Consider the following 55030-nt stretch of genomic DNA (forward strand, 5'->3'; position numbering starts at 1 on the left):
GTGGCCGGGGGAGAGCGGTGGGATTCGCTGGGGCAGAGCTACGGCGGGTTCGTGACGATGAGCTACCTGTCGCAGGCGCCCGAGGGTTTGCGCACCTGCTATGTGACCGGCGGCTTGCCCGGTCTGACGGCGTCGGCCGACGAGGTCTACGCGAGGACCTATCCGCGGGTGGCCGCCAAGAACGCGGAGTATCACCGCGCCTTCCCCGGCGATGCCGCCGCGCTGCGCCGGATCGCCGACCACCTGGCCGCCACCGATGTGCGGCTGCCCGACGGCGACCGCCTGACCGTCGAGCGGTTCCGGTCCCTGGGCATCGTCCTGGGCATGAGCTACGGGTTCGCCATGCTGCATTGGCTGCTCGACGAGGCTTGGCACGGCGACCATCTGTCGGCCACCTTCCTGTACGAGGTGATGGCCCAGACCGCCTTCGTCGACAAGCCGCTCTACGCCCTCCAGGAGTATTGCTACACCTTCCCGGGCAGCGGCCCCTCCGGCTGGGCGGCCGAGCGGGCCCTGGCGCGGCGGCCGGAGTTCGCCGCCGGCGCCGACCCGCTGCTGCTGACCGGCGAGATGATGTATCCCTGGATGTTCGAGCAGACCGCGGCCCTGCGCCCGTTCGCCGCCGCGGCTGACCTGCTGGCCGAAGCCGACGACTGGCCGGCGCTGTATGACGTGGCTCGGTTGGCGGCCAACGAGGTGCCGGTGCTGGCCGCCGTCTACCACGACGACATGTATGTCGACGCCGGCCTCTCGCTGGAGACGGCGGCCACCGTCGGCAATGTCCGCACCTGGGTCACCAACGAGTACGAGCACGACGGTCTGCGCTCGGGCGGTGAGGCCGTGCTGGGTCACCTGATGGACATGGCGGCCGAGTAACCCCTCAGTGCGGGCTGACCTTCACCCGGGCGCCGGCCCAGGCGGCCGCGCCGATCGTGGCCAGGATGCGCTCCTGGCCCTCCGGGTCCTGGCGGTCGATGAAAAGCACGCCGTCGAGGTGGTCGGTCTCGTGCTGCAGGCAGCGGGCCAGCAGACCCTCGCCGACGATCTGCACCGGGTCGCCGTGCTTGGTCAGGCCCCGGGCGACCACGTTCCGCCGCCGCCGGGTGTCGAGGTAGATGCCGGGGATCGACAGGCAGCCCTCCGGACCGTACTGCTCCTCGTCGTCGGGGAACTCCAGGCCCGGGTTGATCAGGTGGTCGAGTCCGATGTCGTTGCCCGGCAGATCCGGGTTGATGGCGAACACGCGCAGGCCGACGCCGATCTGCGGGGCGGCCAGGCCCGCGCCCCGCGACTGGGCGAGGGTCTCACCGAGGTCGGCGACCAGCCGGTGCAGCTCGGCGTCGAAGACGGTGACCGGCTCGGCGACCTGGCGCAGCACCGGGTCGCCGACCTTCCGGATCGAAACAACGGTCATGTGGCACCTCCACTGTCCGACGGTAGCGAAGTCAGCCGATGCGGCGGTTTTCGGCCCCGGGTGTTCAGCCTGTGAGATCCGGCCGCGCCGACCGGCCGGTTCGGGTGAACTGGCGCGACTCCTACGGACGGGTGCACCGATGAACAACCACGGCTGGCCGGCCCGCACCGGTCGCGCGCCGATCGCGGGCGGGCGTTGTCCCGTCACGTTCCGGCGGCGGCACGCGACGCTGCTCGCGGCCCGCCGGTCTCCGCGCTGCCGCGACGCCGCCCGCCGCCTGTTCCCGCGACCCGCCCGGTGACCGCCCGCCGCCTCATCCCGCGGCGCGCCCGGTGACTGCGGGCCGCCTGTTCCCGCGGCCGGCCAGGTGACCGCCGGTCGCCTGTTCCCGCGGCGCGCCCGGTGACCGCGGGTCGCCGGTTTCCGCGGCCCGCCAGGTGACCGCCGGTCGCCTCAGGCGAGCACCGACCGCCCAGCGGTGTGGCGTTCGCGCAGATCGGCCGGGGTGAGGTCGAGCCGTCCGAGGTCGTGGTAGTTGTCGATCCACGTCTCGACGGTGTCCGCCGACTTGTCCAGGGCTCGCCGGTCCCACTCGGGCCGATCCGGGACGACCAGGCCGGCGGCGTCCTGATAGGCGTCGAGGAAGTCGTCGGCCACGCCCGGGCCGTGCAGCAGCACCAGGTCGAGCCGGCACCAGCTCACGTCGAAGCCGCGGGGCGCGGACCGCGCGGCCGACCAGTCGACAACCCCGGTGAGCTGCCCCTCCTCGTAGAGGACGTTGCCCGACCAGTAGTCGAAGTGGGTCAGCACGTCACCGGCGGCCGTGCCGGCGAACGGCGCGGCGTGCACCCGGGCGAGGATGCGGCCCAGCGCCTCCGGCTGGGCCAGGAGGATCTCGGCCTGGCCGGGCAACCGGCTGATCACAACCGAGGGCTCGCCGAAGCGGGCCCCGGCCGGATCGGCCGCGATCAGCCGGGGCGCGAGCCCGTCCAGCCCGTCGAGCAGGCCGAGGATCCGGGCTTTCCGGGCGGACGCCGAGTCGCCCGGCGGGAACCGGCGCAGCACGACCTCGGTCACGCCGCCGGACTCGATCAGGTGGGTCGCCGCGTGGGTGCCGCCCGCGAGTCGGCGTACGGCGGTGATCGGAGCGCCGGTGACGTCGGCGACCCAGGCCAGTGCCGCGGGCGGGGGCGCGTCAACCACGGCGTTCGCGCAGGGCGCGCAGGTGCAGGCTCGCCCACGTCCGGTACGGGCGCCACGCCTCGGAGACCTGCTCGGCGGTCGCACCCGGCCCGTACCGGAAGGCGATCTCGGCCTGCAGGCGGGACTCATGGCGGGGCACGCCGTCGGGGTGGTTGGCCCCGCGCAGGACGACCAGCTCGGCGGCGAACGGGCCGAGGCCCTTCACCTGCCGCACCCGCAGGACGGCGTCCTCGGCGGTCAGGTCGCGCAGACCCTCGAACACGCCGTCGAGGGCAGCCTCGGCGACCGCGTGCAGGTATTCGGTCTTGCGTCCGGGCAGCTCGGCGTCGAGCGACCGAAGCCGGTGCGGCGCCGGGAAAGCACCGTCGTCGTCGAGCAGCTCGGTGCGCAGTCGCGCGGCCTGGGCGATCCGCACGCGCTGCGACAGCACGGCCCAGGCCGCCGCCTCATAAGGGGAGTGGAAGCCGCACGGGCGCAGACCGGGCAGCTCGCGGCGGGCGGCCGCGATGACCGGGTCACGCTCGCCGACCCCGGGCCAGCCGCGGCCGTCCACGTCGAGGGCCAGGAAACGGGCGGTCTGCTCGGCGGCCGCGGCCAGATCCCCGTCACCGCGGACGGTGACGTGCGCGGAGGTGCCGACCTGCCGGACCGTCGCGGTGGCCGTCGACCAGTCGCGCTCGACGCGGAACACCGTCCGCAGGGCCTGGTCGCTCTGGCCCCGCAGGGCCGCGGGGGCGAACCCCTCCCAGAAACCCCGGCTGGTCGCCGGCGACCAGGGTCCGGCCACCTCCCGTACGACGGTGTGCTCGCGCATGCGTCCCCCGCTCACAGGCCCACGGCCGTGGCGGCCCGGTCGTAGCGTCGCGCCTCGTCACGCACGTCCGGGAGGTCGTCGCGCTCGTTGGTGGTCGCCATCCGGAACAGTAACGCCCGCGCCACCGCCGGCACGCTCACGCCGAGCGCCTGCGGCAGCGAGGGCGGCGCATCGTGCCAGCAGAGCGCATCGGCGACGACAACCCCTTCCGCGTATGCCGGTGGGCGCCAATACGGCGAGATGTCGATGACGGCCGGCGGCAGCCCCGGAGCGAAGAGCACATTCTGCGTCAGGTCGGCGTGCACGAGCTGGTCCCGGCCGAGCGGCTCCAGTGCGGTGGTCAGCCGGGCCGCGACCTCGGCGAACCCGGGCCGGAAACGCGTGGACCGCTCACCCCAGGCGACCCGGTCGCCGCGGGCCCACCAGTCCTGGCGCGCGTCGAGGAAGGCGGGGCGTTCGAGATGCGCGACGGCCCGGTGGAAGGCCCGCCCCGCCGCGATGATGTCGTGCCAGGTCGACGCTTTCGAGTAGTCGGGCTCGGCGCCCTCCACCCACCGCGTGGCCGACCACCCGGCACAGTCGGAAAACCCTTCCCGCGTACGGGCGGGGGCGGCCAGCCGGAACTCGGCCGACCGCACGTCGGCGAGCGCTGCGACGCCCGGCCCGGCGTCCGGCTTGAACACCAGATCCCCGGCCCGCCACGACGTGCCCTGCCCACCGGCCAGCGCCCGAGCGGGCCCGTCGACCCCGAAGGCGTACAGCACAGCGGCCGGCGGGGCGATCATGCCCCGGCACGCTAGATCCCGGACACGACCCTGTCGACGGCTTTTCCGCCGGCGAGCGTCTTCCCCCGATCCCCGCGCCCGATTCCGCTCCGTTGCCGAGCAGGTCAGCTCGAGTCCCGGTCAGGCGCCGTCGAAGAGGGCGGCCACCTGGTTCGAGTTCATCGCCGACGCCGGCCGGTCCTGCACTGTTCGCGTATCAACCGACTCTTCGGTGTCGTAGGGCAGCACCCGCCCGGGCAAACGCCCAAAACGCTGTCGCCGCACCTGATCGTGCTGATCCGCCGGCGCAGTCTCGTCTTCCCCCATCCCACCATTCAACCTCGCGAGCGGCACGATCCGATGGCCGTTCCCCTCCCGCAGTGAGCCGTGAGGCGCAGCGAGGCGACGCAGTGGCCGGTCGGCCGGATTAAAGCCCACGGGTACGGGCCTGGTCCCGGACTGGTATGCGGGACATGAGGCGCAATGAGGTGACGTAGCGGCCGGTCGACCGGTGTGAACGTCACGGGTATGGGCGCTGCGCGTACTGGAGTGGCCGGCTCGTCGCGAGCTGCGTGCTCAGCCGCCGCTGCCCCGGCGATTTTGGCCGTTACCCATCACTCACGTCGCCGTGGTGGGGTGAGCGCTCTGGGCGCGCCAGCGCCCTGCTCACCGCGCCGCGGCCCTCGGCGGGAGCAACGGTCCGTACACATCACCCCGCTACGACATGTCTTGCTCTGTGCTTGAAACCCACCATATACAAAGCCCGGCCGTTCGATGTCGGCCACCGCACCCGTCCGCTTTTCTCGGCGATGAAGCGGCGGATGGTGAGGAACGTCTGGTGGGGAGCGGGTGTCATGCGGGGCGGTGGGGGTCGATCATGGGGGTATGCAGAGTTACGACGTGGTGGTGGTCGGGGCCGGACCCGGTGGGGAGGTCGCGGCGGGGAAGCTGGCCGGGGCCGGGCTGAGCGTGGCGATCGTGGAGGGGGAGCTGGTCGGCGGGGAGTGCTCGTTCTACGCGTGCATCCCGTCGAAGGCGCTGCTCCGACCGGGGGAGCTGCTCGAGGAGGTACGGCGGGTGCCGGGGGCGGCCGAGGCGGTCAGCGGTGAGCTCGACGTCGCGGCGGTGCTGCGTAAGCGGGACGACCTGATCGGGCACCTGGACGACTCGGGGCAGGTGCCCTGGCTCACCGACCGGGGCGTCACTCTGGTGCGCGGCTGGGGCCGGCTCGTGGGGGAGCGGCAGGTGGCGGTCGGCGACGAGGTGCTGCAGGCGCGCCAGGCGGTCATCCTGGCCGGTGGCACCCGGGCGTTGCTGCCCGACATCGACGGGATCGACCAGGTCAAGCCGTGGACCAACCGGGAGGCGACGACGACCCAGGAGGTGCCGGCGTCGCTCATCGTGATCGGTGGGGGTGTGGTCGGGTCCGAGCTGAGCCAGGCCTTCGTGTCGCTGGGCTCGCAGGTCACGCTGGTGGTCGGGCGGGGGGTGCTGCCGAAGGAGGAGGACTTCGCCGGGCTGCAGGTGGCCGAGCGCCTGGCCGAGCAGGGGGTCGACATCCGTACGGGGCACCGGCCGACCGCGATGCGCCGGGATGCCGCCGGAGTGACGGTGACGCTGGGCGACGGCAGTACGGTGACCGCCGAGCAGGTTCTGATCGCCACCGGCCGTACGCCGCAAGCAGTGGACCTGGGTCTCGAGGCCGTGGGTGTGAAGAGCGAAGGTTTTGTCGAGGTCGACGCGCACATGCGGGTGCCGGGGCAGGACTGGCTCTACGTGATCGGTGACCTGAACGGGCGGGCGCTCTACACGCACATGGCGAAGTATCAGGCGGCGATCGCGGCCGGGGAGATCCTGGGCCGCCCGATGGTCGCCGAGCATCTCGCCGACGGGCCCGGCGCGCCCCGGGTGATCTTCACGTCGCCGCAGGTCGCCGCGGTCGGTCACACCACGTCGAGCGCGGCCGGGGCCGGCCTCGGCGTGCGCATCGTCGACGTCGGCACCGAGGCCAACGCGGGCGGCTCGTATTCGGGCGGCGGCCCCGGCACGGCCCGCTTCCTCATCGACGAGCAGCGCGGCGTGCTGGTCGGCGCGACCATCACCGGCACCGCGGTGGCCGAGTTCCTGCAGGCGGCCACGATCGCCATCGTCGGCGAGGTCCCGATCACCCGCCTGCGGCACGCGATCCCGTCGTTCCCGACCCGCAGCGAGCTGTGGCTGTACCTGTTCAACGAGCTCGGCATCTGAATCTTGGTCAGCCGGCCGGTGGCTGGTCGGGGTATTGGCCGGAGGGGCCGTGATAGGGCCGGCCGTCCGGGTAGGGCCAGGCGTTGGTGGTGCAGCCGTGCAGGCCCAGCGTCTGCTGTTGCATGACCGGGGCCGGCTCGCCCGGGCCGGGGCAGCGCTCGTGGCCGTGGCCGAGCCGGTGGCCGACCTCGTGGTTGACCAGGTATTTCCGGTACGTCGCGAGCTTGCCCCGATAGAAGGGAACCCCCTTGGCCCAGCGGGCGACGTTCAGCACGACCTTGTTGCCGTTGCGGCACGACGTGTATCCCTCGGGGACGTCGTCGCAGAGGCGGTCGCGGGTGGCCGGCGTGGCCAGGTAGAGGGTGAAGTCGTTCGCCTGACCCGGCCCGACCTGGCGGAACCGCCACTGGTGGCCGCGGATCCAGCCCCGCGGGTCGGCCAGGGTGGCTTCGGCCGCCGCGGCGAGACCCTCGGGGGACACCCCGGTGATGTCCTGCTCGACCGCGACGCGGTAGCGCAGCAGCCGCCCGCCCCGGCCGGCCGTCGCCGTGCCGGCCGGGGCGAACCGCCACCGGCCGGCACCCCGCTGGGGGTAGGCGATCGGCTTCGGCCGGGGCGTGGACCGGGAGGGCGCCGAAGCGCGCGCCGGGGTGGACGCCGCCGTGGGCACCGGGGCGACCGGTGGCGGTCCGGTCGCAGCGGTGTCACAGGCGGTCAGCGTGCCCGCCACGAGCAGCGCCGTGGCCCAACGTTCGATGCGCAGCATTCATGCCCTCCGACCGACATGACGGTGCTGCCGGGCCCTCGCGTTGCACCTCTGAGGAATTGATCACCAACGTGGGCCAGTCGCGGAGGTCCGCCAGCATCTGACGATCGTGCGTAGCCACCACGACAGCCATCGCTGTGGCCCGCAGACCCGCCGTCAGCTCCTCGACCACGGCGGCGGACAGGTGGTTGGTCGGTTCGTCCAGGATCACCACGTCAGGAACCCCGCCGCCGACGGCCGGGGATCCGGGGGTGGTGCCGTTCAGGACTGCTTCGAGATGGCGGCGGCGTTGCTGGCCGGAGGACAGACACGCAGGGGAAGTGGGCACTTCTTGCGCCAGATAGCCGATCCGCGCGCCGCCGAGCAGTTTCAGCTGTCCGGTCGTGAGCGCGAGCGCACCGGCCAGCGCGGCCAGCAAGGTGGACTTGCCGGCTCCGTTCGGGCCGGTCACGAGCAGGCGATCACCGCCGTTCAGGCGCACCGTCACCGGAGACGGCAGGCGGCCCGCCACCGTGAGACCGACGGCGTCGACGAGCGGAGCGCCCGGACGCGTGTCACTCGCCGGGAAGCGCAACGGCTCGGGCGGCGGGGGCAGCGTGATCCGGTGCGCCGCCAGCGCCTCCTGGCGGCGCCGCAGAGCCTGCACGACGCCGGGCGTGCGGGACTGCCGCTTGTGCCGCCCGACGCCTTTGTCCGGCCGCCAGCCCGTGCTGAGCCGGCCGCGGGCCTCGTCGACCGCCCCGGCCAGCCGCTGGTGCTCGGCCACCTGGGCGTCGTACTCCCGCACCCAGCGCTCCCGCTCGCGCTGGCGTCCCTGCTGCCAGCCGGCGTAACCGCCCGCGTAGAGCCGCGGGCGCCCGTCCGGCGTCGGGTCGAGATCGAGGAACTCCCGGGCCACCTCGCGCAGCAGCACGCGGTCGTGCGTGACGATCAGGACACCGCCCGGGTGCTGCCGCAAGCGGTCGGTGAGAAAGGCCAGGCCGGTCGCATCGAGGTGGTTGGTCGGCTCGTCCAGGATCAGCAGGTCGGGCCGGGCGCCGAGCACACAGGCCAGCCGCACCCGGTAGCGCTGCCCCACCGACAGCGTGTCGAGCCGACGGCCGCGATCGGTGCACGCCTCCAGGGCTTCCAGCGCGACGTCGACGCGCCGCTCGGCGTCCCAGGCGTCGAGCCGGGTCGCCTCGTCCAGGGCTGCCGCGTAGGCCGTCGGGTCGGACGCGACCGTCTTGAGCGCGGCCTCGAGTCGTTCGAGGGCGCGCTGTGCCGGCCCGATCGCCGTGGCGACGAGGGTGCCGACGGTTTCGCCGGCATTCGCGGCCAGTTCCTGCTCGGCGACGCCGATCGTGCCGGCTCGGCGCACGGTGCCCTGATCGGGTTCGGTGCGCCCGGCGAGGACGTTCAGCAGCGTTGTCTTGCCGCTGCCGTTGGGCCCGGCGACAGCCAGGCGGGAGCGCGCGGAGACGGTCACGTCGACGCCGTCGAGGACGACGCGGTCGCCTCGGACGACGCGGAGGCCTTCCGCGCGTACGTGGGCATTGGTGGTGTCGAGGATGTTCACGGTCTGCTCTCGGCTCGTCTGGGAGCCGGGCAGCGCGAGGCGCACCGCCCGGTGAGGACACCAGGACGGCGGGGTTTCAGTGAGTCCCGGCCGCCGTCAGCGGCCGGAACGCAACCTCATCGAAGCAGTCGACATGCGGGCCACGCTACCGACGGCCGGCCGGCTCCGCCTCTCATTAACGGCGGTGTCCCAGATCACACTGCGCCGACCGTGATGACGCTGCCGGCGGTGTCATCTCTCGTCGGCAGGCCGCATCCTCGGCCTCCGACGACGCCGCGGCGTTGTTGTCGCGGGCCGCTGGTGCCTCCCTGTCCGGGGTGGCCGGCCGGGCCGCTCCGTCGAGCTGAGCCCGTCGCCGCGCCGGTCGACCAGGGGTCCGCTCGTGGCTACCGTCGGCCGCATGGCTGAGCTGATCCTCCCGACGACCCGCCTGCACGACGCTTTCGCCGACTGCCACGAGGAGTGGGGGCCGGGACTGCACGAGGACGGGTTCGGGCTGGGCCCCGACGACGATGTGCACTCCGCGGCCGGGTTCGCGAGCTGGGTGCACCAGCGGGTCCGCTACGCGCATCCGGCCGGGACGCCCTGCCCGCCGCCCCGGCACGGCTCTCCACGATGGATCGTCGAGGACGGCCGGGTGCTCGGCGGCATAGCGCTGCGGCACTGGGAGTCCGACCTCGGCCACATCGGTTACGGCGTCCGGCCGTCGGCCCGCCGGCGGGGGCTGGCGAGCTGGGCGCTGGGCCGGATGCTGGGGGAAGCCCGCGCCGCCCTCGGCCTCGACCGCGTTCTCGTGCCGTGCCTGGCCGGCAATCTCGCGTCGGCGCGCACGATCGAGCGCAACGGCGGCGTCCTCGAGGAGATCCGGGAGACCGGCCACGGCCCGGTGCGCCGCTACTGGATCTCGCTGGCCGGGCTCTGACAGCGGTATCGTCCGGCGTGGATCGGATCCGGCGGTGGTCGCTGCCCTTGCTCGCGCTGATACTGGCGGTCACCGGCAGCGTGCTTCTGGCCCGCGCCGGTGACGGCCTCGAACGGCGGCACGTCGTGGTCGGTGGCGTCCCGCTCGACGTGGTGCGCCCGGCCGGATCGCCGCCGGGCCCGGGCGTGGTGGTGGCGCACGGCTACGCCGGATCGGCCCGGCTGATGGCGCAGTTCGGCGACACCCTGGCCGCCCGGGGCTTCACCGTCGTGCTGCCCGACCTCGATGGGCACGGCGCGAACACCCGGTCGCCGGTCGATCTGCGGAACGACCTGGACGTGGCGGTCGCCCACCTGCGCGGTCTGCCCGGCGTCGACTCCCGGCGGATCGCGCTGGTCGGGCACTCGATGGGGGCGGGCGCGGTGACCGAGTACGCGGTGGACCACCCGGAGATCGCCGCGACCGTGGCGATCTCGCTGCCCGGCGCGTCACCCTTGCCGCCGGACCGGCCCGACCGCCTGCTCCTGCTGGTGGGCGGGCTGGAATTCGCGGGCTTCCGGGAGGCCGCCGAGGAGGCCGTCGCGGGCGCCCGGGTGGAACGTTCCATGGTGATCGTGCCCGGCGTCGAGCACATCTCGATCCTGTACGCGCCCCGCACCCACCGCCTGACCGCGGACTGGCTGTCGGACGCCGACGGTCCGCTGCCCTCGCCGGTGCGCCGGCTCACTGCCGCAGGGCTGCTCCTGCTCGGCCTGCTCGTCGGCTTCCCGGTGGTGGCCGGGCTGCTGCTGCGCTCGCCGGTCACGGCTCCGCTGACCATCGCGTACGCCGCGGCCGCGATCGCCGTCCCGCTGCATCTCGGCTTCACCCACGCCGTCCCGGCCGGGTCCCGATGGTGGTTGCTGCTCGCGATGTGGGCCGCTTTCGCCGTCCTGGCCTTTGTCGCGGGGCTTGCCCCCGGCGGCACGCTCGCCGCCGATCTCATCGTCGCCGTCGTCACGGTGGTGGCTCTGACCGCCGCCGCGGTGTCCGGCCTGGCCCCCGGTTTCATCCTGCTCGTCGTGCCGCTGCTGGGGGTGCTGATGGTGATCCAGGCCGGTCTGGCCGCGGTGCTGCGCGCCCGCTCGGCCCCGCCCTGGCTGATCGCGCTGACCGGCTCACTGCTGGTCGCCTGGCCGATCGCCACCACGCTGCCGGTCCTATGACCGGAGTGAGCGCCCGCTGCCGGTCCTATGACCGGAGTGAGCGCCCGCTGCCGGTCCTATGACCGGAGTGAGCGCCCGCTGCCGGTCCTATGACCGGAGTGAGCGCCCGCTGCCGGTCCTATGACCGGAGTGAGCGGCCGCTGCCGGTCCTATGACCGGAGTGAGCGGCCGCTGCCGGTCCTATGACCGGAGTGAGCGGCCGCTGCCGGTCCTATGACGCAAGCGAGCGAGTACTTGAGCCGTTCCGCCGAGGCCCGATCGACCTCGGGAATGCGAGGGGAGGTCACGGTCCAGCGCAGTGTTCGGGCCGAGGACCTCGAGCAGCGACGAGCGCAACGCGGTCAGCACGTCCGGCTGCTCGGCCAGCAGCAGGTGACCCAGGCGGCGCAGCGCCTGCAGCACCGCGCCGGCCGTGGCGCCCTACCCGGCCGGGTCGGCCCGGCCCGGTCTGCTCGGGCGGCAGACAGTGCAGCGTCCCCTCGATCTCGCGCAGGGTGCCGAAGGCCGCCTGGTCCTCGGTGAACAGGCTGCACGAGTCGAAGTCGACGACGACCGGGCGCCCGTCGTCGTCGACCAGGATGTTCGTGGTGTTGAGGTCCTTGTGCACGACGCCGCGGGCGTGCATGCCGGCGACGATCCGGGCCAGGCGGTGCGCCGGCCGGGGCACGCCGGCCAGGTCGATCTCGTGCGCCGCGATCGCGTACGCGAGGGTCCGCTCGTCCTCGTCGGCGAGCAGTTCGGCGTCCGGGTGGGTCCAGCGGGCGAGACGCCCCATCCCGGGCAGGCCGGTCAGCCGGAGCAGGATGGCGTGCTCCCGGCGGCGGCGGGACGGGCCCGCCGGGCCGAGGAACTCCTTCCAGATGACGGTCGTCTCGCCGTCGGCCAGGTAGAGGCGTTTGATCAGCGTGCGGTCGGTCGCCGAAAGCACGACGTGATGCGAGCCGGCCGTGGACAGCACCGGCTGTCCCTGCGTGCTCTCGGCACCCATCGTCACCGTCCGTCGCACCCGCCCCGCAACCGCCGCGAGGCGCCCCCTTCCTGCTCGGCGCGCATCGGCGAGCCGTGAGGAAAGCAGGGTCAGGCCGCGCGCAGCATCGTCCACTCCGCGCGCGGCACGAAGCCGAGCCGCTCGAAGAAGGGCACGGTGTCGTCGCTCGCGTGCAGATAGGCGGTGTGCGCACCGGCGGCCCGGCCCCGGCGCAGGATCGCCTCGGTGAGCACCCGGGCGTAGCCCTGCCCGCGATAGGCCGGCAGGGTGCCGACGTTGGCCACGCCGAGCTGGTTGCGGGTGAGCAGGCCGGCGCCGGCCGCGACGACCAGACCGCTGGTCGTCTCGGCCACGTAGGCCCCGATCAGCGGGTTGGCCAGGACCTCGGCCGTGTAGACGCGGGCGACGACCTCGTCCGGCACGCCGAAGGCCTGCCCGGCGACGTGGGCGAAGGTCTCGTACTCGTCGCTGGCCAGCCGGCGGACCAGGGCCAGCTCGGCCGGGACGGAACCGGTCGAGGTGCGGCCCTCGAGCCCGGCCGTCATGAAGTGCTGTTCGTCGCCGCCGGTCAGGCCGAGCAGGGTGTCGGTGGGCCGGACCCGGGGGCGGCTGCGGACGTGGGCACGCCGGCGCGAGGTGGCCAGCATCTCGACCGCGGCGCGGAAGGCACGCGCGGACGATTCGATCGCATTGTCGTGCTGCATGGGACCTTCAGATGCTCTTCAGCGGGCGGACGTGAATCCGCCTCTTGTTTACGCGGGAACAATAGCTCGCGCCGCGCCGGGAACGGCTGACCGGCGGCAAGGGACCCGGGGGTGCGGCCCGGGCCCGGACCCGGGTCTCGCACGGGTCCGGGCTCCGGCGGACCCGGGAAGGGTGGTCGTAGGGGATCGGACGATCGGTGGGGGGAAACCTGCGATGAGGATCATGACGCATCACCGGCCATTGCGCCGGGGCGGGCACGTCGTGGACGTGTGCGGAATGGCGCTGCGCTACCACGTGCGCGGCACCGGCGGGCCGGTGTGTGTGGTGCTGCCGGGCGGCCCGGGACTGTCCTGGGAGTACCTGCGGGCACCGGCGCTCGAACTGGGCCTGACCGTCGTCCACGTCGAGCCGCTGGGCTCCGGCGAGTCGGGCCGGCTGCCCACCCACCCGTACGGCTACGACCGCGCCTTCCACGCGCGGGCGCTGGACCGGCTGCTCGACCACCTCGGCCAGGACCAGGTGTACCTGCTCGGTCACGGGCACGGCGGCCGGGTCGCCCAGTACTACGCGCTGCGCCGGCCCGCGCGCCTGGCCGGGCTGATCCTGCACGGCAGCTCCCCGGTCGGCGGAGCCGAGCTGGAGGAGGAGACCCGGCACCAGTTCGACCGTTTCATCCGGCGCAACCAGGCCAACCCGGCGCTGCCGGCGGTCATCGACGCGGCCCGGCTGCTTCCCACGATCACCGACGAGCGGCTGCTCACCGCGGCCGCGCGGCGCATGTTCCCGGCCCTGGTCGCCCACTACTGGGGCCGCCGCGAGGAGCTCTCCCCGCTGCGGGCCAAGATCCGGTTCTCGTACGTGTCCTCGCGGCGAGCCGACGGCACGGCCGACCCGATCGACGACCGGCAGCCGCTGCGCAGCCTGCGCGTGCCCACCCTGGTGGTCGCGGGCAGCTACGACATCGCCGGCGGCCTGCGCTGGGGACGCGAGCTGCAGTCGCTCATCCCGAACGCCCGCCTGCTGGTGCTTCCCTGGAGCGGCCACCTGGGCCACGTCGAGGAGCCGGAGCGCTTCGCCGAGGCGGTCACCGGCTTCGTGACCGCCACCCGGCCGGCGCTGCTGCGGGACGACGTGCTCGCGGCCTGAGCGGGCCCGCGCGGTTCAGTCGCCGAAGCTGTCGTCGGCGCCGGTGGGCTGCAGGAAGTGGATCGCCGTGGCCGGGCGCAGGCCAATCCGCTCGTACACGGGCCGGCCGGCCACGGTCGTGTGCAGCACCACGCGCCGGTGGCCGGTGGCCCGGGTGCCCTCGGCGATGACCTGGCGGGCGGCGGCCTGGCCGAAACCGCGGCGCGACTCCTCGCGCAGGGTGGCCACGAAGGCCACCACCAGCGAGCCCGCGCTCGGGATGGCCGCGCCACAGGTGACCGCCTGGCCGTTGCGGTAGCCGAGCCAGGCGTACGCCTCGTCGAGCCACAGCCTCGAGCCGGCGAACGCCTCGTGGCCCACCGCCGGCGGCATGTCGTAGGCGAGGGCGTTGAGCTCGCCGAAGGTCCGGAGGTCGTCCTCGGTCTCGACCCGCCGGAACTGCAGGCCGGCGTGGTGCGGCTCGGCCGGCGACAGCTCGCCGTCCATGCCCCACCCGGTGAACGCGATCTCCAGCCCCGCCTCGCTCGCCCGGTCCGCCAGCTCGGCCCGGGCGCGCGGGCTCAGCAGATCCTCGAACACCCAGAGGTAGCCGTCCTCCGGCCTCGCCCGCAGGAACGCGTCCGCCCGCACCAGTTCCTCGCTGAGCTCCTCGGCCGGGATGTCGTCACCGCTCAGCGTGAGCGCGTTGAAGAACCCGAACGGGCTGCCGGCCCACAGCGGCCCGGCGCCGTCGTCACCGGCCGGCCGCCCACCCCGCGCGGCCACGATCCGGCTCCACACCGCGACCAGCTGATCCCTCGACTCGACGGCTCCCACGATCGGCACCCACTCTCTCCCGGTCCGGCGTCGCCCGGTCCATACCCGATGGCTCGCCTCGGCAGGCCCATTGTGCTGCCCGCCACCGTGAGTTGATTCATGCCCATGGACATGTGCCTAACTCTTTCGGGGAGGCGACAGGGCCCCGCCGAGCGGCGAGTGTGGAGGGTGCCGGACCCCACGAGGAGCGAGGTGCCTGTGAGCGTCACGAACGAGACGGTGCTGCCCGAACTGCGCAACGCCTGGTGGGAGCACGGCGTCCGGAGACGGGCCGAGACCGGGGTGCTCGGGGTCTTCGCCGAGCTGCCGCAGTTCGTCCGGCAGGCGATCGGCGTCGCCTGGCGGGCCGACCGGATCCGGACGTCGGTGGTCGGCCTGGCCACCCTCGGCAGCGGGGCCATGGCCACCTTCGGGCTGCTGTCGACGCAGAAGCTGCTCGTCGCGCTGTTCGCCGGTGGCCCCACGCCCGATCGGGTGCGGGCAGCCCTGCCGGCCCTGATCGCGCTCGCGGCGGCGACGGCCTTGCGGGGCGCGCTGGGCATCGCGATCGGCTACGCCCAGAACGGCCTGACCCCGCGCGTCAACCAGGCGGCCGAGCGCCGCCTCTTCGAGACCACGACGGCCGTACGCCTGGACGCCTTCGACGCCGATGCCTTCGCCGACGACATGGAACGGGCCAGCCGCGGCAGCGACGCGGCCAACGGTCTCGTGCACGACACTTCCAACGTCCTGGCCGGTTTCGTCGGCCTGGTCGCCGTGGCCGTGGCCGTCGTGCTGATCAACCCCTGGCTGCTGCTCGCCCTGCTGGTGGCCACCCTGCCCAACGGGTACGCCGCCCTGCGCGCGGGCCACCTGCGGTACTCCAGCTATCTGGCCGGCTCGGTCCGCCGCCGCCGGCGCAACGTGCTGGAACGCCAGATGGCCGACCGCGAGTCGGCGCCCGAGCTGCGGTCGTACGGTCTGCGCCGGTTCCTGCTCGGCCAGTACGACATGGTGATGGGCGCCCAGACCACCGAGGACCTGACCCTGGCCCGGCGGGTCACGACCACCACCAGCGTCGGCGCGGTGATCAGCGGGATCGGCCTGGGCGGGGTGTGGCTGCTGCTCGGTTTCCTGCTGGCCGGCGGGCACATCCCGCTGTCGGCCGCGGTGACCTGTGTGGTCGCCGTCCAGGCGGCCCAGCGGGCCCTGTCGACGGTCACCTTCCAGCTCGACGGCATGTTCACCGACGGCCAGTTCTTCAAGGAGTACGTCAACTTCCTGGAACGGGCCAAGCGCTACATGCCGGCGGCCGGGAAGACCGGGCGGCCGCAGCCGGAGCCGTTGCGCCGCCTCGACATCCGGGCCGTGAGCCTGCGCTACCCCGACCGCGACATCCCCGCCGTCGACCAGGTCACGCTGAGCATCGAGGCCGGCCAGACCGTCGCGTTCGTGGGCGAGAACGGCTCGGGCAAGTCGACCCTGGCCGCGATGATCGCCGCGCTGCGCTCCACCACCGGCGGCGTCATCGAGTGGAACGGCCGTCCGCTGGCCGGCTGGGACCGCGACGCCCTCCTCGCCCGGGTCGCCGTCGTGCTGCAGGAGCACCACAAATGGCCGTACACGGCGGCGACCAACATCGCGATGGGCGACCTGTCGGCCGACGCCGAGCAGGAGCGGATCGAGGGCGCCGCGCGGCGGGCGGCCGCGCACGAGACCATCCTGTCGCTGCCGCACGGCTATCGGACGCTGCTCGACCGGACGTTCAAGGAAGGCCACGACCTGTCCGGTGGTCAGTGGCAGCGGATCACCGCCGCGCGCGGCTTCTACCGCGACGCCGACCTGCTCATCATGGACGAGCCGTCGTCGGCCCTCGACCCCCGTGCCGAGGAGGCGCTGTTCCAGGCCATCCGCAGCCGTCAGGGCCACCGCACGACGATCCTGATCACCCACCGGCTGGCCAACGTCAAGCACGCCGACCGGATTTTCGTGCTGCACGAGGGCGCCCTCGTCGAGCAAGGTGACCACGCCGAGCTGATGGCCGCGGGCGGTCGCTATGCCGGGCTGTTCACCTTGCAGGCGGCCGGATACCGCTGACCTACCCCGGCCAGAGGTCGGGGTCGGCCCAGGCCCCGGTGATGGCCAGATCGGCGTTCTGGCCGCGCTGCCGGGCGAACCGCAGGGCCAGGCGCTGCAACTGCACCGTCATCGGGATCTGGTCGAGCAGCACCGATCCGGTGGCCGCCGCGGTGGTCAGCGTGGCCACCTGGAGGCGCTCGAGGACGGCGGCGTGCCGCAGGGCCGTGGTGAGCTCGTCGGGGTCGGCGGTGGGTTGCAGGACCAGCAGGGTGTCGGCGGCCGTGTAGGGGACCGCGCCGCCGTGCAGGAGGCGGTCGGGATCGAAGCCCTCACACAGGATGCGGGCGCCCTCGCGGATCTTCAGCGCGCCCTCGCGAGCCGTGACCGACCAGGGACCCGGGCCGACGATGGCCATGGCCCGGGCCGGGGCGGGCACCTCGCCCGGCTCCTCGCCGAGCAGTCCGGCCACGGCCCGGACGGCATCCGGGCGGCCGGGCGAGCCCAGATGGTGGGCGATCTGGGCGAGGACGGTCAGGGCGGCGGTGTAGCTGACCGTGTACGTCTCGGACTTCTCGGCCAGCGGCGTGCGGACCGCCTCGGGCCAGTCGGCGCCGGGGCCGGTCACCGCGACGAGGGGGAGACCGGCGTCCAGGGCGATCCGGCGGCTGCGCCGGGCGTACGCGGTCTGGCCGGTATGGGTGATGACGACCGCGGCGTCGCCGTCGCGGACCAGGTCGCGGGTGAAGGCGTTGGCGGCGGTCCACCGGGCGTCGTGGCCGGCCGCCGTCAGCTCGGCGGCGCCCAGCTCGGCGGCGTGCAGGCTGCTCCCGGTGCCGATCAGCCAGATCCGGCGGGCCCCGGCCAGGCGCGCGGCGGCCGGCCCGGTGCGGTCGTCGTCAGCGAGACCGCGGATCACCGCCGCCTGGGCCGCGATCATGCCGGCGAGCTGTGCGGTCATGGGGGTCCTCCCGGTTTCCGTGGTGATCGACCAGGATCGTCAGCAGGTCGGTGAGCTGGGCCCGCTGGGCCGGGGTGAGCGGGGCGAACACATCGTCGTCGACGGCCGCCAGGAGCTGGTCGAGCGTGTGCAGCTGCCGGCGACCGGCGGCGGTGATCCGGACCAGATTGCGGCGCTTGTCGGCCGGGTCGGGGGCCCGCTCGATCTGGCCGCGGCCGGACAGCTCGTTGAGGACGGCCACCAGATCGCTGCGGTAGACGCGGGTGCGGTCGCTCAGCCGGGACTGGCTGGCCGGCCCGAACTCGTCGAGAGTGGCCAGCACCGCGTAGTGCCACTTGCGGGCGCCGGCCCCCGCCAGCTCCTCGGTGACCCGGCGGTCGGCGTGCACGGCGGCCAGCGACAGCAACCGTGTCCGCAAGGTCCGCAGCCGCTCGGCGCCCTCGTTCACCCCCTGACCCTAGCACTTGCGTTAGTCCCACTAACGACCTAGCGTCAGCGTTAGGCAGACTAACGAAAGGACGACGCCATGACGACGATCCCGTTCGGCGCTCAGCTCATCGGGCGCACGGAGAAGGCGCTCAACGCCATCCTCGACCGCTCACTCGCCGGTCGTGGCTTGACCGAGCCGCAGTGGGTGGCCCTCACGCTGACCGTGACCGCCGACGGCGCCGACCCCGCCGTTCGCCTCGCCCAGGCCCTGCGGATCGCCGAGCCCGTCGCCCGTGAGCGCCTGGCCGAGCTGGCCGCGGCGGGCCTGGTGCGCCCGGCCGCCGCGGGCGGTGCCGCCGAGCCCACCGAGCGCGGCCAGGAGCTGTGGCGAGAGGTGAGCGCCGAGCTCGCCGGCGTGACCGGCGAGCTGTGGGGTGACCTGCCCGAGGGTGATCGCGAGGCGGCCGCGCGCGTGCTCAGGACCGTCCTCTCCCGGGCCGACGCCTTTCTCGCCTAGCTCGACTACGATCCGCGCATGACAACCGTGGCGACCCGCATCAGCTCGCCGACCCGCGGCCGCCGCCGGGCCGGGGGATGGGTTCTGGTGGCGGCCGAGCTCGGCTTCGTCGCGCTCTACGCGGTGGGTCTCTCCCTGTCGCTGGCCCGCGCAGCCGAGCTGGCCGGGCACTGGCACATCCCCGAGCAGGGCGACGCCTTCACCGCCGAGCTCGACATCCTGGGCGGCTGGACCTGGGCCTTCCTCGCGGTCCCGGTGGTGACCAGCGGCTTCATGGTCGCCGTTGTGGGATTGCTCGTGTCGCTCGTCGTGCTGCTGAGCGGCTACGCCAAGGGTCACCGCCGGTTGATCGGGGCGCTGGTCGCCTCGACCGCCACGATGGTGCTGCTGCTGATCGTCACGCTCACCCCGGCGGCGATGTCCGTCTCCGGCTGGCTGCTCGACTGACAAGCTGGTCGGAGCCGACGCGCGACGCACACTGGTTTTCCCCTTTGTCGCGGCCGCCGGCTGCGTGAACGCTCACAAACTGGCCATCGTACGAAAGCCTGGAATCCCTGGCAAGGGTGCGAGGCCCGATTGGGAGCGCTCCCAGATTTAAGGAAACGTTGATTGACGTCTATCAATTGTGCTGGATAACGTGCGCCTCCCTGTTACGCACATGTTTCCTCAAGGCGGATAGATGTCTCCCACCCGTGGCACCCGACGGCGCGCAGCCCTGGCCGGCGTCGTCGCCCTGCTGACCCTGTTAGGACTGTGGACCGCGACGGCCGCCGGCGCCGCCGCGGCCGGTTGCCGGGTGGTCTACACCGTCGGCTCGCAGTGGAGCGGCGGCTTCACGGCAGGCGTCGCGATCACCAACCTGGGCGACGCGGTGTCCGGCTGGCGCCTGAACTGGACGTTCCCCGCCGCCCAGGCCGTCACCCAGGCCTGGAACGCCACGGTCACCGCCTCGGGCGCCGAGGTCACGGCCACCAACGCGAGCTACAACGGCTCGATCGCCACCGGCGCCACCACGAGCTTCGGCTTCAACGGCACCCACACCGGCGGCAACCCGGTCCCGGCGTCCTTCTCGCTCAACGGGGTGGCCTGCACCGGAACCGGTCCGACCACCCCGACGACCCCGCCCACGACCCCGACGACGCCGACGACTCCGCCGCCGGCCGGCAACGCCGAGGCGACCGTCGCCGCCATGCAGCCCGGCTGGAACCTGGGCAACTCGCTGGACGCCACCGGCGCCGACGAGACCTCGTGGGGCAACCCGCGCGTCACCGAAGCCCTGCTCGACGGCGTCAAGGCGCAGGGCTTCAAGAGCATCCGCATCCCGGTCACCTGGGGCCAGCACCAGGGCGGCGCCCCGGGCTACACCATCGAGGCGGCCTACCTGGCCCGGGTCAAGGAGGTCGTCGGCTGGGCCCTGGCCGACGGCTTCTTCGTGATGATCAACGTGCACCACGACTCCTGGCAGTGGCTCAACAGCATGCCCGGAGCCCAGGCCCGCTACGACGCCACCTGGACCCAGCTCGCCGCGGCCTTCCGCGACAGCCCCGACAAGCTGGTCTTCGAGAGCGTCAACGAGCCGCAGTTCACCGACGAGGGCCAGAGCGCGACCCATCTCAACGCGCTCAACACCTCGTTCCACCGCATCGTGCGCGCCTCCGGCGGCGGCAACGCGACCCGCCTGCTCGTGCTGCCCACCCTGCACACCTCGGCCGACCAGGTCCACCTGGACGCGCTGGCCACCACGATCGCCGCGCTCAACGACCGCAACCTCGCCGCCACCGTGCACTACTACGGCTACTGGCCGTTCAGTGTGAACATCGCCGGCACCACGACGTTCGACGCCACCACGCAGGCCGATCTGGTCGGCTACCTCGACCGCGCGGCCGCCACCTTCACGGCCAAGGGCATCCCGGTGATCCTCGGCGAGTGGGGGCTGCTCGGCTTCGACCGGTCGCTCGACGCCGTCGAACAGGGCGAGAAGCTCAAGTTCTTCGAGTACCTCGGCTACTACGCCAAGCAGAAGAAGATCACCACGATGCTGTGGGACAACGGACAGCACTTCGACCGTACGGCGTTGACGTGGCGCGATCCCGAGCTCTACGCGCACCTCAAGTCGGCCTGGACCACGCGCTCCGGGACCGCCTCGACCGATCAGGTGTTCCTGGCCCGGTCGGCGGCGATCACGGCCCGGACGGTCACGCTCAACCCGAACGGCACGACGTTCAGCGGCCTGCGGCTGGGCACCACCGATCTCGTACGGGGAACCGACTACACGATCGCGGGCAACGAGCTGACCCTGAGCGCGGCGCTGCTGACCCGGCTGGCCGGCGACCGGGCGTACGGGGTCAACGCACGCCTCACCGCGGTCTTCTCGGCGGGCGTGCCGTGGCGGATCAGCATCATCTCGTACGACTCCCCGGTCCTCGCCGCCGCGACCGGGACCACCGCGGCCTTCGCCGTTCCGGTGACCTTCCGGGGTGACCGGGTCGCCACGATGGAGGCGAAGTACGCCGACGGCAGCAACGCCGGGCCGCAGAACTGGACGTCGTTCAAGGAGTTCGCCCAGACGTTCAAGCCCGACTACGCGGCGAACACGTTCACCCTGACCCCGGAGTTCTTCGCCGAGGTCGACGACGGGGCGAAGGTGACGCTCACGCTGCACCTCTGGAGTGGCGCCAAGCTCACCTACTACGTCACGAAGTCCGGAAGCACCGTCACCGGTGCGACTGCGTGACGACCGGTTCCGGAGCCGGCCGGCGCGGTCGGCTCCGGGACACCGCCACCCCGGCCAGGCAGAGCGCCCCGCCGGCGATGGCCAGCGCGCGCGGCACCTCGTCGAGCAGCAGCCAGGACAGCAGGATGACGACGACCGGGACCGCGTACGTGGTGGAGCCCATCCGGCCCGCGGTCGTGCGAGCCAGGGCGTAGGCCCACGTCGTGAAGGCCACGGCGGTGGGGAAGACACCCAGGTAGACGACGTTGAGGGTGGCACTCACCGGGGCGGTGCGAAGGTCGTCGATCAGCTGCCCGGCGAACGGCAGGCAGGCGATCGCGCCGATCAGGCAGCCGAAGGTGGTCGCCTGCAACGCCGACGCGTGCCGGAGAGCGGGCTTCTGCGCGACCACCCCGGCCGCGTAGGTGATGGCGGCGACCAGGCACAGCAGGACCCCGAGCACCGAGGACCGGCCGCCGCCGGACATCGACAGCCCGACCACGACGGCCCCGGCGAACGAGACGGCGATGCCGGCCAGCAGCCGGGGCGGGAAGCCCTCGTGCAGGAGCCACCCGGCGAGCAGCGCCATCAGCGCCGGCCCGACGTTCACGATCATGGCCGCCGTGCCCGCGTCGACGAGCTCCTCACCCCAGTTCAGCGCCACCATGTAGAGCCCGAACCACAGCACCCCCGACACGGCGATCCCCGGCCAGGCCGCCCGCGGTGGCAGCCCCTGCCGCCGGATCACCAGGAACGCCACCAGCACGACGGCGCCCGCGAGCAGCCGCCCCAGAGCGAGGGCCCCCGGCGAGAAATGCGGCGCCGCGGCCCGGATCCCGACAAACGCCGAAGCCCACAACACCACAGTGACCGAGGCGGCGGCCACGGCCGCTCCCGGCACGCGTTGGTTTTCCATACCGCAGAGCCAACCGTGCGAACACTTCGGTGGCTAGCGAAAAACAGACCCGGCTCTCCTGAGGAGGAGTGATGAAACGTCGTGTCGTCTGGTTGGCGGCCTGTCTCATGGCAGCGTTCTCGGTCGTGGCTGTGCTGCGTCCCGCGTACGCCGCGGTGGGCTGCCGTGTCACCTACGCCGTCACCAATCAGTGGTCGGGCGGCTTCGGCGCCTCGGTGACCGTGGCCAACCTGGCTGATCCGCTCAACGGCTGGTCGCTGACGTTCGCCTTCCCGGACAGCGGGCAGAAGGTCGCGCAGGGCTGGAACGGGACGTTCGCGCAGAGCGGATCGGCCGTGACCGTCACCAACGCCGGGTGGAACGCGTCGGTGGCCTCCGGTGGCACGATCAGCCTGGGGTTCAACGGCTCGTTCACCGGGGGGAACCCGGTGCCCACCGGGTTCGCCGTCAACGGGACCGCGTGCACCGGATCCGCGCCGACCGGCTCACCCACCACTTCCCCGACGGTGACGCCGGCGCCATCCCCGACGGTCAGCCCGACCGCTGCGCCCGGTGATGCCTGGAACCCGCCGTCGTCACTCGTGCAGCCGCTGGCCGCGGTGTGGACCCATCAGGAGCAGACCTACAGCAACGGCAATCTGTACGGCTTCAAGAACTACGGCTGGGACCAGTTGTTCGCGGCCGGCGGCGCCATCAACTACTGCGTCCGCTGGGATTCGAGCGCCCGGGTCACCACGGCCCAGCGCGACGCGATCCACGCCGCGGTGCAACGGCAGTACCAGAAGTGGATGGACCAGATGCTCGACAACGGAGCGGGGTGGAACAACTGGCCGTACAAGCAGGTGCCGGTCAAGGTGGTCGGCTGGGCGGTCCGGGACCGGGCTCAGCTCGAGTGGACCGACAACTCGGTCGACATCTCCGTCGGCAACATCAACGAGAACGCGCCGCAGTGCGCGCCCGCCTGCGGCCGCTTCTTCCACCAGGACAACAACTACTCGGGCTGCCCCGGCGGGGTGGCCCGTCATTACGACCACTCGCTCTGGCTCACCGAGGGCTTCAGCGGGGGTGCCGGCGGCGACTGGGGACAGCGGGTCGGCTCGGAATACTTCCTGAGCAACTTGAACGCCGACAACATGCACATCTTCCTGCACGAACTCGGCCACACGTACGGCTTGGACGACTTCTACGACTGGGACCCCACCCCGGGCCGCGGCTTCCTCATGCGAGCCGGCAGTGCCAGCCAGATCACCGACTTCGACAAGTGGATGTTCCGCGACTGGTGGCGCCACCTGAAGTCCCGCTACGGCCGCTGACGAGACCGGCCCGTCCGACGTCCACGGGCGGGCCGGCGCGCGATGCCTGGTCAACGGCGGCCCGGAACGCTCAGTCGTAGCGCTCGTAGACGGCGGCTCGCGCGCGTGTCGGGTCGAGACGGTGCAGGACGGCGTCCAGGATCTCGGTCAGCTGGGCCACCTGCTCGGGGGTCAGCGCGTCGATGACGGTCTCGCGCACCGTTTCGACGTGGCCCGGGGCGGCCTCGCGCACCTTCGCCCAGCCGGCGTCGGTGAGCCGCGCGTTGGTGGCCCGCTTGTCCTCGGGGCAGGGGAAACGCTCGATCAGTCCGCGGGTCTCCAGCCGGGTCACCACGTGCGAGAGCCGGGCCAGCGTGGCGGTGGTCAGCTCAGCCAGAGCCGTCATCCTCAGCGTGCGGTTCGGCGCCTCCGACAGCATGGCGAGCACGAAGTAGTCGAAGTGGGTGAGCTGGGCGTCGCGCCGCAGCTGGGAGTCGAGAGCGCCGGGGAGCAGCTCGAGCACGGCCGCAAGTCGAACCCACGCCGCCTTCTGCTCTTGGTCGAGCCATCGCGTGTCCACGGTCACCAGCTTTCCACGGATTAGTTGTTGCTACAACCTGGGCTTCATGCGATAGTTGTAGCAACAACCAAACAGCTTCTGGAGGGCGTCATGGCGAACATCAGCATCCTCGGCACCGGCAACATGGGTCAGGCGATCGGCGGCCTCGTGGCGAAGGGCGGCAACACCGTCCAGCAGCTCAACACGTCGAGCGCCGGCGAGGCGATCACCGGTGACATCGTGATCCTGGCCGTGCCGCACAGCGCGCTGGCCGACATCGTCGCCACCCGCGGCGCCGAGCTCACCGGGAAGATCGTCGTCGACATCACCAACCCGGTCGACTTCGCCACGTTCGACAACCTGACCGTCCCGGCCGACGGTTCCGCTGCCGCCGAGCTCGCCCGGGAGCTGCCGCAGGCCCAGGTCGTGAAGGCCTTCAACACCAACTTCGCGGGCACGCTGGCCACCGGTTCGGTCGGCTCCGAGACCACCACCGTCCTCATTGCCGGGGACGACGCCGGCGCCAAGGCCGCCGTGACCGCCTTCGTCGAGGCCGCCGGCCTGCGCGCCGTCGACGCCGGCTCGCTCAAGCGGGCGCGCGAGCTCGAGTCGCTGGCCTTCCTGCAGATGACCCTGGCCGCCGCCGAGAAGCTCTCCTGGAACGGCGGCTTCGCGGCCGTGGCCTGACGCCATCGGGCGGTGACCGGGTCATCCCCGGCCACCGCCCGGCGCTATGTCGGCTGCCGCGGGGACATGACCCATCGCGCGGGCCGGGTGTGAGTGCTGACCGCGTACGCGTGGGCATGGCCAACCGCGGCGTGGGAGCCCACCGGAACCTACTGGCCCAGCGCCGCCTCGGCGGGGGCGCGGCGGGGGCCAACGCGCCAGGCATAGGTCGCGACTCCCGCCGTCAACAGAACCAACGCGGTGACTGTCGCGATCTCGCTGCCGGCCGGCTGCACCAGCCAGAACAGTGCCTCCGGCCAGCCCCGCGACGACGGATCGCCGAAGATCAGTTGGGTGACGGTCCAGCAGATCGGCAGCTGCCAAGCCATCCGCGTGCCCAGCAGCGCCGCGCTGAGTCCGATCAGGCCGGTCATCCCGGCCACGTCGCGCAGCATCTCACCGGTCGAGCCGAACGACGCCCCGGTGGCCCGGCTGGCCAGCATCGGCACCGCCACGACCACGCCGGCGGCCAGCAGGTGCAGTGCCCGCCGCGGCGGCCAGCGCAGCGCCGCGGTCGACTCCAGCGAGTCGTCGTCGCCGGCCAGGGTGGGGATGAGCGGGGCCAGTGCCAGCAGGACGGTGAACGTCGCGAGGCTGGTGCTGATGTCCGGGGCGTCGGAGAACAGGGACCAGCCGGCCCAGATCAGCGCCGCTCCGCCGAAGGACACCACGATCGCGAGCGGTAACCGCCGGGATCGGGTGTAGAGCCGCAGCCACGCCATCACGAGGACGCGCCGGTCAGGATGGGCAGCAGATCCTTGCGGCAGTCCAGGGACGCGTCGCGCAGGGCGGTGACCCGCCGGATCTGCTCCTTCTCGGGCAGCTTGCGCAGATTCCGGACGGTCTCGCCGACCTGCTGCTTCAGCTCGGGGTAGAAGCTGAGCGCGTCGTCGACCCCGGTCAGCTCCTCCCGGCCCATCAGCCAGGCGCCGGCCGCGTGCGCGGCCACCAGATCCTGGCCACCCCGGCATCCGTTCCACAGGGTGCCCGCGCCGAGGACGACGTACTCGGTCAGGGCCGGAGCGATCTTGTTGTCGTCCAGGCCGAGGTCGAAATTGACCGTGCCCGGCTCCGGGCGGGCCGGGCCCGTGCTCGACCAATCATCCGCGTCGCCGGGCTGGTAGACCTGGTCGGCCCGCCACTCGACGGCCCGGGTCGGCGCGCCGGGCAGTTTGGCCAGCAACGTCAGCGCCGCACGGACCCGGGGCGCGGCGTCGTCCAGGAGGTAGGCGTGGATGGCGGTCACGCAGACCTGCGGAGCTCCGTCGGCGCAGACCAGCTTCTGCGCCGCGGCGTCGACGCGGTAGTGGGTGTCGGCCATCGTGCCCGGGACGACCGCCGCGATCGTTCCGGCCACCCCCAGCAGCACGACCGCGGCCACCCGGGGCAGCCAGGTGCGCCCGGCGGCCAGGAGAAATCCGGCACCGATCAGGCCCGCGCCATAGACCGTGTAGCCGAGCAGAGCCCGGCCGGTGATCGTCTCCCACCCGTACAGGGGCGGTTGGGCCAGCATCGAGAGGTTGGCCAGGTACGTCGGCTCACCGGGCGGCCGGAGCTCCGAGAAGCCGAGCTGCAGCAGCAGGCCGAGCACGGCGACCAGCGGTGGGACCAGCGGTGACGACCAGGCCCGCCCGGCGGCCAGGCCGAGCCAGGCCCCACCGGCCAGCACCAGGACCCCGGTCAGCGGCCACAGCACGGTCACGGCGCTCGCATAGGAGCCGGTCATCAGGATCCAGACCGCGCCACCGGCGAACACGGCCAGGTGGGCCACGGCAGCCGCGACGCCCAGCGCGAGCAGGCCGGGCAGCAGTCGCTGGGTGCGGGGCCGGGCGGTGCTGGCCATCAGCTCGTCGGTCCGGGAGCGCTTCTCGCGGCGGCCCATCACCGCGCCCCCGGCCAGCGCCAGCGGGAGCAGCAGGAAGAGCGAGGACGAGTGCACGTACGCGAAGGTGTGCCACCCGTTGAGCCCGAGGTTGCCCCCGAGGGCGAGCCCGGCCACGCCGGCCGCCAGGAGCAGCGCGGCCAGGGTGGGGGCGTTGGAGCGGCGCAGCTCGATGCCGAGGATGCGGGTCATGAGGCACTCCGGTGGGTGCTCAGCAGCGAGGTGTAGCCGCGCTCGGCCGGGCTGTCGCCGGTGCCGCCGTGCTCGCCGAGCCGGATCAGCTCGGTGGGCAGGCCCTGCCAGACCAGCCGCCCCTCGTCGACCAGCACGACGTCGGAGCAGGCGGCCACGACGTCCTCGACCAGGTGGGTGGAGACCACGACGCAGCTGTCCGCGCCCAGTTCGCGCAGCAGCGTGCGGAACTCGACGCGCTGCTCGGGGTCGAGCCCCACCGTCGGCTCGTCGAGCAGCAGCAGGTCGGGGTCGTTGACGATCGCCTGGGCGATGCCGACCCGGCGCAGCATGCCGCCGGAGAGTGCCTTGAGCCGCGAATCGGCCCGGGCGGTCAACCCGACCCGCTCGACGGCGCGCTGCACCGCGCCCGGGATGGCGGCCTTGGGCATCTCGCGCAGCCAGGCCATGTATTCGACGTACTCGCGCACGGTGAAGCGTGGGTAGAAGCCGAAGTGCTGGGGCAGGTAACCCAGCCGGCGCCGCAGCGGGCGCAGCACCCGCCCGTTCGTCGCGTCCTCACCCAGCAGCCGCAGGCTCCCGCCGGACGGCCGGTGGACGGTGGAGAGCGCCCGCATGAGCGTGGTCTTGCCGGCGCCGTTGGGGCCGAGCAGACCGTGCACGCCGGTGCCCAGCCGCAGGTCGAGACCGTTGACGGCGAGGTGCCGCCCGGCCTTGACCCGCAGCCCGGTGGCCTCGACGGGCCAGGCGTACGTGGTCGGTTGGAGCTCGGTGGCGCTGACCATGCGTACCAAAGGGGGTCTCCTTAGTCGGCGCGCCGGTGGTCACCGGCGCGCAGGACAGTGAGGGCGGCGCCGATCAGGGCGGCCACCGCCCAGGCCGGGAGGCTGGCCGGCGCGACAACCGCCGGCGGGTTCGCGGTGAGGACCGCGGGCAGCGCGATGACCAGCAGCCAGCCGCCGCCGAGGACAGCGGCCGCCCGGGTCACGCCGATCAGGCCGCCCAGCAGCAGGGTGGCCGTGGTGAAGGTGAGGCTGGGCAACAGCCACAGGGCCGGGGACATGCCGAGCCGCCAGCCGGCCACGGCCAGCAACGGCAGCACGGTCGCGAGGACCACGACCGTCCGTCGCAGCAGCAGCTCCAGGCCGGCCCGGGACGTGCCCGCGGTGATCTCCCAGGCCGGGTCGCTGCGCCGGGACCAGGCGATGGCCAGGCCGGCCAGCGGAGCCACCGGCGCCAGCAGCAGCACCAGCGACGGCCGCTCGGGGAACGCCCGGTCGAGCAGGAAGGCGGCCAGCACGGCGCCGGCCACGGTGGCGAGCCACGGGATCACCGACCAGACCGCCCAGCGGTGTGCGCGGCGACGCCAGGCCCGTCGGCGGGCCGGCTCGGGACCGCCCCGCACCCCCCCGGTCGATCATCACCTGCACGTCGTCGAGCAGCTCCCGCAGCGGTGCCGGGGCCTGGCCGGCCAGCCGGGCGCGGCAGCCGGCGCAGTTCTCCAGGTGGACCTCGACCGCCCAGACCGCGGCGTCGCCGAGATCGGGGTCCCCGGTGGTGTAGGCGGCCAGCGAGGCGGCCGGAATGTGGTCGGTCACGACAATGCCTCCCGCAACACGCTGCGGGCGCGGCGCGCCCGGCTCTTCACAGTTCCCTCGGGCAGCCCGAGCAGGATCGAGGTCTCGCGGACGGTGAGCCCGTCGAGCACCATCGCGTGCAGGACCTCACGCAGCTCGGGCGCGAGCTCGGAGAGGGCGACACCCACCTCGTCGCCGAGCGAGCCGGCCAGCGCCTCGTCCTCGGCGGCGGGCGCGTGGCGTACGGGAATCTCCTCGGCCGGCACCTCGGGATGCCGGGCCCGGCGGCGCATGGCGTCGACCAGCCGGTGGGCGGCCACGGTCCACAGCCAGCCGGCCGCGCTCCCGCCCCCCTGCAGACCGGTGAAGGTGCCGGCCGCGCGCCACACGGCGAGGTAGGTGTCCTGCAGAACCTCGGCGACCATGCCGTCGTCCGAGCAGCGGCGGCGCAGGCGGACGGCGAGCCACGGCGACGTCCGGCGGTACAACTCGTCGAACGCGGCGCGGTCGGCCCGGGCGACGCGACGGAGCAGCTGCCCCTCGTCGAGCTCGGTCACTTTCATATCCAGACAGACGACGGCGCCACCCGCGACGGATCATCCCCGCGAGTGACGCCGGTCACATCGTGCTCAAGCCGAGTGGTATGACTCCGGCAGCCGGTAGACGGGGGTCGGCAGGCCCTCATACCGGGCCTTGAGCTGCAACGCCAGATAGAGCGAGTAATGCCGGGACTGGTGCAGGTTGCCCCCGTGGAACCACAGGTTCTCCTGCTGGGTGGGCTTCCACATGTTGCGCTGCTCACCCTCCCACGGACCCGGGTCCTTCGGGGTGCCGGAGCCGAGGCCCCATACCTTGCCGACCTTCTCGGCGGTGGCCGCGTCGACCAGGTCGGCCACCCAGCCGTTCATCGAGCCGTAGCCGGTCGCGTAGACCACCAGGTCGGCCGGCAGCGTCGTCCCGTCGTCGAGCACCACCGCGTCCTCGGTCAGGTGGTCGACCTGGCCCTGCGCCAGCTTGACCCGGCCGTCGGCGACGAGCTCGGCCGCGCCCACGTCGATGTAGTAGCCGGAGCCGCGTCGCAGGTACTTCATGAACAGGCCGGAGCCGTCGGCGCCCCAGTCATGCCGGAAGCCGGCCTTCTCGAGCCGCGCGTAGAAGTCGGCATCGCGTTCGGCCATCCGCTCGTACAGCGGGATCTGGAACTCGTGCATGATCCGGTAGGGGATCGACGCGAAGATCATGTCGGCCTTGTCGGTGGTGACGCCGCCGGCCACCGCGCGCTCGGAGTAGAGGTCGCCGAGCCCGATGTCCATCAGCGACGACGACTTCACGATGTGGGTCGACGAGCGCTGCACCATGGTGACGTCGGCCCCGTGCTCCCACAGCGCCCCGCAGATGTCGAACGCCGAGTTGTTCGAGCCCACCACGACGACGCGCTTTCCCTCGTACGCCTCGGGGCCGGGGTGCTGACTCGAGTGCTGCTGCTCGCCCCGGAACACGTCCTGCCCCGGGAATCGCGGGTAGTTGGGCTTGCCCGACATGCCGGTCGCGAACACCACGTGGGCCGGGGTCAGCTCGACCGGGTCACCCTCCCGGTCGACGATGACCCGCCACCGCTTGGTCTCGTCGTCGAAGGTCGCCGACCGGACCGCGGAGGAGGTCCAGTACGGCACCTCCATGACCTTCGTGTACATCTCCAGCCAGTCGCCGATCTTGTCCTTCGGGGAGAACACCGGCCAGTTGGCCGGGAACGGCAGGTAGGGCAGGTGGTCGTACCAGACCGGGTCGTGCAGGCACAGGCTCTTGTAGCGGCCCCGCCACTGATCCCCGGGCCGGGCGTTCTTGTCGATGACCAGGGCCGGTACGCCGAGCTGGCGCAGCCGCGCCCCGAGCGCGATGCCGCCCTGGCCACCGCCGATGACCACGACGTACGGCTGCTCCTCGCGCCCCAGCGTGGCGGCCTCCTGTTCGCGCCGCTCCTTCCAGGACTGCCGCCCGCGGGTCAGCTCGTGCTCCACGCCCTGCGGCCGCCGGTGGCCCAGCCCCTCCTCGTGTCCCTTGAGCTCGCGCAGCGTCGTGAGCAGCGTCCACGCGCCCTCCGGCTTGAGCCGCAGCAGCCCGGTGCCCCGCCCGGCCGCGGTCTCGAACCGGATCCACGCCTCGATCACGCCACCGGCCTCGGCCGGCTCCTCGATGACCTCGAACCCGGAGGGATCGGTGCCGTCGAGCGTGTTCGTCAGCAGGTCGGTCACCCCGTCCCGGCCCTCGACCGTGGTGATGTTCCAGGTGAAGGCGACCAGGTCGCGCCAGAAGCAGCCGGGGGCGAACAGGCCGGCCGCGGCCGGTATGTCCCGGGCCCGCAGCGCGGCCTCGAAGGACGTGAGCCAGTCGTCCACGCGCTGCCGTACGGAGAGCTCGGTTGTCTGCGTCATGGCAGTCAATAGACAAGCCCGACTCCGGTCCGCAACAGGGTTGCAACACATTGCACACGCGGGCCATGCTCAGCCATGGGCGATTTCAGCGCGGTGCGGCCGGGCACCGACCTGTCGCGGCACGCCCGTGAGCTGCGCCGCGTGCACGACGCCGTGGTGACCGGGGCCAGCCCGCCGCACCGCCCGCGCGCGCTGGTCGAGCGCTCCTGGTCGCGGGTGCTCGGGCTGGGTCTCGACCCGGGCCGGGCCAACGCCCGCGATCCCGTCCCGTTCTCCGACGTCGAGCGCCTGCGCCGCGAGTCGCCGCTGTCCCTGATCGTCGACGACCTGCTGCGCCTGGCCGAGGGTTTCCTGCTGGTCGTGACCGGGGCCGACGGGGTGATCCTCTGGCGGGCCGGCCCCAGCGGACTGCTCCACCGGGCCGACGTCCTGGGTTTCACCGAGGGTGCCCACTGGACCGAGGCGGCCGTGGGCACCAACGCGATCGGCACCGCCCTGGTCGAGGCGGCACCGGTCCAGCTCTTCTCGGCCGAGCACTTCGAGCAGGCCCAGCACGCCTGGTACTGCACGGCCCACCCGGTCCACGACCCGCGGACCGGCGACCTGCTGGGCATCGTCGACGTCAGCGGTCCCGCGCTCACGCTGCACCCCGCGATCGAGGCCCTGGTCGCCACCGGGGTCCGCCTGGCCGAGGCCCAGCTGTGGCGGCATCACGCCGCCCGGCTCGAGCGCCTGCGCCGCTCGGCGGCCCCCGTCGTCGCCACCGTGCCGGGCCCGCACCTGATCGTCGACGAGCAGGGCTGGGTGGCCGCGGCGAGCGGCGTGGCCGTCCGCGACCGCATCGGCGCGCCCCGCGAGGGTGCCGCTCTCGGCGTACCCGGTCTGGGCCTCTGCCTTCCGGAACGCCTGGCCGAGGGCTGGCTGATCCGCCCGGCCGGCCCGCACGCCACCATCCACGCCACGCTCGACCTGCGGGCGGCTCCCGTTCTCGAGGTACGCGGCGAGACCGAGCCGTGGCGCACCCCGCTGACCCGGCGTCACGCCGAGATCCTGACCCTGCTGGCCGCGTGCGGTCCCGACGGCCTGACCGCGGGCCGGCTGAGCCGCTTGCTGTTCGGCGACGCCGACCATGTGGTCACCGTGCGCGCCGAGGTCTCCCGTCTGCGCCGCACGATCGGCGCTCTGGTCGCCACCAACCCCTACCGCCTGGCCCCCGGGGTCGCGCTCGACCTGATCCGCCCTAACGAATCGCCTGCCGGACCCGGGCGGCCTCCCGGGTGAGGTGATCGCGTTCGGGGGCACTGGTGGCCGCGCGGGCCGCGTCGGCATAGAGCGAGGCCGCCCGCGCGAGGTCGCCGGCCCGTTCGACCAGGTAGGCACGCACCGCGGCGTACCGGGGAAGGCCCGGATCCAGCGCGCTCAGCTCGGCCAGACCGGCCTGCGGCCCGTCGGCCTGGCCGACGGCGACCGCCCGGTTGAGCCGGACCACCGGGTTGCTGGTGAGCCGCAGCAACTCGTCGTACCACTCGACGATCTGCACCCAGTCGGTCTCGGCGGTGCTCGGGGCGTCGGCGTGCAGGGCGGCGATCGCGGCCTGGGCCTGGTATTCGCCCAGCCGGTCGCGGGCCAGCGCCGCCTGCAGGATCGTCACGCCCTCGGCGATGAGGCCGGTGTCCCAGCGCGACCGGTCCTGCTCGGCCAGCGGCACCAGGCGGCCGTCCGGACCGAGCCGCGACGCGCGGCGGGCGTGGTGCAGCAGCATGAGCGCGAGCAGACCCGCCACCTCGGGCTCGCCGGTCGAGCCGGCCAGCCGGCGGGTCAGCCGGATCGCCTCGGCGGCCAGGTCGACGTCGCCGCCGTAACCCTCGTTGAACACCAGGTAGAGCACCCGCAGGACCGTCGCCGGGTCGCCCGGCCGGTCCAGCGGCAGGCCGCTGAGCTGCCGCTTGGCCCGGCTGATGCGCTGGGCCATGGTGGCCTCGGGCACCAGGTAGGCGGTCGCGATCTGCCGGGTGGTCAGGCCGCCGACCGCGCGCAGCGTCAGCGCGACGGCCGAGCCCGGGGACAGCGACGGGTGGGCACAGAGGAAATACAGCCACAGCGAGTCGTCCGTGCCGGGCACCGGACCGGCCGGCGGCTCGACCTCCACGGCGAGTTCCCGGCCGAGCCGCGACGACTCGGCCCGGGCGGCATCGACGAATTTGTGCCAGGCCGCCGTGACGAGCCAGCCCTTGGGGTCGCGCGGGGGATCGTCGGGCCAGGTCCGCAGGGCGCGGATCAGGGCCTCCTGAACGGCGTCCTCGGCCGACGCGAAGTCGGCCCCGCGCCGGACGAGCACTCCGATCACCGCGGGCACCAGCTCGCGCAGCAGCGCCTCGTTCACTCGGTGACCGTCGGCATGACGCCGTAGAACGGCCGCAGCTCGAGCCACTCGTGGATCGGTCTGCCGCCCGCGCCGGGGGCCACCGACAGCTCGGCCGCGAGTTCCAGAGCCCTCTCGTACGTGTCCACGTCGATCACCATCCACCCGGCGATCAGGTCCTTCGTCTCGGCGAACGGTCCGTCGGTCTCCGGCTGCCCCGCGCTGTCCATGCGCACGAACGTGCCCCGCGGAGCGAGCGCCTGCTCGTCGACGAACTCGCCGGTGGCCTGGAGCCGGTCGGCGAAGTCCCGCATGTACTGCAGGTGAGCCGTGACCTCCTCCGGTGTCCACTGGTCCATCGGGACGTCGTTGATCGCGGCCGGGGCGCCCCGGTAATGCTTGAGAAGCAGGTACTTGGCCATGGTGTTCTCCTTCGTCTCAGGCCTGACGCTCGGCCCGCTGCCGGACCAGTTCCTCGACCGCGCTGGGCAGTGTCGTCTCGAAGTCGATGAGCTTGACCCAGGTCGGGGTGATCACGATCCGGACCATGCCGTCGTACAGCGAGCGGACCTCGGCCTCCCATGCGACACGCTGCTCGGCGGTCATCTGGTAGCTGCCGTTCATCTCGAGGTACTCCGCCGGGATCCCGTCGACGACGTCGAGCTCGGCCCGCCCGCGGATCAGCAGGATCTTCGGCGGGTGGACCTCGGTGTCGATGGTCAGCGCGACCATCGGGTTGGCCCGCAGGGCGGGCAGCTTCGGGGCGTTCCTGGTGGTGCAGAGGACGATCTCCGCGCCGTTCCAGGTGAAGGCGATCGGGATGCTGCGCGGGGTGCCGTCCCGAGCCACGTAGGCCAGCCGGGTCAGGTCGCGGGCCAGCAGCTCCTGGCTGATCGGACGGGTGAGGATCGCGGTGATCTCGGCCGTTCGCACGGGTGGTCGCTCCTTCGGTGCCGCCGGGCCACAGTCCGTGGCCGCTCGTGTCCCTGGGACGGAGCCGCCCGGACGTCCTCGACACCCACACCCGAAAATTCTCGAAACGCCCGTCGTTCGTCGTCGGTCACGTACCGCAGAGTCAGGATGCGACGGGTTTGATCTCGACGGGGATGCCGTTGAGGACGCTGTTGCCCGACAGCGGGTCGATGACGGTCTCGTCGGTGAGCACGTTGGAGTTGACGCCGGGGTGGGCGGCGGCGACCGACTGCCGGGTGCCGGGGACGTCGTGGCCCCAGCCGTGCGGCAGGCTCACCACGCCGGGCATCACCGTGCCGGTCACCTCGACGGTCACGCGCAGGCTGCCGGCCCGCGAGGTGACCTGGGCGGTGTCGCCGTCGGTCAGGTCGTGGCGGGCCGCGTCGGCCGGGTGGAGCTGCAGCGTGCAGCGGTCGCGACCTTTGACCAGGGCCGGCACGTTGTGCATCCAGCTGTTGTTGGAGCGCAGGTGGCGCCGGCCGATCAGCACCAGGCTGTCGGCGGGCCGGTCGAGCGCGGCCCGCAGCCGGTCCACGTCCGCGGCCAGGGCGGGCGGGCAGAGCTCGACCCGGCCGCTGGGCGTCCGCAGCACCTCGGGCAGGCGCGGCTCCAGCGGTCCGAGGTCGACGCCGTGCGGGTTCTCGCGGAGCTGGTCCAGCGTCAGCCCGTACGCCCCGGCCCGCAGCGCGGCGTCGAGAAGCCCCTCGGGATCCGCCTTCGCCGCCGCGGGCTGACCGGAAACGATCGCCGTCAACCGGGCCAGGATGTCGCACTCGTCGAGCGAGTCCGGCTGCAGCGGCAGCACCGGGGGCGAGTAGGCGGCGAAGTTGCGCACGGCGAGACCGAGGAACGAGAAGTCGTAGTGCCCCTTGCGGGTGGGGTCCGGCGGCGGCAGCACGACGTCGGCGTGCCGGGTCGTCTCGTTCAGGTAGGGGTCGACGCTCACCATGAACGACAGCCCGGTCAGGGCGCGGTCGAGCCGTCCGCTGTTCGGGGTGGACAGCACCGGGTTGCCGGCCACAGTGATCAGCGCCCGCACCTGCTCGTCGCCGGGTGTCTCGATCTCGTCGGCCAGCGTGGCCACCGGCAGCTCGCCCTTGACCTCGGGCAGCCCGCGCACCCGGCTGTGCCAGCGCCCGGTCCGGAAGCCATGGCCGCTGCCCCGGCCCCGCCGCACGTGGGCGGCCAGCGGGAACATCACCCCGCCGGGCCGGTCGAGGTTGCCGGTCAGCGTGTTCACGACGTCGACGAGCCAGCTGGTGAGCGTGCCGAACTCGACAGTGCACGTCCCGATCCGCCCGTAGACCGCCGCCCGCGGGGACGCCGCCAGCTCGTGGGCCAGTGACCGGATCCGGTCGGCCGGCACACCGCAGGTCGCGCTGACCACGGCCGGGGCGAAGGCGGCGGCCAGCTCGCCCACGGCTTCGACCCCGTCGACGTACTCCGAAGGGGTGATCAGATGGTCGGCGAACAGCGTGTGGACGATGCCGAAGAGCAGGAACGCGTCGGTGCCGGGCCGGATGAAGAGGTGCTCATCGGCGTGCTCGGCCGTTCGCGTACGCCGGGGGTCGACCACGATGAACCGGCCGCCCCGCTGCTGGATCGCCTTGAGCCGCCCCGGGAAATCGGCCGCCGTGGCCAGGCTGCCGTTGGACTCCCACGGGTTGGCCCCGAGCATCAGCAGCAGGTCGGTGCGATCGAGATCGGGTACCGGGATGGCCAGCGGACTGCCGAACAGGTAGCCGCTGGAGACGTGCTTGGGCATCTGGTCGACCGTGCTGGCCGAGAACACGTTCCTCGTCCCCAGGGCCTTGACCAGCGGCGACAGGTAGAGCCCGCCGGCCATCGTGTGCACGTTGGGGTTGCCCAGATAGATCGCGGTCGCGTGGCTCCCGTACGTCTCGAGGACCGGTCGCAGCCCGGCCGCGACCACGTCGAAGGCCTCGTCCCAGCTCACCTCCTCGTGGCCCGAGCCGCGCCGCACCAGGGGCCGGCGCAGCCGGTCCGGGTCGTCGGTGAGCTGGCCGAACGTGGCGCCTTTGGGGCAGACGAAACCGTGGCTGAAGACATGCTCGCGGTCGCCCCGGGCGGCCGTCACCCGATCGTCGGTGACCGTCAGCTCGAGGCCGCAGGCCGCCTCACAGAGCGGACAGGTCCGGAATGCCGTACGCGTTGCGGCCACGGTGCCACCAACCTCTCGAGGCGGTTACTGGCGAGTATCGTGCCATGAACGGCGTCACTTGCGTAGCCGCAGACCCTGCATCCCGCCGTCCACGGCGAGCGCGACGCCGGTGGTGGCCGAGGCGTCCGGGCCGGCCAGATAGGCGATCGCGCCGGCCACCTCCTCGGCCGAGATCAGGCGCCCGGCCGGCTGCCGGGCCTCGAGCGCGGCCCGCTCGGCGACCGGGTCGGCCGCCTGGTCGAGCAGCCGGCCGACCCACGGGGTGTCCGCCGTGCCGGGGTTCACGCAGTTGACCCGGATACCCTCGCGCAGGTGGTCGGCCGCCATGGCCAGCGTCAGCGACTGCACCGCGCCCTTGGTGGCGCTGTAGAGCGCGCGGCTCGGCAACCCGGCGGTGGCGGCGACCGAGCAGGTGTTGACGATCGCGGCGTGGCCGGACTCGCGCAGGTGCGGCAGCGCGGCCCGGCTGACCCGCACCATGCCCTGCACATTGACGTCGAAGACGCGCGCCCACTCGGCGTCGTCGTTCTCCTCGACCGTGCCCTGCGCCCCGATGCCGGCGTTGTTGACCACCACGTCGAGACCGCCGAACGCGGCGACCGCCTCGGCCACCGCGGCCCGCACCGAGGCGTCGTCGGTGACGTCGCAGCGGATGCCCAGCAGCGGGCCGGGCACGTCGATGTTCAGGTCGAGCGACGCGACCCGGAAGCCGCGCCGGGCCAGCAGGATGCCGGTGGCCAGGCCGATGCCCGAGGCGCCGCCGGTGACGATCGCCCGCAGCCCGGTCATCGGGGCCCGACCACCTGCTGGCGGGCGGTGCCGAGGTGCTCGATGCCGAGCGTCATCACGTCGCCCGCCTTCAGATAGGACGGCGGCTTCATGCCCAGGCCGACACCCGGCGGGGTGCCGGTGTTGATCAGGTCGCCCGGCTCCAGCACCAGGTACTGGCTGAGGTAGTGCACCACGAAGTACGGGTCGAAGATCATGGTCCGGGTGTTGCCGGTCTGGCGGCGCTCGCCGTTGATGTCCAGCCACATGTCGAGGTTGTTGACGTCCGGGATCTCGTCCGGGGTGGCCAGCCACGGGCCCGCCGGGTTGAACGTCTCGGCCGACTTGCCCTTGCTCCACTGGCCGCCGCGCTCGAGCTGGAACTCCCGCTCGCTCACGTCGTTGACCAGCACGTACCCGGCGATGGCGGCGCGCGCGTCGTCCACACTGTCCAGATACGACGTACGGCGGCCGATGACGACGCCGAGCTCGACCTCCCAGTCGGTCCGGGTCGAGCCGCGCGGGAGCCGCACGTCGTCGTCCGGGCCGACCAGCGTGTTGGGTGACTTGGTGAACAGAATCGGCTCGGCCGGCGCGGCCTGACCGGTCTCGGCGGCGTGGTCGCTGTAGTTCAACCCGATGCACAGGATCTGGTGCGGCCGGGCGATCGGGGCGCCGATCCGCTGGTCGCCCAGGGGCCGCGTGGTCCCGGCGGCCAGCCGCTCGGCCACCGGGCCGGCGATCCGCTCCAGGCCCCCGGAGCCGAAGAACGTCTCGTCGAAATCGGTCACCAGGTCGGAGACGTCGACGTAGCGGTCGTCGCCGGCGCGGACGGCGGGCTTCTCGGAGCCGGCGGCGCCGATACGCAGGAGTTGCACGGGCGGTGCTCCGATCTCAAGGTTTCCAGTACGGCGTGCTCAGCCCGGTGGTGCCGACCGAGGCGGTGAACAGCCGCCCCGAGGCCGGGTGCCGGGTCAGCTCGGTGGGGGAGAGGCCCTCGGTGGCCGTCGTGATGACCAGGACGTCCAGGCCCGGCCCGGCGAAGGCGCAACTGGTCGGGTGGGGCGCGTCCACGTCGACGACGGCCAGCAGCTCGCCGGACGGGGTGCGGCACTCGATCCGGCCCAGGCCGTGGTTGGCGATCCACAAGTTGCCGATCGTGTCCACACACAGACCGTCGGGCAGCCCGTCGGTGATCCGGAACAGCTCCCGGCGCTCACCGTCCGGGTAGTCGCGCCCGTAGATCACGCCGGGGACCGAGTCGACGCTGTAGAGGGTGGTGCCGTCCGGGCTCCAGGCCAGCCCGTTGGAGAGGGTCAGGTCGTCGTCGAGCACGGTGACCGTGTCGCCGTCCAGGCGGACCAGCGACTGGGTGCCGCGCGAGTCGTCGAGAGCCATGCCGCCGACCAGGAAACGCCCCTGCGGGTCGACGCCGCCGTCGTTGAGGCGGCTCCCGGCCCGGCTGAGGTCGGCCACCGGCGTACGGGAATCGTCCGGACCGACCCGGACCACCGCACCCCGCTCGGCCACCAGCAGGTCGCCGGCCGCCGAGACCGCGACCACGCAGGCCAGATCGTCGAACGCCCAGGTGCCGGTCACGGTGATCCGGCCCGTCTCGAGGGCACCGGAGTGCACCGTGCCGCCGAGGATGTCGACCCAGAGCAACCGGTTGCGGTCCGGATCCCAGACGGGTCCCTCACCCAAGGAGTACGCCTCGGCGCCTGCGGGCCGGGCGACGAAGCGGGCAGTCATGGTGCGAAGCGTAGAGGAAGGATCTTCCCGTGGCGCCCGGCGTGGCGTTACGGTCATGGCATGTCTGATCGGCGCAGCGCTCAGTGGTACGGCGGCGACGACCGGAACAGCTACATCCATCGAGCCTGGATGCGGCGTGGTCTGCCGGCCGACGCGTTCGACGGCGAGCGCCCGCACATCGCGATCGCCAACACCGCCTCCGACCTCACCCCGTGCAACGCCCACCTCGACGAGGTGGGGCGCAGCGTGGCCGACGGCATCCACCGGGCCGGCGGCATCGCGCTCAACCTGCCGGTCGTGTCGCTGGGCGAGACGCAGGTCAAGCCGACCGCGATGCTGTGGCGCAACATGGCCGCGATGGCGATCGAGGAGATGCTGCGGGCCAACCCGATCGACGGCGTGGTGCTCCTCGGCGGCTGCGACAAGACGATCCCGGCCCTGCTCATGGCGGCGGCGTCGGTCGACCTGCCGGCCGTCGTGGTGCCGGGTGGGCCGATGCTGACCGGTACGTTCCGCGGCGTACCGCTGGGCTGCGGGACGGACGTGTGGAAGCTGTCGGAAGAGGTGCGCGCGGGCACGCTGAGCTCGGCCGAGTTCCAGCGCTCGGAGTCGTCGATGATCCGCAGCCGGGGCCACTGCAACACCATGGGCACCGCCTCCACCATGGGGCTGCTGGCCGAGGTGCTCGGCATGACGCTGCCGGGCATCGCGGGCACGCCGGCGCCGGACAGCCGCCTGCTCGAGGCGGCCCACGCCACCGGGGTGCTGGCGGTCGACCTGGTCGACCAGGGGCGGCGGCCGAGCGCGGTGATGACCCGGGAGTCGTTCCACAACGCGATCGTGGCGCTCGCCGCGCTGGGCGGCTCGACCAACGCGGTGGTGCACCTGCTGGCCATCGCCGGGCGGCTCGGCGTGCCGCTGACCCAGGACGACTTCGACCGGATCGGGGCCGGGGTGCCGCTGCTGGTGGATCTGCAGCCGGCCGGGCGGTTCCTGATGGACGACCTCTATCGGGCCGGCGGGCTGCACGCGGTGCTGGCCGAGGTGCGCGATCTGCTCGACCCGTCGGCGATCACCGTGATCGGGGAGCCGCTGGTGTCGGCGCTGGACGCGGCCCGGGTGTATGACCGCGAGGTGATCCGCGCCCGGGCCGACCCGCTGCAGATGGAGGCCGGGATCGCGGTGCTCTACGGCAACCTGGCACCGGACGGGGCCCTGGTCAAACCGGCCGCGGCCACGCCGGCGCTGCTGCAGCACCGGGGGCCGGCGGTGGTGTTCGACTCGGTCGAGGACCTCAAGCAGCGGTTGGACGACCCGTCGCTGGAGGTCACGGCCGATTCGGTGCTGATCCTGCGGGGGTGCGGGCCCAAGGGCTATCCCGGCATGCCCGAGGTCTCGAACATGCCGCTGCCGGCGAAACTGCTGGCCGAGGGCGTCCGGGACATGGTGCGGATCTGCGACGGGCGGATGAGCGGGACGGCGTACGGGACGGTCGTGCTGCACGTGGCCCCGGAGGCGGCCGCCGGTGGGCCGCTGGCCAAGGTCCGCACCGGCGACATGATCGTCCTCGACCTGGAGAACCGCCGGCTCGACGTCGACGTGCCCGCCGAGGAATGGGCCGCGAGGCCGCTGTCGGCGGAGGCGGCGCGCGCCTATGCGGCGCCGAAGCGGGGCTGGGAGAAGCTCTACGTCGACACCGTCAACCAGGCCAACACCGGCGCCGACCAGGACTTCCTGCTCGGCTCGAGCGGCGACCGGGTCGCGCGCGAGTCGCACTAAGGCCTTTTTCATAACTGGACCCGGCCTGCGCCGAGGCCCAGATTCCGCCTGCGCACGTCCCGCGAAAGGCCGGTTACAACACCGGTAGCCGGCCTTCCACGGGCCGCACGCAGACGAAATCTGGACCGCACCGCAGGCCGACCCCAGTTATGAAACACGCCTTAGGAGACGATGGCCGACGGCTGCCAGGCGGCACAGTTCACGGTGATCGCGGCGGTCTCCTTGCCGTGTTTGAAGGTGACCGACGCCGCCTCGACGGACGCGACCTTGAACGGCTTGCGCGCGGACTGGGAGAGGATGTCCGCGGTCTCCGGGCCGGAGCAGGTCGCGGTCACGGTGCCGCCGGAGGACGAGAAGGTCTCGGTCGCGGGCGGTGGTGCTTCGGTGGTCGGCCCGGCGGTCGGGGCCGCCGTTGTCGCCGCTGTCGTCGGCGTGACCGGCGGGGTCGTCGGCGTCGACGCCGCCGTCGACGGCGTCGGGGCGGCGGTCGTGGGCGTCCCGGGGCGCGAGGTGTTCGCGATCCGGGCCGGGTTCGCTGACAGCTGGTTGTTCGTCGTCGCCGGCACCGTCGGGGCCGGCTGCGAGCCGGATGGTGCGGGCGCGCCGGTGGGGGCCGGGGCGGCTCCGGTCGGGGCCGGTGCCGAGGCGGGGGTGTCCCGCGAGGTGCCGGGCAGCAGAAGCCAGCCGGCTGTCCCGGCGACGGCCAGGGAGGCGATGCCGACAGCCCATCGGCGGCGGCGCGATCCGGTGGTTCGCACCGGTGCGACGGGTGGCTCGGCGGCGTCCGTGGCGGGCGGCCCGTCGGGGATCGTGGCGGGTGGGCCGGCCGGGTCGGTGGCGAGCGGCTCGGTGGCCTGGGTGAGCAGGGCGGCCACCTCGCGGGCGCTCGGGCGTCGCGACGGGTCCTTCTCGAGGGAACGCTCGCACAGCTCGGCCACGAAGCCGGGCACCCCGGCGATCGGCGGCAGCGGCGCCGGATCGACATAGATGTGGTTGGTCAGCATCTGCGTCGTGTCCTCGGTGGTCCACGGCGAGTGCCCGGTCAGCAGGCGGTAGAGGACCACCCCGAGCGCGTACACGTCGGAGGCCGGCTCCACGGCGTCGCCGAGCAGCCGCTCGGGTGCCAGGTAGGCCGGGGTGCCGAGCACCTCGACGTCGAGCTCCCCGGAGCCGCCGGGCGCGGTGACGGCGGCGATGCCGAAGTCGACCACCTTGGCGCCGGCCGGCCCGAGCATGACGTTGGCGGGCTTGATGTCGCGGTGCACCAGACCGGCCGAGTGGGCGGCGGCCAGGGCAGCCGCGATCTCGGCACACACCCGCATCGCCGACCGGGGGGTGAACGGCGCCTCGGCCATCCGCTGGGAGAGCGTGCTGCCCTCGACCAGCTCCATCACCACGTACGGGAAGACGTGGCCCACGGTCGTGAGCTCCCCGTAGTCGTGGACCTGGGCGATGTGCGGATGCGACAGTGCCGCGGCGGCCCGAGCCTCCTGCTGGATGCCGTGCTCGGTGGTCTCCGACGCCACGATCTTGACGGCCACCATCCGGGCCAGCACGTGATCACGGGCCCGCCAGACGACGGCCATGCCGCCCGCCCCGATCGGCGCCAGCAGCTCGTACCGGCCACCGAGCACAAGGCCCGCGAGGTCCGCACCGGGTTCGGTCGCTCCGTCCATTCGTGGCAGTCTGCCGACATCGACCGCCATCCGCATCCCCGGGCCGGACCGGAGGGCACGCCGGATGGCCGGTGTCACGGTGTACTCGCCCGGGTCCGTTCCGCGGACAGAGGCTGCCGCGCAGCACGGTCGACGTCCGGTATGGGACGTTCTCGCCGGCCGGCGGCGGTCACCGTCGGCTGATGTCCGCGAATCGGCCCTGGTCGGCGACGTGGCCCGCCTCGGCCCGGTCCACCCAACGGCTCGATAGGAGCCTTCCGCGCGGCCGGCGCCGGAATTCGGCTCGCACCCGGCGTAAACGGCAGACCAGGCCCTTGTCATCCGGGCCGGCCAGGACGACTGTGGAGGGAGAGCCGCCGGTGGCCGGCGACCGCCTGGATCAAGGAGGCGGACATGATCAAATCGCGGATCGTGGTGGGTGTGGACGGTTCGGACCACGCCGCCGCGGCGGTCGGCTGGGCCGCCGCCGAGGCATCACGACGAGGGGCCGAGCTCCGGGTGCTGGCGGCTTATTATCGCGAGCGCTCGCTGCCGGGCCGGGGCTCGACACGTACGGCGGAGGAGCACGCCGCCGAGCACCTGCGCCGGGCCGTCGCGCAGGCCCACGCGGCCGCGCCGGACATCGAGGTGCGCTGCCTGGCGTTACCCGGCTACGCAGTGCCGATGCTGGTCAACGCGGCCCAGGAAGCGGCCATGGTGGTCGTCGGCAGCCGGCACGAGGGTGGGCTCCCGGTGCTGCCGTTCGGCTCGGTCAGCAGCCAGGTCGCCACCCAGGCCCGGTGTTGCGTGGTGGTGGTGCGTGGCCACTACGACCCCGACGCCGGACCCGTCGTGGCCGGCGTCGACGGCGGTTCCGGCGAGACGGCGGTCATGGGGCGCGCTTTCGAGGAGGCGTCCCTGCACCACACCGACCTGCAGGCCGTCACGATCAACGGCCCGGGCCGGGCCGAGGACCCCGGCGCCGACCTCGACGCGCGGCTGGATCCGTGGCGCGAGAAATACCCCGGCGTCCGGGCCACCCGCGAGCGCATCGACGGCCGCGCCGACAAGGTGCTGGTGCAACGATCCCGCTCGGCCCGCATGGTCGTGGTGGGCCCGCGCACCCACGGCTATGAGGGCCTGATGCTCGGCTCGATCGGCAGCCGCCTCCTCCAGCGCTCCAGCTGCCCGGTGGTGATCGCCCGCTGACGTTCGCCCCTCCGCCGCGTGCGTCAGCTGACGACGAAGCTGTGGATTGCCTCGGCCAGCGGCTTCGGGGCCTCCAGCGCGGCGTAGTGGCCCACGCCGTCCAAGGTCACTTCGCGGATGGGGCCGGCCCCGGTGCGGTCTGCGGCGGCGCCTACGGCCTGGGTCATGGTGGCTGCGGTGAAGGGGCCGCCGCCGGCCCCCACGGCCAGCACGGGAACGGTCAGGCCGGGGGACTGGGCGAGAGCGCGGATCTCGTCGCCTTCGCGCAGCATCGAGCGGTAGAGGCCGGCGGCGCCCCGCCAGCCGTCCGGGCGGGCGTAGGTGCGGGCGAACTCGTCGATGTCGGCCGCGGTGACCGAACCCGGGGTGGCGGTCATCGACGGGAAGGCGTACGTCTCGAGGAACTCCCGCTCGCGCCCGGCGAGCAGCAACTCCGGGATGCCGGGCGCGGCCAGCACGCCGATGTGCCAGGCGCCGCCGTGGGTGACGTCGGCCAGTCCCTCGAGGCCGAAGCCGGGCAGGCCCATCTCGATCGCGGTGAGGCTGAGAACGTCCTCGGGGTGCTGGGCGGCCAGGCGGAACACCGTCGCCCCGGCGATGTCCTGACCGGTCAGGTGGACCGGGCCGGCGCCGAGGTGCGCGATCAGCTGGTGCAGGTCCTCGGCGGCGGTCGCGCTGTCGTGGTCGCCGGCGGCCGGGGCGGAGTCGCCGAAGCCGCGCAGATCGACCGCGAACACGCGATGGTCCGCCGCGAGCAGCGGGATCAGCTTGTGGAAGGCGTACCAGCTCTCGGGGAAGCCGTGGACCAGGAGGATCGGCGCACCGCCGGTGCCGGCCGAGACATAGTGCAGGGTCGTGCCGTTCACGACGGTGTAGTGGTGCTCGACATTCGATTCGACAGTCATGCTGTCGAAAGATAGACAGCCAGGCTGTCGTTTGTCTAGGCTTGGTGTCATGACGAGATCCGGTCCCGAGCTGGCGTTGCTGTTGCTGGCCGGCTTCCGCGAGCTGGTCGACGAGGCGATCGCCGAGCTGGCCCGCCGCGGCTACGACGACCAGCGTCCGGTCCACGATTTCGCCCTGCGCGCCATCGCCGGCGGTGCCGAGACCGCCTCCGACCTGGGCCGCAGCCTCTCGATCACCAAACAGTCGGCCGCCCGCACGATCGCGTTGCTGCAGGAGCGCGGTTACGTGAGCACCGAGCCCGATCCGCGGGACGCCCGCCGCAAGCGGTTGCGGGTGACCCCATTGGGCTTCGAGGTGATGCACACCGGTGAGGGCATCTTCGACGACCTCCGCCGGCGCTGGTCCGACCGGATCGGGGCCCGGGAGCTCGAGACGCTGGAAGACCACCTGGCCACGCTGGTGGGCCCCCAGCCCGTCCGCTTCGACACTCCCGGCTGGATGGCCCGCGATCTGGGCACCTAGCGGGGACTCGGGCGGGTGGGGTCAGCTGTTGCGGGGGCGGCGGGCAACCAGGATGGCGTGGGTGGAGGGCCAGTCGAGCTGGTTTCCGTGCTCGTCGGCCAGGGTGGCGGTGGGGGCTATCCGGTTGGTGATCACCCAGTCGTTGCGCAGGGCGTGCGACGTCGGGTCGAGGTCGAAGCCGGCCTCGGTCAGCACCGTGGCCCAGTCGTCGAAGTCGAGGCCGCAGAACTGCTCCTGCGTCTCGGAGAGCCAGTTGTCGGTGTAGTCCTTGCGGGTCAGGAAGTCCATGGCCGGGCCCAGCTCGATCCGCACGACATCGTCGGCCACCGGCCCGTACGCGAAGGGGAACGCGAAGTCGACGGCGAACTGAGCGATTTTCGCGCGGGTCGACAACCCGCCCACGTAGGCGGCGACCTCGGCCGAGGGCAGTTCGGCCAGATCCTTGCGAGGTTCGGCCGGGTTGGCACCGTCGTCGGTGCGCAGCGTGAGCAGGACCGGCCGGCGGCGGTCGCCGGGGCCGCACACGTCGCTGTTGATCCAGACGCCGCCGGGAACGGTGTGGTCGTGGATGCGGCGGGCGAACTCGAGCAGGGAGTCGCGCCGGTTGCCGTACGACCAGATCTCGTGGGTGAGCGCGAAGGTCAGCGTCGTGTCGACCGACCGGTCCGGCAGCACCGCGCCGCCCAGCACGTTGCGCTGGTAGAAGTACACGTTGGCGTTCCGGAAGACGCCCTGCGCCTTCTTGTGCACACACTCCTGATAGAGGTGCCGGGCGACTTCGACGCCGATCAGGTCGCTCTCGTGCAGGGCGTCGTCCCGGTCGGCCAGCTCGAGCACGGCCCCGGCGCCGCAGCCGATGTCGACGATCCGCCCCGGCTGCACGTATTGGCGCACCGCGGTCCATTTACGCGCGGCCGCGTCCGCGAACGCCTCCACATACGTCCGGTAGTCCCGGGTCGCGGTCAGCCCGCCCTCGTCCCCGACGACCGGGTCGTTGACCACCGACTGCACGGTCTCGCTCAGGCGATAGCGGTCGAAGACGTCGATCGTGCTCGCATGTGCAAGGTCGCGCCATGTCTCGTCACCGGCCGCCAGCCGCAGCAGAACGTCCCACGGCCGTTCCGGCACCGCCTCGAGCGCCGGGTCGGCCTCCACCGGCGCGATGGCGAACCCGAGCTCCTCGTACAGCGCCGCCACCTGCGGCGTCGAGCAGGCGACGACGGTGTCCGCCGACGTCAGCTCGATCCCGGTGGCCACCATGACCGTCTTGAGCGTCACTTGAGCGAATCGCTCGGTCGGCGCCGTGTCGAACACCGGCACCACCACGGACCTCAGCCCGGTCACCACGCTGAACCGTTCGATCGCCGCCTCACGCCGGTGGTAGGGCACCGGGTTGCGCTTGGTGTTGTCGTGGTTGGCCGAGGTCACCGCCCAGACGATCGTCGCCGCGCCGTCGTCGGCGAGCCGCCGCAGGTAATCGGCTTGGAACCGGGTCAGCAGGTGGTGCCGCCCGGGGAACAGCACGTAGCGCGGCGTCGAGGTCACGACGGTTGATCTTAGCGATCGCGGCGGGGCCCCTGCCGGTGGTGCGCCGCCGGGTGGTCAGGCAGCCAGGAGCCGGCTGATCTGGTCGCGCTGACCGGGGTCGGCCAGGGCGGCCCCCAGGGCCACGACGCGGGCGCCGGCGTCGAGGTAGCCGGGGGCGGTGGAGACGGACAGGCCACCGGTGGCCACGAACCGGACGTCCGGGAACGGGCCCAGCAGGGCGTTGACCCAGGCCGGGCCCAGGGCGGCGGCGGGGAAGGCCTTGAGCCAGCGGTAGCCGGCGAGCCACGCCTGCTGCACCTCGGTGGCCGAGCCGACACCGGGGAGGTGGGGCAGGCCGGCGGTCTGGCTGGCCTCGGCGACGGTCAGGTCGAGACCCGGCGCGACGGTGTACTGCGCGTTCGCCTCGGCCGCCGCGCGTACCTGCTCGGTCGTGATGACCGTGCCGGCCCCGACGCGCAGGCCACGCTCACGGGCGGCGTCGGCGACGGCCCGCAGCGAGGCGACCGCGACGGCAGTGGCGATCGGGATCTCGAGCACGGTCACGCCCGCGTCCCACAACGTCCCGGCGACCGCGACCGTCTCCCGCGGCGACATGCCCCGCAGGATGGCCATGACTTTCGAGCCGGTGAAAATGTCGTCGAACGTCATGGGCTTCTCCTCCTGAGCGTGACCGGCCCGACCCGTACCGTCTGATGTCCGTTATATGGTGACTAGGTAGACCGCCTTGGACCCATTCGCCTGTTCGGTACCGGGCCGCGTGCTGCGGCCCGGCAAGCCGGGGTGCTCCTGATCCTGGCCGGTTTCCTGGCCGTGCTCGGCATCGCCAATGATCCCGCCCACGCCAACCGATTGTTGCTGGTCGCGGCGTGCGACTCCATGCTGGCGCTCGTGGCGTTCGTGGTTCCCTGGGGGCGTACGGGGCCGAATGCCGCCGCCTGGCTGGGGCTGCCGTCGTTCGCGGTGCTGGGGCTCTCGACCTGGTCGTTCGCGGGGTCGGCGACCGGTACCGGGCCGTTCCTGGTGCTTCTCTACGCCTGGGCGGCGCTGCATTTCCCCCGGTGGATCCTGCTCGCCTACGTGGTGCCGGCGACCCTCGCGTACGTCGTGCCGTTGATCCTGACCGGTCAGCCGCCGATCGTGCTGGGCAGCGCTTTCATCCTGATGCCGGTCGCCCTCGCGGTCGCGATGCTGATCGAGGCGCAGGCGCGGCATCTGCGCGAGGACCGGGAACGGCTGGCCCGCATCGAGCAGTGGCGCTCGGCCCTGATGGGAACTCTGGCGCACGATGTGCGCACGCCGTTGAGCACGGTGCGGATGGTGCTGGAGGAGCTCAAAGGCCAGGCGCCACCCCACATCGCCCGCATGCTCGACGCGGCGCTGCGGCAGACCGCCCGCATCACCCGGCTCGCCGAGAGCCTGCTCGACATCCAGCGCATCGACAGCTCGGGTGAGCTGAAACTCGACCGGCAACCGCACCCTGCGCGCACCCTCGTGCAGGAAATGCTGACGTACGTGCGGGTCGGCCCCGAGGTGACCGTCGACGTCGACGAGGAGCTGACGATCTACGTCGACAAGCAGAGGTTCGAGCAGATCGTCGTCAACCTGGTCACGAACGCCGCCCGCTACGGCCGGCCGCCGATCGTCATCCACGTCCGCCCCGAAGGTCAGTTCGACCGCCTGGAGGTGCGCGACCACGGCCCCGGCATCCCCGACACGCTCCGCTCGCGCCTCTTCAGCCAGTTCGCCGTGGGCGGGGCCGAGGGTGTGGGCCTCGGCCTGTGGATCGTCCGCCAGCTGGCCGTGGCCCACGGCGGCCGCGCCGTGGCCGAAGCCCGCGACCCCGGTGTGGCCATGGTCGTCACCTTCCCGCGCCCGGTGGTGATCGACCCGCCGTAGGCGACGAACGCCGGGGTGCACGGAATCGGCGGTATATGACTTGGCACGGCCTCGCATCGCCGTGAGGATGCCGGCATGCTTGCCGATCTGTGGCCTCTGTTCCGTCTGAGCATCGTCACCCCACGGCTGGAACTGCGCCTGCCGCGGGAGGAGGAGCTCGCCGTGCTGGCCGAGGTCGCGGGCCGGGGGGTGCACGCGCCGGGGGAGCGGCCCTTCCTGACGCCGTGGACCGAGGGCTCGCCGGCCGACCGTATCCGTGAGGTGCTTCAGGGGCACTGGCACGACCTGTCGTCGTGGGATGCCGGTGACTGGTGTCTCAGCCCCGCTGTCTTCCGGGACGGCGAGCCGATCGGCCAGGTCAGCCTCCGGGCCCGCGACTTCCCGGTGACCCGCCAGGTGCGGACCACCTCGTGGCTGGGCCTGGAGTTCCAGGGCCGGGGGTACGGGACCGAGGCGCGCACCGCCTTGCTGACGCTCGCGTTCGATGACCTGGGAGCGACCGACGCGCTCACCGAGGTGTTCCCGGGCAACCACGCGTCGCAGGGGGTGTCCCGCAAGCTCGGCTACGAACCCGACGGCATCTCGATCGACGCCCGCGACGGCGAGGCTCTCGTGTCCGACCGGCTCCGCCTGACCCGCCGGCGCTGGTCAGAGACTGAGCATCCGGTCGTCACGGTCAGCGGGTTCGAGCACTGCCGGCCGGCTTTCGGGTTGTAGCCGCCGCGGCCATCACCTCGGCGAGAGGGTGTCATTGGCATGTTCGGATAGATTGCCATCGATACAGGCTGGATGGTGGGGTGAGGAGCATCGTCACCCTTCCTGGAGGTCGTTCATGAGACGACGTACCACTGTGGCCGCCGTTGCCGTCGCTCTGCTGGGCGCACTGGTCGGCGTGCCGGCTGGCGCCGCGCCGACCGCGAGCGCCGAGCCCGCCCCGTACGAGATCTACGACGTCCGCAATGCCGCGCAACGCACCGCGATCGCCCGCACCGGCGTGGCCATCGACAGCGTCGAGCACGCCGTCGTCTCGGTCACCGCCACGCCCGCCGAGGTGCGGGCTCTGCAACGGCAGGGATTCACGGTGCAGCCGGTGCTGAGCACCTTCGACTTCCCGCCTTCGGACGCGCCGTACCACAACTACAGCGAGCTGATCACCGAGGTGAACCAGATCGTCGCGGCCAACCCGTCGATCGCGAGCAAGCGGGTGATCGGGCGCACCTATGAGGGCCGGGACATCGTCGCTGTGAAGATCTCCGACAACGTCGGCACCGACGAGAACGAGCCGGAGGTCCTCTACGACGCCAACCACCACGCGCGCGAGCACCTCACGGTCGAGATGGCCGTTTATCTGCTGCACCTGTTCGCGGACAACTACGCGAGCGACAGCCGGGTCCGGAACGTCGTCAACAGCCGGGAGATCTGGATCGTTCCATCAGTCAACCCGGACGGCTCCGAATACGACGTGGCCACCGGCAGCTACCGCTCGTGGCGCAAGAACCGCCAGCCCAACAGTGGCTCGTCCAACGTCGGCACCGACCTGAACCGCAACTACGGCTACCGCTGGGGTTGCTGTGGCGGCTCGTCGGGCAGCACGTCGTCGACGACCTACCGCGGCCCGTCGGCGTTCTCCGCCCCCGAGACACGCGCCGTCCGCGATTTTGTCAACGGCCGGGTGGTCGGCGGCAAGCAGCAGATCCGCGCCGCCATGGACTTCCACACGTATTCCGAGCTCGTGCTCTGGCCGTTCGGGCACACCACGGCCAACACCACGACCGGCATGACCACCGACGACTACAACACGTTCTCCACGTTCGGCCGTCAGATGGCCGCGACGAACGGCTACACCGCCGAGCAGTCGTCGGATCTCTACATCACCGACGGCGACTCGCTCGACTGGCTGTGGGGAACACACAAGATCTTCGCCTACACGTTCGAGATGTATCCGCGATCGGCGTCGGGCGGCGGCTTCTATCCGCCGGCCAGCGTCATCACCCGCGAGACGACCCGCAACCGCGAGGCCGCGCTGCTGCTGGCCGAGGTGGCCGACTGTCCCTACAAGGTGATCGGCAAGCAGTCCACCTACTGCTCCGCCGCCTGACAACCCTGGCCGGGGAGCGCCACGCGTGGGCGTGGCGCTCCCTATCCCAGGGCGCGACCGGCGCGCAGGACAGTCAGATAGCGCCGGGGCACCCGGTCGCCCAGCCGGGTCCGGATCCGGTCCGCCACCGCGTCGAGCAGCGGCTCGCGCACCTCGGCCGGCAGCTTGCGGTACATCGACTGCGAGCGCAGCAGATCGGCGAATCCGGCGCCGTCGAACCACTGCACGGTCGGATACCACCGCACGACCGGCGCCTCGAACAACGGTCCCGGGTCGGCCACCTCACCCCAGCCCCGGTCGGTCGCGCGCACCTCGTCCTCCAGCGGCGGGTGTCCCCAGTCCGGGTTGCCGGGGGAGTAGCGCTCACACAGGTCGGCCGTCTCGCCGTAGACCTCGGTCTCGTCCGCCCGCCGCACCACGACGTGCCCCAGCAGGCTCATCCAGCCCTGAGCGGGCCCAAGGACGGCGTGGGCCTTCGGCCAGCCGGCCCCCGGATCGACCCAGTGCCACGACGAGGCCGCGACGAGGGCATGAAACTGAGCGCCGCGCGCATCCCACTGCTCGAACGTGGTCGTTTCCAGGTGGAAGCCGCCGGAGCCGGCCAGTTTCCGGCGAGCGATCGCGGCCATCTGCTCACCGGGTTCCAGGGCGGTCACCGCATAGCCCCGGCCGACCAGTGATCGCGTCGCCTGCCCGGTGCCGCTGCCGATCTCGAGCACGGCCGACCCCGGGCGCAGGCCGGCCAACTCGGCCAGATCGTCGAACAGCTCGTCGGGATAGCCGGGCCGGACCCGCTCGTAGAGCTCCGGCACTTCGTTGAAGACGCGACCGAGGTGGGACATCGACCCATCATCGGGGGCGGCCGCCGGTCAGTCGAGGCAGAATTCGTTCCCCTCGGGGTCGTTCATCACGATGAAGCCCATGCTCATCGGGGGAGCGGGCTCCGACCGGCTCACCCGCTTGGCGCCCAGCGCCACCAGGCGGTCGCACTCCTGCTCCAGCGCGGCCATCCGGTCGTCGCCCTGCAGCCCCGGCGCGGCCCGCACGTCGAGGTGCACCCGGTTCTTGGCGACCTTGTCCTCCGGCACCTGCTGGAAGAAGATGCGCGGCCCGGCACCGTCCGGGTCCTCGATGGCCGAGGCCCGGTTGCGCGCCTCCTCGGGGACACCCTGCTTCTCCAGGAACGTGTCCCACGCGGCGAGCGGATCCTCGCCCGGCGCCACCGTCACCCCGGGCGGCCCGGGATGCACGTAGCCCAGAACGTCACGCCAGAACGACGACAGCGCCGCCGGGTCGAGGGCGTCGAAAGTGACTTGGATGTGGCGGCTCATCGGCCGGCTCCTCTCAGATGGAGGTCCCGCAGCAGGCAGACCTCGGACAGATGATGGATCAGTTCCCGGTGGATGTGCAGCACGAGCGCGGCCATCGGCAGCTCCGGATAGGGCTCCGTGTCGCCGCACGGCCGGGCCAGACCGTCCGATCCGAGGCTGCGCACCCCGTCCAGCCAGACACCCAGCTGCTCCTCGAGCTGTGCCATCGCCTCGGCCGCCGTCGTGGCATAGCGCCATTTCCCGTACGAGGCCGCAGGCGCCCCGAAGTGGGCGGCGTTGCGCATGGCCAGCACACCCACGATGACGTGCCCCAACCGCCAGGCGATGGTCGTGAACGGTGCCGGGATCGGCTGCGGGAACGCGTAGTCGATGGAGTTGTCCTCCGGTCGCACGGTCCAGGCGCCCGGCACCGGCGACCAGAAGTATTCGTCGTCGGTCAGCCCGTCGAGTCGCGCCCGCACCTGGTTGTCCCAGTGCCACGTCCACTGCTCGCGCAGCGTCTCGTTCCAGTTGACGTCCATGAGCCCACCCTGACACGCAAGGCGGACAGGATCGGTCCGCTATCTCTGAAAGACTGACGACCGTGGAGGAGCGGGGCACGACCGAGCGTGTCCTGGCCCTGCTCGGCCTGTTGCAGCAGCGCCGGGTGTGGACCGGCCCGGAGCTCGCCGACCGGCTCGGCGTCACCACCCGCACGGTTCGCCGCGACGTCGAGCGGCTGCGCACCCTCGGCTATCCGGTGCATGCCGGTCAGGGCGTCGGCGGCGGTTACCAGCTCGGCGCCGGCCAGGACCTGCCGCCGCTGCTGCTCGACGACGAAGAGGCCATCGCCACCGCGGTCGCCCTGCTGGCCGGCGCGGAGAGCGGTGAAGCCACGTTGCGCGCACTGACCAAGCTGGACCGGGTCCTGCCGGCCCGGCTGCGCCACGAGGTCCGGGCGCTGGCCGGTTCGGTCGAGTCGTTCGGTGGTGGCCGCCCGCCCGTGGACTCCGAGGTGCTGATGACGCTGGCCCGCGCCTGCCGCGACGAAGTGGAGGTGGAGTTCACCTACCGCGAGCGCCGGCGGGTCGAGCCCTACCGCCTGGTCGCCTCCGACCGCCGGTGGTATCTGCTCGCGTACGACCTCGGCCGCGACGACTGGCGCACCTTCCGCCTCGACCGGATGAGCGAGCTGACCGCGCGGACGTGGCGCTTTCGCCGGCGTGAAGCCCCTGATGCGGCCGAGTACGTGCAGGAGAGTGTGTCCAGTCGGGTGTATCGCCATCAGGCGCGCTTTCTCGTGCAGGCGCCGGCCGAGACGGTCCGCGCGCAGATCCCGGCGGCCGCCGCGGTGGTCCGGGAGCGCGGGCCGGACTGCGAGGTGGTCAGCGGCGCCGGCCACCTGGACTTCATCCTGATGCACATGGTGCTGCTCGGCCACGCGTTCCAGGTCCTCGATCCGCCCGAGATGCGCGATCGCTGTCGTGTTCTGGCCGACCGCCTTCGCGCGGCCGGCCGGTCCGGCGGATGATGAGCCGATGACCGATGACGTTCAGTGGCAGCCGGTTGACGAGGACTGGCAGAGGGGGCTGGCCATCGTGGCCCACCCCGACGACCTGGAGTTCGGCGCCGCGGCGGCCGTCGCCCGCTGGACCGCCCAGGGCAAGGACATCGTGTATGTGCTGCTCACCAGCGGCGAGGCGGGCATCGACGGCCTGGACCCGGACGAGGCCGGCCCGGTCCGTGAGGTGGAGCAGCGGGCCTCGGCCGCCATCGTCGGCGTCGAGCGGGTGGAGTTCCTCGGGCTGCCCGACGGCGTCCTGGAGTACGGCGTGCCGCTGCGCGCCGTTCTGTCCCGGGCGATCCGCGTGCACCGCCCCGAGATCGTGATCACGAACAACTTCCGCGACAGCTGGGATCCGGACGGCGCCGCGCTCAACATGGCCGACCACATCGTCACCGGCCGGGCCACCCTCGACGCGGTACGCGACGCCGCCAACCGCTGGGTGTTCCGCGACCAGATCGAGGGTGAGGGCCTGGAGAAGTGGGGCGGGGTGCGCCAGGTCTGGGCGGCCGGCTCCCCGCGATCCCGGCACGGCGCCGACACCACCGACACGTTCGATCTGGGCATCCGCTCCCTCGAAGCGCACGGCGCCTATCTGCGCGGCCTGGGCTCCGGCGACTTCGACGCCGAGGAGTTCCTCGAAGGCTTCGCCCGCCAGAGCGGCGGCCGCCTGGGCACCAAGTACGCCACCGGCTTCGAGGTCTTCCGCCTCGACCTCTACTGAGGCTGAGACGCAGGCTGAGCCAGGTAACTGAGCTCGAGCACGAACCACTCACCCGGGCCGGTCAGCGTCAGCGGCCCGCCCGGGTGGAACGACACGCCACCACCCGCCCCCGGCTCCAGCGACGCGACAACGTGCGGCAGATCCGCGAGATCCAGCTTGCGGGCGTCCTGGACGACAACCGTCCACACGCCGACCTGCGGATGCCGGATCACCGGAAGGCGGCCGTCGGGCAGCTCCGGCCCCGGCCGCTGCCCGGCCACGCTCCGATCGCCCGGCCCGATGTCGGCCGGCGACGGCAGGTTCTCCCCGAGGTCCTTCAACTCGACGAGCCGGTTCTGATAGAACTGCTCCCCGATATTGGTGAGCCGGTGCACGGGCGACAGCGGGCGATAGACCGACCCGCCCCGATACTCGTTCAGGAAACGCGGCTCGCTGCCGTCCAGCCAGTCCATCCGAGCCGCCGACCCGGCCAGGCTGAGGACGACGTACGGGTTGTGGTGCAGATGCCAGGGGTGGGTCTCACCGGGCTGCAATGCCACATCCCACACCCGCACCACCGGGTTGTCGAGGAGCACGCTCTGCCCCACGTCGTCGAGCACGATCTCGTCGCCGGCCGGGGAGTGCACGATCTGACCCTTCACGGCCATCACCCCACCATCCGGTCCGGTCGATGTCAAAACTCTTTCGTGGAGGTCGTGAACCCGTCCCGGGCCCGGCCCGTGGTGGCGGTGTCAGCGTCGCAGGGACGCTGAGGATCGAGGGAACCGCCATGAAGAAGACCACCGCCCGCGTCGTCGCCGGCGCGGTCGCCGCCGCCCTGGCCGGCACCGTCGTGCTGGCCGGCACCCCGGCTCAGGCCGCGTCGACCGGCTACTACTACTCGGGCGACGACACCGTCCAGATCGTCGAGAACTTCGTGAGTGCCGCCGCGGTGGGCCGCGTGGCCTGCGGCATCGACGACCTGACCAAGAAGGCCAAGAAGTA

56 protein-coding genes and 1 pseudogene (2 of these 57 only partly in view) are annotated in these 55030 nt (G+C 72.4%); 22 read left to right on the forward strand and 35 right to left on the reverse strand.

The window, feature by feature from the left end:
- Nucleotides 1–876 carry the 3' portion of an alpha/beta fold hydrolase gene (locus tag NAG42_RS28010; RefSeq protein ID WP_250034733.1) on the forward strand. The gene continues 381 nt to the left of window position 1, outside the view, so the window shows 876 of its 1257 coding nt (coding positions 382–1257); the start codon falls outside the window, past its left edge; its stop codon occupies nt 874–876.
- Between the two features lie 4 nt (nt 877–880).
- Here NAG42_RS28010 and def read toward each other — a convergent pair whose 3' ends face one another.
- Nucleotides 881–1414, reverse strand: coding sequence for a peptide deformylase (gene def / locus NAG42_RS28015; RefSeq protein WP_308201200.1), 534 nt, complete (start codon nt 1412–1414; stop codon nt 881–883).
- 139 nt (nt 1415–1553) lie between these two features.
- On the opposite strand from def, the gene NAG42_RS28020 reads away from it, so the two are divergent.
- A complete protein-coding gene (locus tag NAG42_RS28020; protein ID WP_250034735.1) occupies nt 1554–1715 on the forward strand; it encodes a hypothetical protein in 162 nt (53 codons plus the stop codon).
- Between the two features lie 152 nt (nt 1716–1867).
- Here the strand turns inward: NAG42_RS28020 and NAG42_RS28025 are convergent, their stop codons facing one another.
- From NAG42_RS28025 to NAG42_RS28040, 4 genes are all read right to left on the reverse strand, one after another.
- Nucleotides 1868–2617, reverse strand: coding sequence for a phosphotransferase family protein (locus NAG42_RS28025; RefSeq protein WP_250034737.1), 750 nt, complete (start codon nt 2615–2617; stop codon nt 1868–1870).
- Complete coding sequence (locus NAG42_RS28030) at nt 2610–3431, reverse strand: DNA-3-methyladenine glycosylase family protein (protein WP_250034739.1); 822 nt, start codon at nt 3429–3431, stop codon at nt 2610–2612. The genes NAG42_RS28025 and NAG42_RS28030 overlap by 8 nt, the downstream gene beginning before the upstream one ends.
- Nucleotides 3432–3442: 11 nt before the next feature.
- Nucleotides 3443–4216 carry a hypothetical protein gene (locus NAG42_RS28035; RefSeq protein ID WP_250034741.1) on the reverse strand — a complete coding sequence of 258 codons (774 nt, stop codon included), beginning with the start codon at nt 4214–4216 and terminating at the stop codon, nt 3443–3445.
- 120 nt (nt 4217–4336) lie between these two features.
- Nucleotides 4337–4522, reverse strand: coding sequence for a hypothetical protein (locus tag NAG42_RS28040; RefSeq protein WP_250034743.1), 186 nt, complete (start codon nt 4520–4522; stop codon nt 4337–4339).
- A 558-nt stretch (nt 4523–5080) separates the two neighbouring features.
- Between NAG42_RS28040 and NAG42_RS28045 the strand changes: the two genes are divergently transcribed.
- On the forward strand, nt 5081–6442 hold the full coding sequence (locus tag NAG42_RS28045) for a dihydrolipoyl dehydrogenase family protein (protein WP_250034745.1): 1362 nt from the start codon (nt 5081–5083) through the stop codon (nt 6440–6442).
- Nucleotides 6443–6449: 7 nt separating this feature from the next.
- Here NAG42_RS28045 and NAG42_RS28050 read toward each other — a convergent pair whose 3' ends face one another.
- Complete coding sequence (locus tag NAG42_RS28050; RefSeq protein WP_250034747.1) at nt 6450–7208, reverse strand: DUF3152 domain-containing protein; 759 nt, start codon at nt 7206–7208, stop codon at nt 6450–6452.
- Nucleotides 7147–8766, reverse strand: a complete 1620-nt coding sequence (locus tag NAG42_RS28055) for an ATP-binding cassette domain-containing protein (protein ID WP_250034749.1) — start codon at nt 8764–8766, stop codon at nt 7147–7149. The genes NAG42_RS28050 and NAG42_RS28055 overlap by 62 nt, the downstream gene beginning before the upstream one ends.
- Before the next feature lie 400 nt (nt 8767–9166).
- On the opposite strand from NAG42_RS28055, the gene NAG42_RS28060 reads away from it, so the two are divergent.
- On the forward strand, nt 9167–9688 hold the full coding sequence (locus tag NAG42_RS28060; RefSeq protein ID WP_250034751.1) for a GNAT family N-acetyltransferase: 522 nt from the start codon (nt 9167–9169) through the stop codon (nt 9686–9688).
- 17 nt (nt 9689–9705) lie between these two features.
- Nucleotides 9706–10893, forward strand: a complete 1188-nt coding sequence (locus NAG42_RS28065; RefSeq protein ID WP_250034753.1) for a dienelactone hydrolase family protein — start codon at nt 9706–9708, stop codon at nt 10891–10893.
- A 283-nt stretch (nt 10894–11176) separates the two neighbouring features.
- Here the strand turns inward: NAG42_RS28065 and NAG42_RS28070 are convergent, their stop codons facing one another.
- Both NAG42_RS28070 and NAG42_RS28075 read right to left on the reverse strand, forming a co-directional pair.
- Complete coding sequence (locus NAG42_RS28070) at nt 11177–11881, reverse strand: phosphotransferase (RefSeq protein ID WP_250034756.1); 705 nt, start codon at nt 11879–11881, stop codon at nt 11177–11179.
- 89 nt (nt 11882–11970) lie between these two features.
- Complete coding sequence (locus NAG42_RS28075; RefSeq protein WP_250034757.1) at nt 11971–12585, reverse strand: GNAT family N-acetyltransferase; 615 nt, start codon at nt 12583–12585, stop codon at nt 11971–11973.
- A gap of 223 nt (nt 12586–12808) precedes the next feature.
- Here NAG42_RS28075 and NAG42_RS28080 point away from each other — a divergent pair, with 223 nt between their 5' ends.
- A complete protein-coding gene (locus tag NAG42_RS28080; protein ID WP_250034759.1) occupies nt 12809–13732 on the forward strand; it encodes an alpha/beta fold hydrolase in 924 nt (307 codons plus the stop codon).
- Nucleotides 13733–13747: 15 nt separating this feature from the next.
- On the opposite strand, the gene NAG42_RS28085 is transcribed toward NAG42_RS28080, so the two are convergent.
- On the reverse strand, nt 13748–14557 hold the full coding sequence (locus tag NAG42_RS28085) for a GNAT family N-acetyltransferase (protein ID WP_250034760.1): 810 nt from the start codon (nt 14555–14557) through the stop codon (nt 13748–13750).
- A gap of 102 nt (nt 14558–14659) precedes the next feature.
- Between NAG42_RS28085 and NAG42_RS28090 the strand changes: the two genes are divergently transcribed.
- Entirely contained in the window at nt 14660–16624 is a 1965-nt protein-coding gene (locus NAG42_RS28090) for an ABC transporter ATP-binding protein (RefSeq protein ID WP_438872456.1), read from the forward strand.
- A gap of 1 nt (nt 16625) precedes the next feature.
- Here NAG42_RS28090 and NAG42_RS28095 read toward each other — a convergent pair whose 3' ends face one another.
- Nucleotides 16626–17564, reverse strand: coding sequence for a hypothetical protein (locus tag NAG42_RS28095; RefSeq protein ID WP_250034763.1), 939 nt, complete (start codon nt 17562–17564; stop codon nt 16626–16628).
- Complete coding sequence (locus NAG42_RS28100; protein WP_250034765.1) at nt 17503–18012, reverse strand: MarR family winged helix-turn-helix transcriptional regulator; 510 nt, start codon at nt 18010–18012, stop codon at nt 17503–17505. Before NAG42_RS28100 ends, NAG42_RS28095 begins: the two co-directional genes overlap by 62 nt.
- A 78-nt stretch (nt 18013–18090) precedes the next feature.
- Here NAG42_RS28100 and NAG42_RS28105 point away from each other — a divergent pair, with 78 nt between their 5' ends.
- From NAG42_RS28105 to NAG42_RS28115, 3 genes are all read left to right on the forward strand, one after another.
- Entirely contained in the window at nt 18091–18510 is a 420-nt protein-coding gene (locus NAG42_RS28105) for a winged helix DNA-binding protein (RefSeq protein WP_250034766.1), read from the forward strand.
- A gap of 18 nt (nt 18511–18528) precedes the next feature.
- The gene (locus NAG42_RS28110; RefSeq protein WP_250034768.1) at nt 18529–18957 is read left to right on the forward strand and encodes a hypothetical protein; all 429 of its coding nucleotides are present in this window, start codon (nt 18529–18531) and stop codon (nt 18955–18957) included.
- A gap of 232 nt (nt 18958–19189) precedes the next feature.
- Nucleotides 19190–21244 carry a cellulase family glycosylhydrolase gene (locus NAG42_RS28115; RefSeq protein WP_250034770.1) on the forward strand — a complete coding sequence of 685 codons (2055 nt, stop codon included), beginning with the start codon at nt 19190–19192 and terminating at the stop codon, nt 21242–21244.
- Here NAG42_RS28115 and NAG42_RS28120 read toward each other — a convergent pair.
- Nucleotides 21225–22139: a DMT family transporter gene (locus tag NAG42_RS28120; RefSeq protein WP_250034772.1), complete on the reverse strand. Its 915-nt coding sequence runs from the start codon at nt 22137–22139 to the stop codon at nt 21225–21227. The genes NAG42_RS28115 and NAG42_RS28120 overlap by 20 nt on opposite strands.
- 71 nt (nt 22140–22210) lie before the next feature.
- Between NAG42_RS28120 and NAG42_RS28125 the strand changes: the two genes are divergently transcribed.
- Entirely contained in the window at nt 22211–23452 is a 1242-nt protein-coding gene (locus NAG42_RS28125; protein ID WP_250034774.1) for a cellulose binding domain-containing protein, read from the forward strand.
- A 70-nt stretch (nt 23453–23522) separates the two neighbouring features.
- Here NAG42_RS28125 and NAG42_RS28130 read toward each other — a convergent pair whose 3' ends face one another.
- On the reverse strand, nt 23523–24011 hold the full coding sequence (locus NAG42_RS28130) for a MarR family winged helix-turn-helix transcriptional regulator (RefSeq protein ID WP_308201201.1): 489 nt from the start codon (nt 24009–24011) through the stop codon (nt 23523–23525).
- Nucleotides 24012–24101: 90 nt separating this feature from the next.
- Here NAG42_RS28130 and NAG42_RS28135 point away from each other — a divergent pair, with 90 nt between their 5' ends.
- Nucleotides 24102–24677, forward strand: coding sequence for an NADPH-dependent F420 reductase (locus NAG42_RS28135; RefSeq protein ID WP_250034778.1), 576 nt, complete (start codon nt 24102–24104; stop codon nt 24675–24677).
- Between the two features lie 149 nt (nt 24678–24826).
- On the opposite strand, the gene NAG42_RS28140 is transcribed toward NAG42_RS28135, so the two are convergent.
- From NAG42_RS28140 to NAG42_RS28165, 6 genes are all read right to left on the reverse strand, one after another.
- On the reverse strand, nt 24827–25438 hold the full coding sequence (locus NAG42_RS28140) for a hypothetical protein (RefSeq protein WP_250034780.1): 612 nt from the start codon (nt 25436–25438) through the stop codon (nt 24827–24829).
- The gene (locus NAG42_RS28145; protein WP_250034782.1) at nt 25438–26790 is read right to left on the reverse strand and encodes a hypothetical protein; all 1353 of its coding nucleotides are present in this window, start codon (nt 26788–26790) and stop codon (nt 25438–25440) included. Before NAG42_RS28145 ends, NAG42_RS28140 begins: the two co-directional genes overlap by 1 nt.
- Nucleotides 26787–27575: an ABC transporter ATP-binding protein gene (locus NAG42_RS28150; RefSeq protein ID WP_438872457.1), complete on the reverse strand. Its 789-nt coding sequence runs from the start codon at nt 27573–27575 to the stop codon at nt 26787–26789. Before NAG42_RS28150 ends, NAG42_RS28145 begins: the two co-directional genes overlap by 4 nt.
- Before the next feature lie 20 nt (nt 27576–27595).
- Nucleotides 27596–28123, reverse strand: coding sequence for a hypothetical protein (locus tag NAG42_RS28155; protein WP_308201202.1), 528 nt, complete (start codon nt 28121–28123; stop codon nt 27596–27598).
- Between the two features lie 261 nt (nt 28124–28384).
- On the reverse strand, nt 28385–28930 hold the full coding sequence (locus tag NAG42_RS28160; protein ID WP_250034784.1) for an RNA polymerase sigma factor: 546 nt from the start codon (nt 28928–28930) through the stop codon (nt 28385–28387).
- A gap of 66 nt (nt 28931–28996) precedes the next feature.
- On the reverse strand, nt 28997–30799 hold the full coding sequence (locus tag NAG42_RS28165) for a flavin-containing monooxygenase (protein ID WP_250034785.1): 1803 nt from the start codon (nt 30797–30799) through the stop codon (nt 28997–28999).
- Between the two features lie 75 nt (nt 30800–30874).
- Here NAG42_RS28165 and NAG42_RS28170 point away from each other — a divergent pair, with 75 nt between their 5' ends.
- Nucleotides 30875–32080, forward strand: coding sequence for a sigma-54-dependent transcriptional regulator family protein (locus NAG42_RS28170; RefSeq protein WP_250034786.1), 1206 nt, complete (start codon nt 30875–30877; stop codon nt 32078–32080).
- Here the strand turns inward: NAG42_RS28170 and NAG42_RS28175 are convergent.
- From NAG42_RS28175 to NAG42_RS28205, 7 genes are all read right to left on the reverse strand, one after another.
- The gene (locus NAG42_RS28175) at nt 32040–33182 is read right to left on the reverse strand and encodes an RNA polymerase sigma factor (RefSeq protein WP_250034787.1); all 1143 of its coding nucleotides are present in this window, start codon (nt 33180–33182) and stop codon (nt 32040–32042) included. The two genes, NAG42_RS28170 and NAG42_RS28175, sit on opposite strands and share 41 nt — an antisense overlap.
- Nucleotides 33179–33583: a YciI family protein gene (locus NAG42_RS28180; protein WP_250034788.1), complete on the reverse strand. Its 405-nt coding sequence runs from the start codon at nt 33581–33583 to the stop codon at nt 33179–33181. Before NAG42_RS28180 ends, NAG42_RS28175 begins: the two co-directional genes overlap by 4 nt.
- Before the next feature lie 16 nt (nt 33584–33599).
- Nucleotides 33600–34094, reverse strand: a complete 495-nt coding sequence (locus NAG42_RS28185) for a pyridoxamine 5'-phosphate oxidase family protein (protein ID WP_250034789.1) — start codon at nt 34092–34094, stop codon at nt 33600–33602.
- A 142-nt stretch (nt 34095–34236) separates the two neighbouring features.
- Entirely contained in the window at nt 34237–36315 is a 2079-nt protein-coding gene (locus NAG42_RS45090; protein WP_250034790.1) for a molybdopterin oxidoreductase family protein, read from the reverse strand.
- Between the two features lie 54 nt (nt 36316–36369).
- On the reverse strand, nt 36370–37104 hold the full coding sequence (locus tag NAG42_RS28195; protein ID WP_250034791.1) for an SDR family NAD(P)-dependent oxidoreductase: 735 nt from the start codon (nt 37102–37104) through the stop codon (nt 36370–36372).
- Nucleotides 37101–37961 carry a fumarylacetoacetate hydrolase family protein gene (locus NAG42_RS28200; protein WP_250034793.1) on the reverse strand — a complete coding sequence of 287 codons (861 nt, stop codon included), beginning with the start codon at nt 37959–37961 and terminating at the stop codon, nt 37101–37103. Before NAG42_RS28200 ends, NAG42_RS28195 begins: the two co-directional genes overlap by 4 nt.
- A 16-nt stretch (nt 37962–37977) precedes the next feature.
- Entirely contained in the window at nt 37978–38835 is an 858-nt protein-coding gene (locus NAG42_RS28205; protein WP_250034794.1) for an SMP-30/gluconolactonase/LRE family protein, read from the reverse strand.
- 60 nt (nt 38836–38895) lie between these two features.
- Between NAG42_RS28205 and NAG42_RS28210 the strand changes: the two genes are divergently transcribed.
- Nucleotides 38896–40614 (forward strand): dihydroxy-acid dehydratase, encoded by a 1719-nt coding sequence (locus NAG42_RS28210; protein WP_250034796.1) that lies wholly within the window; start codon nt 38896–38898, stop codon nt 40612–40614.
- A gap of 161 nt (nt 40615–40775) precedes the next feature.
- Here the strand turns inward: NAG42_RS28210 and NAG42_RS28215 are convergent, their stop codons facing one another.
- Entirely contained in the window at nt 40776–42290 is a 1515-nt protein-coding gene (locus NAG42_RS28215) for a serine/threonine-protein kinase (protein ID WP_250034797.1), read from the reverse strand.
- Nucleotides 42291–42683: 393 nt separating this feature from the next.
- Between NAG42_RS28215 and NAG42_RS28220 the strand changes: the two genes are divergently transcribed.
- Nucleotides 42684–43478, forward strand: a complete 795-nt coding sequence (locus tag NAG42_RS28220; protein WP_250034799.1) for a universal stress protein — start codon at nt 42684–42686, stop codon at nt 43476–43478.
- A 23-nt stretch (nt 43479–43501) separates the two neighbouring features.
- Here NAG42_RS28220 and NAG42_RS28225 read toward each other — a convergent pair whose 3' ends face one another.
- Nucleotides 43502–44383: an alpha/beta fold hydrolase gene (locus tag NAG42_RS28225; RefSeq protein ID WP_250034801.1), complete on the reverse strand. Its 882-nt coding sequence runs from the start codon at nt 44381–44383 to the stop codon at nt 43502–43504.
- A gap of 49 nt (nt 44384–44432) precedes the next feature.
- On the opposite strand from NAG42_RS28225, the gene NAG42_RS28230 reads away from it, so the two are divergent.
- Complete coding sequence (locus tag NAG42_RS28230; protein WP_250034804.1) at nt 44433–44906, forward strand: MarR family winged helix-turn-helix transcriptional regulator; 474 nt, start codon at nt 44433–44435, stop codon at nt 44904–44906.
- 21 nt (nt 44907–44927) lie between these two features.
- On the opposite strand, the gene NAG42_RS28235 is transcribed toward NAG42_RS28230, so the two are convergent.
- Together NAG42_RS28235 and NAG42_RS28240 are read right to left on the reverse strand one after the other, a co-directional pair.
- On the reverse strand, nt 44928–46451 hold the full coding sequence (locus NAG42_RS28235) for a class I SAM-dependent methyltransferase (RefSeq protein WP_250034806.1): 1524 nt from the start codon (nt 46449–46451) through the stop codon (nt 44928–44930).
- A 57-nt stretch (nt 46452–46508) separates the two neighbouring features.
- Nucleotides 46509–47102 (reverse strand): bifunctional 4-hydroxy-2-oxoglutarate aldolase/2-dehydro-3-deoxy-phosphogluconate aldolase, encoded by a 594-nt coding sequence (locus tag NAG42_RS28240; RefSeq protein ID WP_250034809.1) that lies wholly within the window; start codon nt 47100–47102, stop codon nt 46509–46511.
- Between the two features lie 132 nt (nt 47103–47234).
- Between NAG42_RS28240 and NAG42_RS28245 the strand changes: the two genes are divergently transcribed.
- The 3 genes and pseudogenes from NAG42_RS28245 to NAG42_RS28255 all read left to right on the forward strand — a co-directional run.
- On the forward strand, nt 47235–48350 hold the full coding sequence (locus NAG42_RS28245; RefSeq protein ID WP_250034811.1) for a sensor histidine kinase: 1116 nt from the start codon (nt 47235–47237) through the stop codon (nt 48348–48350).
- A 75-nt stretch (nt 48351–48425) separates the two neighbouring features.
- Complete coding sequence (locus NAG42_RS28250; RefSeq protein ID WP_250034813.1) at nt 48426–49067, forward strand: GNAT family N-acetyltransferase; 642 nt, start codon at nt 48426–48428, stop codon at nt 49065–49067.
- A gap of 115 nt (nt 49068–49182) precedes the next feature.
- Nucleotides 49183–50436: pseudogene (locus tag NAG42_RS28255) on the forward strand (M14 family metallopeptidase); the annotation flags it as partial.
- A 53-nt stretch (nt 50437–50489) separates the two neighbouring features.
- Here NAG42_RS28255 and NAG42_RS28260 read toward each other — a convergent pair.
- Genes NAG42_RS28260 through NAG42_RS28270 form a run of 3 tightly spaced genes read right to left on the reverse strand, consistent with a single transcriptional unit; the run spans nt 50490 to nt 52300 of the window.
- Complete coding sequence (locus NAG42_RS28260) at nt 50490–51290, reverse strand: class I SAM-dependent methyltransferase (protein WP_250034815.1); 801 nt, start codon at nt 51288–51290, stop codon at nt 50490–50492.
- Between the two features lie 27 nt (nt 51291–51317).
- On the reverse strand, nt 51318–51779 hold the full coding sequence (locus NAG42_RS28265) for a VOC family protein (protein WP_250034817.1): 462 nt from the start codon (nt 51777–51779) through the stop codon (nt 51318–51320).
- Entirely contained in the window at nt 51776–52300 is a 525-nt protein-coding gene (locus NAG42_RS28270; RefSeq protein ID WP_250034819.1) for a DinB family protein, read from the reverse strand. Before NAG42_RS28270 ends, NAG42_RS28265 begins: the two co-directional genes overlap by 4 nt.
- Nucleotides 52301–52362: 62 nt before the next feature.
- Between NAG42_RS28270 and NAG42_RS28275 the strand changes: the two genes are divergently transcribed.
- Nucleotides 52363–53289 carry a helix-turn-helix transcriptional regulator gene (locus NAG42_RS28275; protein WP_250034821.1) on the forward strand — a complete coding sequence of 309 codons (927 nt, stop codon included), beginning with the start codon at nt 52363–52365 and terminating at the stop codon, nt 53287–53289.
- Nucleotides 53290–53296: 7 nt separating this feature from the next.
- Nucleotides 53297–54046, forward strand: a complete 750-nt coding sequence (locus tag NAG42_RS28280; RefSeq protein WP_250034822.1) for a PIG-L deacetylase family protein — start codon at nt 53297–53299, stop codon at nt 54044–54046.
- Here the strand turns inward: NAG42_RS28280 and NAG42_RS28285 are convergent.
- Nucleotides 54040–54693 carry a cupin domain-containing protein gene (locus tag NAG42_RS28285; protein WP_250034823.1) on the reverse strand — a complete coding sequence of 218 codons (654 nt, stop codon included), beginning with the start codon at nt 54691–54693 and terminating at the stop codon, nt 54040–54042. The genes NAG42_RS28280 and NAG42_RS28285 overlap by 7 nt on opposite strands.
- Nucleotides 54694–54815: 122 nt before the next feature.
- Between NAG42_RS28285 and NAG42_RS28290 the strand changes: the two genes are divergently transcribed.
- Nucleotides 54816–55030, forward strand: partial view of a hypothetical protein gene (locus NAG42_RS28290; RefSeq protein ID WP_250034824.1) — the start only. Its footprint extends 286 nt past the window's final position; only the first 215 of its 501 coding nucleotides appear in the window; the start codon lies at nt 54816–54818; its stop codon lies off the right edge, out of view.

Origin of the sequence: Paractinoplanes maris, assembly GCF_023544465.1 — a bacterium.
GTDB classification, from domain to species: domain Bacteria; phylum Actinomycetota; class Actinomycetes; order Mycobacteriales; family Micromonosporaceae; genus Actinoplanes; species Actinoplanes maris.

Coding starts and splice junctions, on each gene's coding strand:
- NAG42_RS28140 (WP_250034780.1), bottom strand. CDS start 25,438: ATGGCGTGGCTGCGGCTCTACACCCGATCCCGGCGGTTACCGCTCGCG.
- NAG42_RS28180 (WP_250034788.1), bottom strand. CDS start 33,583: ATGGCCAAGTACCTGCTTCTCAAGCATTACCGGGGCGCCCCGGCCGCG.
- NAG42_RS28270 (WP_250034819.1), bottom strand. CDS start 52,300: ATGGACGTCAACTGGAACGAGACGCTGCGCGAGCAGTGGACGTGGCAC.
- NAG42_RS28145 (WP_250034782.1), bottom strand. CDS start 26,790: ATGACCCGCATCCTCGGCATCGAGCTGCGCCGCTCCAACGCCCCCACC.
- NAG42_RS28030 (WP_250034739.1), bottom strand. CDS start 3,431: ATGCGCGAGCACACCGTCGTACGGGAGGTGGCCGGACCCTGGTCGCCG.
- NAG42_RS28020 (WP_250034735.1), top strand. CDS start 1,554: ATGAACAACCACGGCTGGCCGGCCCGCACCGGTCGCGCGCCGATCGCG.
- NAG42_RS28260 (WP_250034815.1), bottom strand. CDS start 51,290: ATGTCCCACCTCGGTCGCGTCTTCAACGAAGTGCCGGAGCTCTACGAG.
- NAG42_RS28035 (WP_250034741.1), bottom strand. CDS start 4,216: ATGATCGCCCCGCCGGCCGCTGTGCTGTACGCCTTCGGGGTCGACGGG.
- NAG42_RS28115 (WP_250034770.1), top strand. CDS start 19,190: ATGTCTCCCACCCGTGGCACCCGACGGCGCGCAGCCCTGGCCGGCGTC.
- NAG42_RS28080 (WP_250034759.1), top strand. CDS start 12,809: ATGACGCATCACCGGCCATTGCGCCGGGGCGGGCACGTCGTGGACGTG.
- NAG42_RS28050 (WP_250034747.1), bottom strand. CDS start 7,208: ATGCTGCGCATCGAACGTTGGGCCACGGCGCTGCTCGTGGCGGGCACG.
- NAG42_RS28265 (WP_250034817.1), bottom strand. CDS start 51,779: ATGAGCCGCCACATCCAAGTCACTTTCGACGCCCTCGACCCGGCGGCG.
- NAG42_RS28195 (WP_250034791.1), bottom strand. CDS start 37,104: ATGACCGGGCTGCGGGCGATCGTCACCGGCGGCGCCTCGGGCATCGGC.
- NAG42_RS28285 (WP_250034823.1), bottom strand. CDS start 54,693: ATGGCCGTGAAGGGTCAGATCGTGCACTCCCCGGCCGGCGACGAGATC.
- NAG42_RS28060 (WP_250034751.1), top strand. CDS start 9,167: ATGGCTGAGCTGATCCTCCCGACGACCCGCCTGCACGACGCTTTCGCC.
- NAG42_RS28120 (WP_250034772.1), bottom strand. CDS start 22,139: ATGGAAAACCAACGCGTGCCGGGAGCGGCCGTGGCCGCCGCCTCGGTC.
- NAG42_RS28090 (WP_438872456.1), top strand. CDS start 14,660: ATGTGCCTAACTCTTTCGGGGAGGCGACAGGGCCCCGCCGAGCGGCGA.
- NAG42_RS28095 (WP_250034763.1), bottom strand. CDS start 17,564: ATGACCGCACAGCTCGCCGGCATGATCGCGGCCCAGGCGGCGGTGATC.
- NAG42_RS28220 (WP_250034799.1), top strand. CDS start 42,684: ATGATCAAATCGCGGATCGTGGTGGGTGTGGACGGTTCGGACCACGCC.
- NAG42_RS28125 (WP_250034774.1), top strand. CDS start 22,211: ATGAAACGTCGTGTCGTCTGGTTGGCGGCCTGTCTCATGGCAGCGTTC.
- NAG42_RS28165 (WP_250034785.1), bottom strand. CDS start 30,799: ATGACGCAGACAACCGAGCTCTCCGTACGGCAGCGCGTGGACGACTGG.
- def (WP_308201200.1), bottom strand. CDS start 1,414: ATGACCGTTGTTTCGATCCGGAAGGTCGGCGACCCGGTGCTGCGCCAG.
- NAG42_RS28210 (WP_250034796.1), top strand. CDS start 38,896: ATGTCTGATCGGCGCAGCGCTCAGTGGTACGGCGGCGACGACCGGAAC.
- NAG42_RS28040 (WP_250034743.1), bottom strand. CDS start 4,522: ATGGGGGAAGACGAGACTGCGCCGGCGGATCAGCACGATCAGGTGCGG.
- NAG42_RS28150 (WP_438872457.1), bottom strand. CDS start 27,575: ATGGTCAGCGCCACCGAGCTCCAACCGACCACGTACGCCTGGCCCGTC.
- NAG42_RS28225 (WP_250034801.1), bottom strand. CDS start 44,383: ATGACTGTCGAATCGAATGTCGAGCACCACTACACCGTCGTGAACGGC.
- NAG42_RS28215 (WP_250034797.1), bottom strand. CDS start 42,290: ATGGACGGAGCGACCGAACCCGGTGCGGACCTCGCGGGCCTTGTGCTC.
- NAG42_RS28160 (WP_250034784.1), bottom strand. CDS start 28,930: ATGAAAGTGACCGAGCTCGACGAGGGGCAGCTGCTCCGTCGCGTCGCC.
- NAG42_RS28105 (WP_250034766.1), top strand. CDS start 18,091: ATGACGACGATCCCGTTCGGCGCTCAGCTCATCGGGCGCACGGAGAAG.
- NAG42_RS28135 (WP_250034778.1), top strand. CDS start 24,102: ATGGCGAACATCAGCATCCTCGGCACCGGCAACATGGGTCAGGCGATC.
- NAG42_RS28075 (WP_250034757.1), bottom strand. CDS start 12,585: ATGCAGCACGACAATGCGATCGAATCGTCCGCGCGTGCCTTCCGCGCC.
- NAG42_RS28170 (WP_250034786.1), top strand. CDS start 30,875: ATGGGCGATTTCAGCGCGGTGCGGCCGGGCACCGACCTGTCGCGGCAC.
- NAG42_RS28240 (WP_250034809.1), bottom strand. CDS start 47,102: ATGACGTTCGACGACATTTTCACCGGCTCGAAAGTCATGGCCATCCTG.
- NAG42_RS28045 (WP_250034745.1), top strand. CDS start 5,081: ATGCAGAGTTACGACGTGGTGGTGGTCGGGGCCGGACCCGGTGGGGAG.
- NAG42_RS28250 (WP_250034813.1), top strand. CDS start 48,426: ATGCTTGCCGATCTGTGGCCTCTGTTCCGTCTGAGCATCGTCACCCCA.
- NAG42_RS28230 (WP_250034804.1), top strand. CDS start 44,433: ATGACGAGATCCGGTCCCGAGCTGGCGTTGCTGTTGCTGGCCGGCTTC.
- NAG42_RS28205 (WP_250034794.1), bottom strand. CDS start 38,835: ATGACTGCCCGCTTCGTCGCCCGGCCCGCAGGCGCCGAGGCGTACTCC.
- NAG42_RS28110 (WP_250034768.1), top strand. CDS start 18,529: ATGACAACCGTGGCGACCCGCATCAGCTCGCCGACCCGCGGCCGCCGC.
- NAG42_RS28280 (WP_250034822.1), top strand. CDS start 53,297: ATGACCGATGACGTTCAGTGGCAGCCGGTTGACGAGGACTGGCAGAGG.
- NAG42_RS28070 (WP_250034756.1), bottom strand. CDS start 11,881: ATGGGTGCCGAGAGCACGCAGGGACAGCCGGTGCTGTCCACGGCCGGC.